Source organism: Micromonospora pisi (assembly GCF_003633685.1).
Taxonomy (GTDB): domain Bacteria; phylum Actinomycetota; class Actinomycetes; order Mycobacteriales; family Micromonosporaceae; genus Micromonospora_G; species Micromonospora_G pisi.
Window position 1 is genome coordinate 1 of the sequence record NZ_RBKT01000001.1, and the last position, 55,935, is coordinate 55,935.

General features: G+C 71.1%; 56 protein-coding genes and 1 pseudogene (1 of these 57 only partly in view). 23 read left to right on the forward strand and 34 right to left on the reverse strand.

Annotation, left to right across the window (positions count from 1 at the left end; genetic code table 11):
- Window positions 1–121: 121 nt before the first annotated feature.
- From BDK92_RS00005 to BDK92_RS00015, 3 genes are all read right to left on the reverse strand, one after another.
- Window positions 122–559 carry a hypothetical protein gene (locus tag BDK92_RS00005; RefSeq protein WP_121153403.1) on the reverse strand — a complete coding sequence of 146 codons (438 nt, stop codon included), beginning with the start codon at window positions 557–559 and terminating at the stop codon, window positions 122–124.
- Window positions 560–565: 6 nt separating this feature from the next.
- Window positions 566–763: a hypothetical protein gene (locus BDK92_RS00010; protein ID WP_246016680.1), complete on the reverse strand. Its 198-nt coding sequence runs from the start codon at window positions 761–763 to the stop codon at window positions 566–568.
- 133 nt (window positions 764–896) lie between these two features.
- Complete coding sequence (locus BDK92_RS00015; protein WP_121153407.1) at window positions 897–2,012, reverse strand: geranylgeranyl reductase family protein; 1,116 nt, start codon at window positions 2,010–2,012, stop codon at window positions 897–899.
- 440 nt (window positions 2,013–2,452) lie between these two features.
- On the opposite strand from BDK92_RS00015, the gene BDK92_RS00020 reads away from it, so the two are divergent.
- From BDK92_RS00020 to BDK92_RS00055, 8 genes are all read left to right on the forward strand, one after another.
- Window positions 2,453–4,327, forward strand: coding sequence for a S8 family peptidase (locus tag BDK92_RS00020; protein WP_121153409.1), 1,875 nt, complete (start codon window positions 2,453–2,455; stop codon window positions 4,325–4,327).
- A 215-nt stretch (window positions 4,328–4,542) separates the two neighbouring features.
- On the forward strand, window positions 4,543–4,779 hold the full coding sequence (locus BDK92_RS00025; RefSeq protein WP_121153411.1) for a hypothetical protein: 237 nt from the start codon (window positions 4,543–4,545) through the stop codon (window positions 4,777–4,779).
- Between the two features lie 31 nt (window positions 4,780–4,810).
- Window positions 4,811–6,253, forward strand: coding sequence for an MFS transporter (locus BDK92_RS00030; RefSeq protein WP_281278611.1), 1,443 nt, complete (start codon window positions 4,811–4,813; stop codon window positions 6,251–6,253).
- A gap of 132 nt (window positions 6,254–6,385) precedes the next feature.
- Window positions 6,386–6,586, forward strand: a complete 201-nt coding sequence (locus tag BDK92_RS00035; protein WP_121153413.1) for a hypothetical protein — start codon at window positions 6,386–6,388, stop codon at window positions 6,584–6,586.
- 51 nt (window positions 6,587–6,637) lie between these two features.
- Complete coding sequence (locus BDK92_RS00040) at window positions 6,638–7,144, forward strand: Asp23/Gls24 family envelope stress response protein (RefSeq protein WP_121153415.1); 507 nt, start codon at window positions 6,638–6,640, stop codon at window positions 7,142–7,144.
- Window positions 7,141–7,527: a hypothetical protein gene (locus BDK92_RS00045; protein WP_211348966.1), complete on the forward strand. Its 387-nt coding sequence runs from the start codon at window positions 7,141–7,143 to the stop codon at window positions 7,525–7,527. The genes BDK92_RS00040 and BDK92_RS00045 overlap by 4 nt, the downstream gene beginning before the upstream one ends.
- Before the next feature lie 4 nt (window positions 7,528–7,531).
- Window positions 7,532–8,056 (forward strand): DUF6286 domain-containing protein, encoded by a 525-nt coding sequence (locus BDK92_RS00050; RefSeq protein WP_121153416.1) that lies wholly within the window; start codon window positions 7,532–7,534, stop codon window positions 8,054–8,056.
- A complete protein-coding gene (locus BDK92_RS00055; protein ID WP_121153418.1) occupies window positions 8,053–8,655 on the forward strand; it encodes a hypothetical protein in 603 nt (200 codons plus the stop codon). Before BDK92_RS00050 ends, BDK92_RS00055 begins: the two co-directional genes overlap by 4 nt.
- 51 nt (window positions 8,656–8,706) lie before the next feature.
- Here BDK92_RS00055 and BDK92_RS00060 read toward each other — a convergent pair whose 3' ends face one another.
- The 7 genes from BDK92_RS00060 to BDK92_RS00095 form a co-directional block, all read right to left on the reverse strand.
- The gene (locus BDK92_RS00060; RefSeq protein ID WP_121153420.1) at window positions 8,707–9,390 is read right to left on the reverse strand and encodes a response regulator; all 684 of its coding nucleotides are present in this window, start codon (window positions 9,388–9,390) and stop codon (window positions 8,707–8,709) included.
- A 49-nt stretch (window positions 9,391–9,439) separates the two neighbouring features.
- Window positions 9,440–11,983 (reverse strand): sensor histidine kinase, encoded by a 2,544-nt coding sequence (locus BDK92_RS00065; protein WP_121161391.1) that lies wholly within the window; start codon window positions 11,981–11,983, stop codon window positions 9,440–9,442.
- A gap of 46 nt (window positions 11,984–12,029) precedes the next feature.
- The gene (locus tag BDK92_RS00070; protein ID WP_121153422.1) at window positions 12,030–12,911 is read right to left on the reverse strand and encodes a potassium-transporting ATPase subunit C; all 882 of its coding nucleotides are present in this window, start codon (window positions 12,909–12,911) and stop codon (window positions 12,030–12,032) included.
- Window positions 12,911–15,106 (reverse strand): potassium-transporting ATPase subunit KdpB, encoded by a 2,196-nt coding sequence (gene kdpB, locus BDK92_RS00075; RefSeq protein WP_121153424.1) that lies wholly within the window; start codon window positions 15,104–15,106, stop codon window positions 12,911–12,913. The genes BDK92_RS00070 and kdpB overlap by 1 nt, the downstream gene beginning before the upstream one ends.
- Before the next feature lie 23 nt (window positions 15,107–15,129).
- A complete protein-coding gene (gene kdpA / locus BDK92_RS00080; RefSeq protein ID WP_121153426.1) occupies window positions 15,130–16,785 on the reverse strand; it encodes a potassium-transporting ATPase subunit KdpA in 1,656 nt (551 codons plus the stop codon).
- Window positions 16,786–16,875: a K(+)-transporting ATPase subunit F gene (gene kdpF, locus BDK92_RS00085; RefSeq protein ID WP_121153428.1), complete on the reverse strand. Its 90-nt coding sequence runs from the start codon at window positions 16,873–16,875 to the stop codon at window positions 16,786–16,788. It abuts the gene before it with no gap.
- Between the two features lie 367 nt (window positions 16,876–17,242).
- Entirely contained in the window at window positions 17,243–17,935 is a 693-nt protein-coding gene (locus tag BDK92_RS00095) for a copper resistance CopC family protein (protein ID WP_170208436.1), read from the reverse strand.
- Window positions 17,936–18,110: 175 nt separating this feature from the next.
- Between BDK92_RS00095 and BDK92_RS00100 the strand changes: the two genes are divergently transcribed.
- A complete protein-coding gene (locus BDK92_RS00100) occupies window positions 18,111–18,530 on the forward strand; it encodes an OsmC family protein (RefSeq protein ID WP_121153434.1) in 420 nt (139 codons plus the stop codon).
- 43 nt (window positions 18,531–18,573) lie between these two features.
- On the opposite strand, the gene BDK92_RS00105 is transcribed toward BDK92_RS00100, so the two are convergent.
- Entirely contained in the window at window positions 18,574–19,518 is a 945-nt protein-coding gene (locus tag BDK92_RS00105) for an endonuclease/exonuclease/phosphatase family protein (RefSeq protein ID WP_246016681.1), read from the reverse strand.
- Between the two features lie 105 nt (window positions 19,519–19,623).
- Here BDK92_RS00105 and BDK92_RS00110 point away from each other — a divergent pair, with 105 nt between their 5' ends.
- The 3 genes from BDK92_RS00110 (at window position 19,624) to BDK92_RS00120 (ending at window position 22,877) form a co-directional block, all read left to right on the forward strand.
- Window positions 19,624–20,358: a Clp protease N-terminal domain-containing protein gene (locus BDK92_RS00110; protein ID WP_121153438.1), complete on the forward strand. Its 735-nt coding sequence runs from the start codon at window positions 19,624–19,626 to the stop codon at window positions 20,356–20,358.
- The gene (locus BDK92_RS00115) at window positions 20,355–21,671 is read left to right on the forward strand and encodes an MFS transporter (RefSeq protein ID WP_121161393.1); all 1,317 of its coding nucleotides are present in this window, start codon (window positions 20,355–20,357) and stop codon (window positions 21,669–21,671) included. Before BDK92_RS00110 ends, BDK92_RS00115 begins: the two co-directional genes overlap by 4 nt.
- Before the next feature lie 282 nt (window positions 21,672–21,953).
- The gene (locus tag BDK92_RS00120; RefSeq protein ID WP_121153440.1) at window positions 21,954–22,877 is read left to right on the forward strand and encodes a hypothetical protein; all 924 of its coding nucleotides are present in this window, start codon (window positions 21,954–21,956) and stop codon (window positions 22,875–22,877) included.
- Between the two features lie 42 nt (window positions 22,878–22,919).
- Here BDK92_RS00120 and BDK92_RS00125 read toward each other — a convergent pair whose 3' ends face one another.
- The 3 genes from BDK92_RS00125 to BDK92_RS00135 all read right to left on the reverse strand — a co-directional run bounded on the left by BDK92_RS00125 (window position 22,920) and on the right by BDK92_RS00135 (window position 24,691).
- Complete coding sequence (locus BDK92_RS00125) at window positions 22,920–23,480, reverse strand: ATPase (protein WP_121153442.1); 561 nt, start codon at window positions 23,478–23,480, stop codon at window positions 22,920–22,922.
- Between the two features lie 210 nt (window positions 23,481–23,690).
- Window positions 23,691–24,137, reverse strand: coding sequence for a response regulator (locus tag BDK92_RS00130; RefSeq protein WP_121153444.1), 447 nt, complete (start codon window positions 24,135–24,137; stop codon window positions 23,691–23,693).
- A 236-nt stretch (window positions 24,138–24,373) separates the two neighbouring features.
- Window positions 24,374–24,691: a hypothetical protein gene (locus tag BDK92_RS00135; RefSeq protein ID WP_121153446.1), complete on the reverse strand. Its 318-nt coding sequence runs from the start codon at window positions 24,689–24,691 to the stop codon at window positions 24,374–24,376.
- Between the two features lie 166 nt (window positions 24,692–24,857).
- Here BDK92_RS00135 and BDK92_RS00140 point away from each other — a divergent pair, with 166 nt between their 5' ends.
- Window positions 24,858–25,844: a DUF2267 domain-containing protein gene (locus tag BDK92_RS00140; protein WP_121153448.1), complete on the forward strand. Its 987-nt coding sequence runs from the start codon at window positions 24,858–24,860 to the stop codon at window positions 25,842–25,844.
- A gap of 125 nt (window positions 25,845–25,969) precedes the next feature.
- Here the strand turns inward: BDK92_RS00140 and BDK92_RS00145 are convergent, their stop codons facing one another.
- A complete protein-coding gene (locus BDK92_RS00145) occupies window positions 25,970–27,148 on the reverse strand; it encodes a ThuA domain-containing protein (RefSeq protein WP_121153449.1) in 1,179 nt (392 codons plus the stop codon).
- Between the two features lie 183 nt (window positions 27,149–27,331).
- The gene (locus BDK92_RS00150) at window positions 27,332–28,627 is read right to left on the reverse strand and encodes an ROK family transcriptional regulator (protein ID WP_121153451.1); all 1,296 of its coding nucleotides are present in this window, start codon (window positions 28,625–28,627) and stop codon (window positions 27,332–27,334) included.
- A 175-nt stretch (window positions 28,628–28,802) separates the two neighbouring features.
- Between BDK92_RS00150 and BDK92_RS00155 the strand changes: the two genes are divergently transcribed.
- Window positions 28,803–29,618, forward strand: a complete 816-nt coding sequence (locus tag BDK92_RS00155; RefSeq protein WP_121153453.1) for a spermidine synthase — start codon at window positions 28,803–28,805, stop codon at window positions 29,616–29,618.
- A gap of 20 nt (window positions 29,619–29,638) precedes the next feature.
- Here BDK92_RS00155 and BDK92_RS00160 read toward each other — a convergent pair whose 3' ends face one another.
- On the reverse strand, window positions 29,639–30,946 hold the full coding sequence (locus tag BDK92_RS00160; protein WP_121153455.1) for an NAD(P)/FAD-dependent oxidoreductase: 1,308 nt from the start codon (window positions 30,944–30,946) through the stop codon (window positions 29,639–29,641).
- Between the two features lie 129 nt (window positions 30,947–31,075).
- On the opposite strand from BDK92_RS00160, the gene BDK92_RS00165 reads away from it, so the two are divergent.
- Window positions 31,076–32,524: a M20/M25/M40 family metallo-hydrolase gene (locus BDK92_RS00165; protein WP_121153457.1), complete on the forward strand. Its 1,449-nt coding sequence runs from the start codon at window positions 31,076–31,078 to the stop codon at window positions 32,522–32,524.
- Window positions 32,525–32,643: 119 nt separating this feature from the next.
- Here BDK92_RS00165 and BDK92_RS00170 read toward each other — a convergent pair whose 3' ends face one another.
- Entirely contained in the window at window positions 32,644–33,051 is a 408-nt protein-coding gene (locus tag BDK92_RS00170) for a hypothetical protein (protein WP_147456864.1), read from the reverse strand.
- A gap of 136 nt (window positions 33,052–33,187) precedes the next feature.
- Here BDK92_RS00170 and BDK92_RS00175 point away from each other — a divergent pair, with 136 nt between their 5' ends.
- Window positions 33,188–34,924, forward strand: coding sequence for a DEAD/DEAH box helicase (locus BDK92_RS00175; RefSeq protein WP_121153461.1), 1,737 nt, complete (start codon window positions 33,188–33,190; stop codon window positions 34,922–34,924).
- Window positions 34,925–34,966: 42 nt separating this feature from the next.
- Here the strand turns inward: BDK92_RS00175 and BDK92_RS00180 are convergent, their stop codons facing one another.
- The 8 genes from BDK92_RS00180 to BDK92_RS00215 form a co-directional block, all read right to left on the reverse strand.
- The gene (locus BDK92_RS00180) at window positions 34,967–35,983 is read right to left on the reverse strand and encodes an alpha/beta hydrolase (protein WP_147456865.1); all 1,017 of its coding nucleotides are present in this window, start codon (window positions 35,981–35,983) and stop codon (window positions 34,967–34,969) included.
- A 67-nt stretch (window positions 35,984–36,050) separates the two neighbouring features.
- Window positions 36,051–37,265 (reverse strand): phosphatase PAP2 family protein, encoded by a 1,215-nt coding sequence (locus BDK92_RS00185; RefSeq protein WP_121153465.1) that lies wholly within the window; start codon window positions 37,263–37,265, stop codon window positions 36,051–36,053.
- A gap of 361 nt (window positions 37,266–37,626) precedes the next feature.
- Window positions 37,627–38,817 (reverse strand): 4-hydroxybenzoate 3-monooxygenase, encoded by a 1,191-nt coding sequence (locus BDK92_RS00190; RefSeq protein ID WP_147456866.1) that lies wholly within the window; start codon window positions 38,815–38,817, stop codon window positions 37,627–37,629.
- 573 nt (window positions 38,818–39,390) lie between these two features.
- Complete coding sequence (locus BDK92_RS00195; protein WP_121153469.1) at window positions 39,391–39,678, reverse strand: DUF6510 family protein; 288 nt, start codon at window positions 39,676–39,678, stop codon at window positions 39,391–39,393.
- A gap of 1 nt (window position 39,679) precedes the next feature.
- The gene (locus BDK92_RS00200) at window positions 39,680–40,444 is read right to left on the reverse strand and encodes a ferredoxin reductase (protein WP_121153471.1); all 765 of its coding nucleotides are present in this window, start codon (window positions 40,442–40,444) and stop codon (window positions 39,680–39,682) included.
- Window positions 40,414–41,013: a sulfite oxidase-like oxidoreductase gene (locus BDK92_RS00205; protein ID WP_121153473.1), complete on the reverse strand. Its 600-nt coding sequence runs from the start codon at window positions 41,011–41,013 to the stop codon at window positions 40,414–40,416. Before BDK92_RS00205 ends, BDK92_RS00200 begins: the two co-directional genes overlap by 31 nt.
- An 89-nt stretch (window positions 41,014–41,102) precedes the next feature.
- On the reverse strand, window positions 41,103–41,780 hold the full coding sequence (locus BDK92_RS00210; protein ID WP_121153475.1) for a hypothetical protein: 678 nt from the start codon (window positions 41,778–41,780) through the stop codon (window positions 41,103–41,105).
- A gap of 137 nt (window positions 41,781–41,917) precedes the next feature.
- Window positions 41,918–42,322, reverse strand: coding sequence for a DUF2267 domain-containing protein (locus BDK92_RS00215; RefSeq protein ID WP_121153477.1), 405 nt, complete (start codon window positions 42,320–42,322; stop codon window positions 41,918–41,920).
- A 197-nt stretch (window positions 42,323–42,519) separates the two neighbouring features.
- Between BDK92_RS00215 and BDK92_RS00220 the strand changes: the two genes are divergently transcribed.
- On the forward strand, window positions 42,520–42,792 hold the full coding sequence (locus tag BDK92_RS00220; RefSeq protein ID WP_121153479.1) for a DUF2795 domain-containing protein: 273 nt from the start codon (window positions 42,520–42,522) through the stop codon (window positions 42,790–42,792).
- Window positions 42,793–42,869: 77 nt separating this feature from the next.
- Window positions 42,870–43,481: a DUF1345 domain-containing protein gene (locus BDK92_RS00225; RefSeq protein ID WP_211348967.1), complete on the forward strand. Its 612-nt coding sequence runs from the start codon at window positions 42,870–42,872 to the stop codon at window positions 43,479–43,481.
- Between the two features lie 234 nt (window positions 43,482–43,715).
- On the opposite strand, the gene BDK92_RS00230 is transcribed toward BDK92_RS00225, so the two are convergent.
- Window positions 43,716–44,372 (reverse strand): hypothetical protein, encoded by a 657-nt coding sequence (locus BDK92_RS00230; RefSeq protein WP_121153481.1) that lies wholly within the window; start codon window positions 44,370–44,372, stop codon window positions 43,716–43,718.
- A 120-nt stretch (window positions 44,373–44,492) separates the two neighbouring features.
- Between BDK92_RS00230 and BDK92_RS00235 the strand changes: the two genes are divergently transcribed.
- Window positions 44,493–44,900, forward strand: a complete 408-nt coding sequence (locus tag BDK92_RS00235) for a VOC family protein (RefSeq protein WP_121153483.1) — start codon at window positions 44,493–44,495, stop codon at window positions 44,898–44,900.
- Between the two features lie 16 nt (window positions 44,901–44,916).
- Here the strand turns inward: BDK92_RS00235 and BDK92_RS00240 are convergent, their stop codons facing one another.
- From BDK92_RS00240 to BDK92_RS39990, 6 genes and pseudogenes are all read right to left on the reverse strand, one after another.
- Window positions 44,917–46,476 (reverse strand): long-chain-fatty-acid--CoA ligase, encoded by a 1,560-nt coding sequence (locus BDK92_RS00240; protein ID WP_121153485.1) that lies wholly within the window; start codon window positions 46,474–46,476, stop codon window positions 44,917–44,919.
- On the reverse strand, window positions 46,473–46,937 hold the full coding sequence (locus BDK92_RS00245) for a MaoC family dehydratase (protein ID WP_121153487.1): 465 nt from the start codon (window positions 46,935–46,937) through the stop codon (window positions 46,473–46,475). The genes BDK92_RS00240 and BDK92_RS00245 overlap by 4 nt, the downstream gene beginning before the upstream one ends.
- Entirely contained in the window at window positions 46,934–48,106 is a 1,173-nt protein-coding gene (locus tag BDK92_RS00250) for an acyl-CoA dehydrogenase family protein (protein WP_121153489.1), read from the reverse strand. The genes BDK92_RS00245 and BDK92_RS00250 overlap by 4 nt, the downstream gene beginning before the upstream one ends.
- 30 nt (window positions 48,107–48,136) lie before the next feature.
- On the reverse strand, window positions 48,137–48,895 hold the full coding sequence (gene fabG / locus BDK92_RS00255) for a 3-oxoacyl-ACP reductase FabG (protein WP_121161396.1): 759 nt from the start codon (window positions 48,893–48,895) through the stop codon (window positions 48,137–48,139).
- Between the two features lie 55 nt (window positions 48,896–48,950).
- On the reverse strand, window positions 48,951–49,223 hold the full coding sequence (locus BDK92_RS39985) for an acyl-CoA dehydrogenase family protein (protein ID WP_246017464.1): 273 nt from the start codon (window positions 49,221–49,223) through the stop codon (window positions 48,951–48,953).
- Window positions 49,224–49,503: 280 nt separating this feature from the next.
- A pseudogene (locus BDK92_RS39990) lies at window positions 49,504–49,728 on the reverse strand (acyl-CoA dehydrogenase family protein); the annotation flags it as partial.
- A 115-nt stretch (window positions 49,729–49,843) separates the two neighbouring features.
- On the opposite strand from BDK92_RS39990, the gene BDK92_RS00265 reads away from it, so the two are divergent.
- The 3 genes from BDK92_RS00265 (at window position 49,844) to BDK92_RS00275 (ending at window position 53,108) form a co-directional block, all read left to right on the forward strand.
- Entirely contained in the window at window positions 49,844–50,488 is a 645-nt protein-coding gene (locus tag BDK92_RS00265) for a TetR/AcrR family transcriptional regulator (RefSeq protein ID WP_121153491.1), read from the forward strand.
- Window positions 50,489–50,616: 128 nt separating this feature from the next.
- Window positions 50,617–52,035 (forward strand): aldehyde dehydrogenase family protein, encoded by a 1,419-nt coding sequence (locus tag BDK92_RS00270; protein WP_121153493.1) that lies wholly within the window; start codon window positions 50,617–50,619, stop codon window positions 52,033–52,035.
- Window positions 52,032–53,108: an alcohol dehydrogenase catalytic domain-containing protein gene (locus BDK92_RS00275; RefSeq protein WP_211348968.1), complete on the forward strand. Its 1,077-nt coding sequence runs from the start codon at window positions 52,032–52,034 to the stop codon at window positions 53,106–53,108. Before BDK92_RS00270 ends, BDK92_RS00275 begins: the two co-directional genes overlap by 4 nt.
- Before the next feature lie 57 nt (window positions 53,109–53,165).
- On the opposite strand, the gene BDK92_RS00280 is transcribed toward BDK92_RS00275, so the two are convergent.
- A complete protein-coding gene (locus tag BDK92_RS00280) occupies window positions 53,166–54,863 on the reverse strand; it encodes a CocE/NonD family hydrolase (protein WP_211348969.1) in 1,698 nt (565 codons plus the stop codon).
- A gap of 224 nt (window positions 54,864–55,087) precedes the next feature.
- Here BDK92_RS00280 and BDK92_RS00285 point away from each other — a divergent pair, with 224 nt between their 5' ends.
- Window positions 55,088–55,935, forward strand: partial view of an SEC-C domain-containing protein gene (locus BDK92_RS00285; protein WP_121153495.1) — the 5' portion only. The gene runs 175 nt beyond the window's last position; only the first 848 of its 1,023 coding nucleotides appear in the window; it begins with the start codon at window positions 55,088–55,090; the stop codon falls past the right edge of the window.

Here is a 55,935-nt window from a genome sequence, read left to right on the forward strand (position 1 = left end):
TGGTCGTCAGCCCCCGGGTCCACCCGCCGACCCATCGTGGTCCGCGTTGGCGGGGACCACGGTTCTGCGGCGTCTGCACCCTGGAAATCCCCCGTGTCATGCGGCTGCCGAGACGCCCAGACTAGACAACGGCGGAACCGGTGCGGGTCGGGCCGCTTCGATGGCGGGACGCCAGTACGGCACCGATTGCCAAGGCGATCGCCAGCAGCGCGACCGCCGGGCCCGGGCCGGGCGTCGGCCACACCGCGGGTACGACGCCGGGAAACAGCGCGCTCCCGTCGTCGTACCGGAACGCCAGGGCCATCGCAGAACCGGCAGCGACGAATCCACTGGCCGCGCCGACCACGAGTGGTAGGACAGAGCGGCGGCCGGCCGGAACGAGGAGCGCCCAGGTGACACAACTGTGCAGCGCGAGCACGCTCGCCGCGTAGACCTGCCAGCCCGGGAACCGGGTCAGGGGGATGTCGAAGCTGCCGTACATTGCCCACGGCACGACGACGGAAAGTAGGCTGCCGGCGACACCGGTCGCCGCACCGAGCGGTACCAGGATCCTGGGCATGCGGCATCAGCCCCCGGCGTTGCGGAGCATCCACTCGTCCTCGCCGCCGGTGGGCTCCGGCCGGTCCGGACGGTGGTCCGTCTCGATCAGTGGTACGTGGTCCTCCGGCAACACCCGCGGGGGCAACTGCCCGAACCGCAGGTGACGCAGGTACGCCAGTTCCTCGTCCGAAAAGTGTTCGACGGATTCCTCACCTGTCGCCATGGCGGCCTCCTCGTTCCGCCCCATTGTCACCCGGTTTCACAAGGCGCGACCACCCCGTCACCAGGATGGAGGGCGCCGACCACAGGTTCGGGCTGTCGTCCTCGGCGGCGTTCGCAAGCGCCGATCCGGCCAGTCAGGAGCCGAGGAGGGCGAGTGCCGCGCGCACCGGTGTGCGGGTAAGGGTCCGTTGGAAGGACGCCTCGCCCTGGCAGAACCGGGCGAACATCCGCCAGCCCGGCGGGGTCGCGACCACCGTGTGGAAGACCCCCGGGTGGCGGGTGAACGCGCCGAGCAGGCGCCGCCCGGCCGCCATCGACGGGCCGAGCTGTTCGTGCACCGCCGTGACGTAACCGTCGAGGTCGCCGCTGGCGGCCGCGACGCCGGCGAGCGCACCGGAGCGGAGCGCGAAGCTGATCCCCTCGCGGGTCCACGGTTCGAGCAGACCGGCGGCGTCACCGGCGACCAGCACCCGGCCCCGCCGCAGCGGCGAACCGTCGGTACGGCAACGGGTCAGGTGACCCGAGTCGTGGATCGGGTCGATCCCGGCGAGGCCGAGCCGGTCGACGAAGTCCCGCAGGTAGCGTCGGGTCGCCTCGGGCTGACCGCGCTCGGCGATGACACCGACGGTGAGCACGTCACCCTTCGGGAAGACCCAGGCGTACGAGCCCGGGATCGGTCCCCAGTCGAGCAGCAGCCGGCCCCGCCACCGCTCCTGCAACGCGGACGGGACCGGCAGTTCCAACTCCAGCCCGAGGTCGACCTGGTCGTACTCGACGCCCACGTGGCGGGCGGTGATGCCGGAGGATCCGTCGGCGCCGACGACCACGCCGGCGGTCACCTCCGTGCCGTCGGCGAGCCGGATGCGTACACCGTCCGGGTCCTGTTCGATGGCGCGTACGGTGACCCGCTCGCGGATCTCCGCGCCCGCGTCGGCGGCGGCCCGGCGCAGCCGGTCGTCGAACTCGGGGCGGCGCACCATCAGCACCAGCGGCGCCCCGTGGTCACGGCTGAACCCACGCCGACCGTCGTGAGTGAAGGTCACGCTCCGCACCTGGTCGTCGGCGGGGACCTCGATCCGCCCGTCGAGGGCGGCGAGCGAGGTGCCGATGAGGCCACCGCCGCAGGTCTTGTAACGGGGGTGTTCGGCCCGCTCCAGTACCAGGGTGCGGGCACCGGCCCGGGCGGCGGCGTAGGCGGCGGAGAGTCCGGCCGGCCCGGCGCCGACGACGGCGACGTCACATGCGGTCACGGGAGCAGCCTAGAGGAACACCCTCTGTGGAGGACGGTCGTGCTGACCGTGACGCCGGGATGCCACCTCCGGGAACCCGACAGAGGCACATATTTGTTTCACCGTGATTGCCAGTGGCCTATGTTTGCACCGATCCACGTTTCGGATCCTGCGCCCGTTGTGTCGCGGAATGCATTTACCGACACTCAAACGTGAACCATTTCCCGGCTCCACTCAGGTTCACTCAAGGGCAACCGACAGCCGTCCTGGCCTCGTCAGGCATGCCGACCACTCCGCCATCGACCAAAGCGGAACAGCACAGAATACGCGACCCGGCGACCAAATCATACATCTCTACATTTCAATAGATTGCCCCTAGCATTTCCCCCAATCAGTTACCCGGAACCATCGATCGGTGGATCACAAGCCCACCGGCCGACCATCGAAGGGGAGCACAAGGGATGACACACACAGGGTCACCCGGGCGCCGCTGGCGCATCGGAGCAGCCGTCACCGCCGTGGCGACGGCCGCGGTCGCGTTCGCCAGCCCGGTCGCCGCCGCACCCGCCGAGGGACAGATCCTGCGGGCCGGTGGCGCCACCGCGGTCGCCGGCTCGTACGTCGTGGTGTTCAAGGACGCCTCGGTGGCCCAGTCCAAGGTCACCGACAACGCGAGGAGCCTGGCCAAACGGCACGGTGGCAGCGTCGCCCGTACCTACCAGCACGCGCTGCGCGGCTTCGAGGTACGGCTCTCCGAATCCGCCGCCAAGCGACTCGCCGCCGACCCGTCGGTGAAGTACGTCCAGCAGAACCACACCGTCCACATGGCGGCGACCCAGACCCCGACCCCCTCCTGGGGCCTGGACCGCATCGACCAGCGCAATCTACCGCTGAACAACTCCTACACCTACCCGAACAACGGCGCGGGAGTCCGGGCGTACATCATCGACACCGGCATCCGGTTCGCCCACAGCGACTTCGGCGGACGGGCGGTCACCGGCTTCGACGCGGTCGACGGCGGTAGTGCCGACGACGGCAACGGGCACGGCACACACGTCGCCGGCACGGTCGGCGGCACCGCCTACGGGGTCGCCAAGGGCGTCACCCTGGTCGGCGTACGGGTGCTGGACAACGGCGGCAGCGGCTCGTACGCGGGCGTCATCGCCGGCATCGACTGGGTCACCGGCGACCACGACCCGGGTGAGCGGGCGGTCGCCAACATGAGCCTCGGCGGCCCCTTCGACCAGGGCGTCAACGACGCCGTCACCCGGTCGATCGCCGACGGCGTGGTGTACGGCATCGCGGCCGGCAACGAGTACAGCTCCAACGCCTGCAACGTCTCGCCGGCCAGCACCCCGAACGCGATCACGGTCGGCGCGACCGAGTCGAACGACGCCCGTGCGACGTACTCCAACATCGGCACCTGCCTGGACATCTTCGCCCCCGGCAGCGGCATCACCTCGGCCTGGTACACCAGCAACACCGCGACCAACACCATCAGCGGCACCTCGATGGCCACCCCGCACGTGGTCGGCGCCGCCGCCCTGGTGCTGTCGGCCAGCCCCGCCTACACACCGCAGCAGGTACGGGACAAGCTGGTCAACGACGCCACCAACGGTGTGGTGACCAACCCGGGTGCGGGTTCCCCGAACAAGCTGCTCTACATCGGAAACGTGGTCCCGCCGACCCAGGACTTCTCGATCGCGGTGGCCCCGGCCGCCGGTACGGTCAACCCGGGCCAGTCGGCGACCGCCACGGTCAGCACCACCACCACCGTCGGCAGCCCGCAGTCGGTGGCGCTGAGCGCGAGCGGCCTGCCCGCCGGGGCGACCGCCAGCTTCAGCCCGGCCACGGTCACGTCGGGCGGCTCCTCCGCGCTGACCATCAGCACCACCACCGCCACCCCGCCCGGCACCTACCCGGTCACCATCACCGGAACAGGACCGGTCACCACCCAGGCGACCACGTACTCGCTGACCGTGAACGGGGCGCCGGGCTGCACCCAGACCAACGGCAACGACCTCACCATCCCGGACAACAGCACGGTGGAAAGCTCGATCACCATCTCCGGCTGTGCCCGTAACGGCCGGACCAACGCCACCGTGGCGGTCAACATCGTGCACACCTACAAGGGCGACCTCGTCGTCAGCCTCGTCGCGCCGGACGGCAGCGCCTACGTGCTGCACAACCGCGCCGGTGGCAGCACCGACAACATCAACCAGACCTTCACCGTGAACCTCTCGAGCGAACCCGCCAACGGCACCTGGAAGCTCCGGGTGCAGGACGCGGCCACCCTCGACACCGGTTACCTGAACAGCTGGACCCTCGCCGTCTGACGGCACGATCCGTCGTACCTTCCGCACCGGAGCCCCGGCACCCCGCCGGGGCTCCGGCCCGTCCGCAGGCATGGGAGCGGGCCCGGGAAAGCCGCCGACGGCAAGGACGGCAAACCTCTCATGTACGCCCCGCCGGTCGGGAATCATCGGCTTGTGGCCGGGTATTTGCCCGGCTGTGAGGTGCCCGACAGTGTGGTCGAGCGGAGGAGCTTCCCATGCGACAAGTACAGCTATCGGACCTTGAGGAACGCGTGTACGCCGCAGTCACCGCGCTCGAGGCGAAGGGGCAGGTCCCCTACCCGGGGGCGATCGCCGACGAGTCCGGGCTCGCCGAGGAGCAGTTGACCGCGCCGCTGCACAACCTGTCGGCGAAGAACCTGCTGCACCGCGAGGACTCACCGTTGGCCGGTCTCGACTTCGGCCCGCGGTGGTGCGCACATCAAGCCGCCTAGCGGCCAGGGCACCCGGAAGGACCCGCCCGGGGTGAACCGACAGCGCAACCTGGCGCTGGCGGTGGGCCTGATCGCGGCGTTCATGACCCTGCTGGACGTGAGCATCGTCAACGTCGCGGTGCCGTCGATCGAACGGGCGCTCAAGGCGTCCCCGAACGAACTGCAGTGGGTGCTCTCCGGGTACGCGCTGACCTTCGGCCTGGTCCTCGTCGCGGCGGGCCGGTTCGGCGACATCCATGGCCGCCGCAACGTGTTCATCGCCGGCCTCGCCCTCTTCACGGTGACCAGCGCCGCTGCCGGGCTGGCCACCTCACCGGAGTGGCTGATCGCCGCGCGACTGCTCCAGGGCGCCGCGGCGGGGATCGTCAACCCGCAGGTCGTCGGCATGATCGAGCAGATGTTCCAGGGTTCGGAGCGGGGACGGCCGTTCGGCCTGCTCGGCTCGGTCATCGGCATCTCCACCGCGATCGGCCCGCTGTTGGGTGGTCTGCTGATCGCACTGGTCGGGAGCCACGAGGGCTGGCGTCTGGTCTTCTTCGTCAACGTGCCGGTCGGCATCGCCGCGATCATCTTCGGCCGGCGGGTGCTGCCCGTACAACGCCCGGGGCCGCGACAGAGCCTCGACCCGGTCGCGATGCTGCTGCTCGGGATCGGTGTCACCCTGTTGCTGCTGCCGCTGATCGAGGAGCGGCAGTGGCAGGGTTGGCTCAAGTGGCTGCTGATCCCGGCGGCGGCACTGGTGCTCACGGGATTCGTCCACTGGGAGCGGCGCTACCGCCGACGCGGCGAGCCGCTGTTCGACCTGGCGCTCTTCCAGCGCCGGTCATACAGCCTGGGCAGCCTGATCGCCCTGCTCTACTTCGCCGGCTTCACCGCGCTCTTCTTCATCTTCACCCTGTTCCTGCAGAACGGCCTCCACTACAGCGCGCTGGCCGCCGGCATCTCGGTGACGCCGTTCGCGGTCGGTTCCGCGCTCTCCGCCATCCTCGGCGGCCGGATCGTCAACCGGTTCGGCCGGCCACTCGTCGCGATCGGCCTGGTCCTGGTCGCGATCGCGCTGGTCGGCATCATGGTGGCCCTGCACTTCGTGCCGGGCCGGGGCGCCCCGTACGCGACCGCCGCACCGCTGCTGCTCGCCGGGATCGGGAGCGGACTGGTGATCACACCGAACCAGACCCTGACCCTCGCCGAGGTGCCGGTGGAGCGGGGCGGGGCGGCGGCCGGGATGTTGCAGACCGGACAACGGATCGGCTCGGCCGCCGGGATCGCCGGTGTTGGCACGGTCTTCTTCTCCGCGCTCGCCGCGACCCACAACGGGTGGTCGAGGGCATTCCGGGACGCCCTGCTCATCGCGCTCGGCTTCGTCCTGATCGCGTTCATCGCCGCGCTGGCGGACATCTTCGTCGGACGGCGGGGCCGGGGCCGCGAACGGGACGCACACGCCCACGGCAAGCCGTCCGAGCAGGGCGGATGACGAACAAACCCGTAGCGGGAACGAAAGGTTGTGACCTGGCTCACCCAAATGCCGTGGCGGGCGGGGTTCGGATCCGCCCCACCGGTGTATGCAACCGGCGATCCGTGCGTCCGCCACCGGGGAGGTAACCAAATGTCCCGCCAGCAGTTCGGCTTCGTGATCGGCTTTCTCATCGCGGCGGTGTGGGCCGTCGCCGGCTTCGGTGCGGCGGCGGGCGCGGTCCTCGCCGGCCTGGTCGGCTGGCTCGCGGTCCGGGTGATCGACGGCGACCTCTCGGTGGCCGGTCTCGCCGACCGGGCCAGCGCGAACCGGCGCCGCTCGCCAACCTCATGACCCTCGCCGACGTCAAGGCACCGGACCAGGAACGAGTTCAGGAGGCGGCAGATGGCTGACACCGACACCCGGACCGATGGCCGGGAAAAGCTCAGGTCCCCGAGCCAGCTTGTCCCCGGCGGCGGACAACCGGCGCGGGCCCAACTCGTCACCGACGTGGGAAAAACCCTGATCGCCGAGGGTGTGGTCGCGAAGATCTCCGGTTTCGCCGCGAAGGAGATTCCCGGGGTGCACTCCATGGGCACCGGCGTGGCCCGCCGCGTCGGCCAGCTACGCAACCTCGTACCGGGTGGTTCCGAGGCGTCGACCCAGGGGGTGTCGGTGGAGGTCGGCGAGCGGGAGGCCGCCGTGGACCTGGACATCGTCACCTGGTACGGCCAGAGCATCGTCGACATCTCCGACGCGGTACGCCGCAACGTGATCGACCGGGTGCAGTCGATGACCGGCCTCAGGGTGATCGAGGTGAACATCAACGTCGACGATGTCTTCGTGGCCGGGGAACAGAACAGTGGCATGAGCGGCTCCGGCGGCAACAACCCGGGCATGCGGTCACGATGACCGCGCAGAAGTCACAGGCCGCCGGTAAGGCACCCGCCGGCGAGAAGTCCCCGCCGGCCGAGCCGGAGCACCGCAGCGACCGGGTCGCACTGGCCACGGCGGTACGCGACGCCGTACTCGCGGTCGACGGGGTGCGTGAGCTGACCACCGGCGGCCCGGTCGAGGTGGCCACCCAGTTCGCCGGTGGCAAGGTCTCCGGCATCCGACTGGGTGACGAGGTCGAGGTGCACGTCATGGTCGACGCGGTGCCGATCGGGCCGCTCGGTGAACGGGTCCAGGCTGCCGTACGGGCGGTGCTGGCCGGGGCTGGTGTGGATCGGCCGGTGGAGGTCGTGGTCGACGACATCGACCTGGCGGCATTGGCCGCGCAACCCCGGAGGTGAACCCATGCGGGTGGTCAACCGACTGGCGTCGCTGCTGCTGGCCGTCATCCTGCTCGGCGGTGGCCTGCTGCTCGCCGCCGAGGCCGCGGCGGTGGCGCTCGACCTGCCGTCGCTGCTGATCGACCGGGCGGGTTGGTTCAACACGCTGACCAGCACCACCGTGGGCGATCCGGTGATCTTCGCGATCGCGATCGCGGTGGGTGTGGTCGGCCTGCTGATCCTGCTCACCCAGTTGCGTCCGTGGACCCCACAACGGCTCGAGGTGCCGCTCGCCGACGGCTGGCACCTGCACCGCCGGTCGGTCGAGAAACGGCTGGCCGGTGCGGCCGACCGGGTCCCGGGTGTCCGGGACGCGCGAGCCCGGGTACGCCGGCACGGCAACTCCTGGTCGTCGCGAATCCGGGCGATCGGCGACCCGGCGACCCGACCCCAGGTGGAGCGGGCGATCCGGCAGGAACTCGACCGGCTGGCCGCACCGCCGGCCGCCCGCCTCGACATCCAGTTGGCGCGGCAACGGAGGACCACATGAGCCATGCTGGCAACCGCATCCTCTGGACCGTGGTCGGTCTACTGCTCACCGCGCTCGGCGCGGCCGGCGCGGTGGCGAACCTGGGCCACCTGCCCGGCATCGACGAACGGGCGCCGTTGGTCTGGACCGGGTTGCGCGGCCTGTACCGGGACATCTCGCCGTGGGGGCCGATCGTCACCATCGCCCTGGGGCTGATCCTCGCCTTCCTCGGCGGGCTCCTGCTACGCGGACAGCTCCGCCCGGCATCCCATCCCGGAATGGACGCGTACGACCTGAACAGCGTCACCGGGAAGCGGGCGGAACCCGACGACACCGGGCCGGGGATCACGATCGTGCAGGGCTCCGCCCTCGCGGACGGGCTGGAACGGGACCTGACCCGGGACCCGCAGATCCGTCGGGCCTCGGTCTGGCTGACCGGCGACCCGCCCACCCCGGAGGTCCGGATCAAGCTCTATGTCAGCCCGCAGGCCCCGCTCGGCGCCCTGCGTGAGTACGTGCAGTCGGCGGTGGACCGGTTCGCCGCCACCTCCGGCCTGCACCCACGTCACCTGGACATCACCGCCCGGGTGGACAGCGGCAGCGCGGCCCGGGTGCACTGAGCCGAACCCGGCCCGGATGCGCTGGGCCGGGCACGGTCGCGGGGCCCGGCACTACTCGGGCTGGAACCGGTAGCCCATCCCCGGTTCGGTGAGCAGGTGACGCGGGCGCGCCGGGTCGTCCTCGAGCTTGCGTCGCAACTGGGCCATGTACTGGCGCAGGTAGTTCGTCTCGGACTGGTACTGCGGTCCCCAGACGTCATGCAGCAACTGGCGCTGGCTGACCAAGCGGCCGGGGTTGCGAATCAGGATCTCCAACAGGTGCCATTCGGTCGGGGTGAGGCGTACCTCCCGCCCGTCGTCGGCACGGACCGTCCGGGCGGCCATGTCGACGGTGTACCGGCCGACCCGCACCGCCGCTACCGTCTCCCCCGCCCCGGCGGTGCGCCGGGTCACCGCCCGTACCCTGGCCAGCAGTTCGTCGACGCCGAACGGCTTGGTGACATAGTCGTCCGCCCCCGCGTCGAGGGCGAGCACCTTGTCCTGGCTGCCGGCCCGCCCGGAGAGCACGATGATCGGTACGTTGGTCCAGCCGCGCAGCCCACGGATCACCTCCACCCCGTCCATGTCCGGCAGGCCCAGGTCGAGTACGACCAGGTCCGGATGCTGACTGGCGGCCAACCGCAGCGCGTCCGCCCCGTCGGCGGCGACCGCCACCTCGTAGCGCCGGGCCCGCAGGTTGATCCGGAGCGCGCGCAGGATCTGCGGCTCGTCGTCGACGACCAGGACCCGGGTCACGACGGACCACCGGGGCGACGTACGACGGGTCGGCCGCCCGCTGGCTCGGTCATTCGTGTTCTCCTTCGGCCGCCGGCAGGCTGAGCACCATCGTCAGCCCTCCGCCTGGGGTGTCCTCGGGGACAAGTGTGCCGCCCATCGCCTCGGCGAGCCCCCGGGACAGGGCAAGCCCGAGGCCGACACCGTTGTGGTTGTCCCGATCACCGGTCCGCTGGAACGGCATGAACGCCTGCTCCCACTGCTCCTTCGGCAGCCCGGGGCCGTAGTCGGCGACGCGGAGCTCGACCAGCCCGCCGTGCTCGCTGGCCGAGATCGAGGGCGGCCGGTCGGGCGGGCTGAACCGCAACGCGTTGGCGACCAGGTTGACCAGTACCCGCTCCAGCAACCCCGGGTCGGCCGAGACCGCTCGCAGGTGCGCGGGAAGGCTGACCTGAACCTGCCGGGCCGGCTCGCCCATCTCGTCGAGCACCGGTGGGACCGCGTCCTCCAACCCGATCGGGGTCAGCGACAGCCCGAGCACGCCGGCCTGGAGCCGGCTCATGTCCAGCAGGTTCGCCACCAGCCGGGTCAACCGGTCGAGCGACTCTTCCGCGGTGGCGAGCAACTCCTCCCGGTCGGACTCGTCGAACTCGACCTCGTGGCTGCGCAGGCTGGTCACCGCCGCCTTCGCCGAGGCCAACGGCGTACGCAGGTCATGGCTGACCGCGGCGAGCAGCGCCGTACGCATCCGGTCGGCCTCGGCCAGCGGCCGGGCCGTCGCCGCCTCCTCGGCGAGGCGGTCCTGCCGCAGGGCGAGCGCGGCCTGTGCGGCGAACGCCTCCACCACCCGCCGGTCGGCGGCGTCGAGCACCCGGCCGCAGAGCACCAGCGAGAGGTCCTCCGCCGCGCGCACCTCGACGTCCCCGCCGGACGGGGTGAGGCAGGGCGTCGAACCGACGGTGGCGACCACCCGCCAGGCCCGGGGGTCGCGCTGCCGGTCCGGTCCGGACGCCGTCTCCGGGGCGCGTTCGAGCAGGGTGACCGAGGTGAGGCCGAAGGTCTCCTGGAGCCGTTCCAGGAGCGCGGTCAACGGCCGGGCGCCTCGCAGCACGCTGCCGGCGACCACGGCGAGCGTCTGGGCGTCCGCGCTGGCCCGGGCCGCCTCCCGGGTACGCCGCGCGGCCAGGTCAACCACCGCGCTGACCGCTGCGGCGACCAGGAGGAACACCACCAGTGCGAGCAGGTTCTCCCGTTGCGAGATGGTGAACGCGTGCAGCGGTGGGGTGAAGAAGTAGTTGATCACAAGTGAGGCGGCCACCGCCGCCAGCAGGGCCGGCCAGAGGCCGCCGACCAGCGCCACCGCGATCACCATGCCGAGGAAGAGCAGGATGTCGCTGGCCAGGGAAAGATCGTTGGCGAGCAGCCGGAGCAGCACCGTCAGCACCGGGATGCCGATCGCGGCCAACCCGAAGCCGGTCAGTCGCCGCCGCCGGGAGAGCGCGCTGGTGACCGAGGGTGGGCGACGGCCGTGACCGATCTGCTCGTGGGTCACCAGGTGTACGTCGATCGACCCGGAGAGCGCCACCGTGGTCACCCCGACGCCACGGGAGAAGATCTGCGCCAGCCGACCGCGCCGGCTCGCGCCGAGCACGACCTGGCTGGCGTTCACCCCACGGGCGAAGTCGAGCAGCGCGGTGGCGATGTCGGCGCCCACCACCTGGTGGTAGGTGCCGCCGAGGCTCTCCACCAGTACCCGTTGTTTGGCGAGTTGGGTGGGGTCGACGCCGGTCAGGCCGTCGCTGCGGCTGACGTGTACGGCGAGCAGTTCGGCGCCCTTGGGCGTACGGGCCGCGACCCGGGCGGCGCGGCGGATCAGGGTCTCGCCCTCCGGGCCACCGGTGAGCGCCACCACCACCCGCTCACGCGCCTCCCAGGTGGCGCCGATGTCGTGCTCGCTGCGGTAGCGGTCGAGCTGGTCGTCGACCTTGTCCGCGAGCCAGAGCAGCGCCAGCTCGCGCAGCGCGGTCAGGTTGCCGACCCGGAAGTAGTTGCCGAGCGCCGCGTCGATCTTGTCGGCGCGGTAGATGTTGCCGTGCGCCATCCGCCGGCGCAGGGCCTCCGGGGTCATGTCGACCAGCTCGACCTGCTCGGCCCGGCGCACCACGTCGTCCGGGAGGGTCTCCCGCTGAGTGATGCCGGTGATCTGCTCGACGACGTCGTTGAGCGACTCCAGGTGCTGGATGTTGACCGTGGAGAGCACGTCGATTCCGGCGTCGAGCAGTTCCTGTACGTCCTGCCAGCGCTTCTCGTTACGTGAGCCGGGCACGTTGGTGTGGGCGAGTTCGTCCACCACCGCGATCTCCGGCCGGCGGGCGAGCACCGCGTCGACGTCCATCTCGGTGAACTCGACACCCCGGTAGGTCATCGTCCGCCGGGGCACGATCTCCAGGTCACCGAGCATCGCCGCGGTGTGCTTGCGGCCGTGGGTCTCGGCGAATCCGACCACCACGTCGGTGCCCCGCTCGGCGCGGCGGTGCGCCTCCTCCAACATCGCGTACGTCTTGCCCACGCCGGGGGCGGCCCCGAGATGGATGCGCAGTTGTCCACGTGCCACCAGTCGATCCTGCCGCATCTGTGTTCGGAGCCACCCCGGGACGGGGTCAGCTGTTGCTGGGGAACTGTCGGTCCAGGGCGAGGTTGAGCTCGAGTACGTTCACCGCCGGCTCGCCCATGAAGCCCAGGGCCCGCTCGGTGGTGTACTTGTCGATCAGCCCCCGTACGGTGCCGACGTCGGTACCGCGCTCCCGCGCGATCCGCGGCGCCTGCAGCCGGGCGTACGCCTGGCTGATGTCCGGGTCGAGCCCGCTGGCGCTGGCGGTGACGGCGTCGGCCGGCACCGCCGGGTCGGCCGGCGCGGTGCCACGGATCGGGGTGACGATCCCGCCGCTGTAGTCCGCGTCGATCTGCGCGCACTCCACGGTCACCCCCTCGTAGGTGGTGACGAACGGGGTCGCCGGGCAGGCCTCGTTGACGCTGACCGCCCGGGTGACCGGACCGGTCAGGCCGTCCCGGTGGAAGACCACCAGCACCGCGCCGACCCCGTCGGGGGTGCAGAACGGCCGGGCGCCGCTCACCCCTTCGAGTTCGCCGATCGCCTTGCTCCGCTCGCAGACCTGGGTCAGCAGGCTCTGCGAGGCGTCGTCCGGGTTGGCGGCGAGGGTGTCCACGACGCTCTCCGGGCCAAGGTTGCTGGCGCTGGTGGAGGTCGGGTCGTAGCCGTCACCGGCGGCCGACGGGCGGCTCTGGAAGTAGCGCGTCACCGGGTTGCCGTCGGCGTCGGTGAAGAGCTGCCCGATCAGCCGGCTGCCGACCGTTTTGCCGTCGGCGGTCTGCACCAGGGAGCCCTCGGCCCGGCTGTGCAGTCCGGGAATCTGCGCGACCGCGACCATGGCGAGTGGATAGGCGAGGCCGAGCAGGGCGGTGAAGACCAGCACCGCGCGGAACGCGGCCAGATGCTGGGCGATCCAGGAAGGTAGACGCATCACGAAATCCCCGGGATGAACTGGATGATGAGATCAATGATCTTGATACCGATGAACGGGGCCACGATCCCACCGAGCCCGTACAACCAGAGGTTGCGGGCGAGCAGTGCGGAGGCGCTGCTCGGCCGGTACCGCACGCCCCGCAGGGCCAGCGGTACCAGGGCGATGATGACGATCGCGTTGAAGATGACCGCGGAGAGGATCGCCGAGGTCGGGCTGGACAACCGCATGATGTTGAGGGTGTCCAGGGCCGGGTAGATCCCGGCGAACATGGCCGGAATGATCGCGAAGTACTTCGCGATGTCGTTGGCGATGGAGAACGTGGTCAACGCGCCGCGGGTGATCAGCAACTGCTTGCCGATCTCCACGATCTCGATCAGCTTCGTCGGGTCCGAGTCGAGGTCGACCATGTTGCCGGCCTCCTTCGCGGCCGACGTACCGGTGTTCATCGCCACGCCGACGTCCGCCTGGGCCAGGGCCGGGGCGTCGTTGGTGCCGTCACCGGTCATCGCGACCAGCCGGCCACCCTCCTGCTCCCGCTTGATCAGCGCGAGCTTGTCCTCCGGCGTCGCCTCGGCCAGGAAGTCGTCCACCCCGGCCTCGTCCGCGATCGCCTTCGCCGTACGCGGGTTGTCGCCGGTGATCATCACGGTGCGGATGCCCATCCGACGCATCTCGTCGAAGCGCTCCCGCATACCGCTCTTGACCACGTCCTTGAGGTGGATCACCCCGAGGGCACGGGCGGGCTGGCCGTCGACGCGTTCGGCCACCACCAGCGGGGTTCCACCGCTGCCGCTGATCCCGTCGACGATGTCGCCGACCTGCTCGGTCGGGTGACCACCGTTTTCGCGTACCCATTTCATGACCGCCGCGGCGGCGCCCTTGCGGATCTGCCGGACGCCGTCGGCACCGCCCTCGGCGCCGAGGTCGACGCCGCTCATCCGGGTCTGCGCGGTGAACGGCACGAAGGTGGCGTGCGGCACCACCCCGGCCTCCCGCTCGCGCAGGCCGTACTCGTTCTTCGCCAGGATGACCACCGAGCGCCCCTCCGGCGTCTCGTCGGCCAGGCTGGACAGCTGCGCGGCGTCCGCGACCTCCGCCGACGACACCCCCTCGACCGGCAGGAACTCGGACGCCTGCCGGTTGCCCAGGGTGATGGTGCCGGTCTTGTCCAGCAGCAGGGTGTCCACGTCACCGGCCGCCTCGACGGCACGACCGCTCATCGCCAGCACGTTGCGCTGGACCAGACGGTCCATGCCGGCGATACCGATCGCGGAGAGCAGGGCGCCGATCGTGGTCGGGATGAGGCAGACCAGCAGCGACACCAGGACGATGCCGGTGACCCCGTTGCCGTCGACCGCCGCGGTGTCCGGTGCCGCGCCCTGGAACGCCTTGGAGAAGATCGCCAACGGCTGGAGCGTGACCACCGAGAGCAGGAAGATGATGGTCAGCGCGGAGAGCAGGATGTTGAGCGCGATCTCGTTCGGCGTCTTCTGCCGGTTCGCACCCTCGACCAGGGCGATCATCCGGTCGATGAAGCTCTCCCCCGGCTTCTGGGTGATCTTCACGATGATCCGGTCGGAGAGCACCTTGGTGCCACCGGTGACCGCGCTGCGGTCACCCCCGGACTCCCGGATCACCGGCGCGGACTCGCCGGTGATGGCCGACTCGTCGACGCTCGCGATCCCCTCGACCACATCGCCGTCACCCGGGATGATCTGGCCGGCGTCAACCAGCACGATGTCACCCAGGCGCAGTTCGGTGGCGGCAACCGCCTCCTCCTTGAACCGGCTGGCCGGCGTGTTCGGCGACCAGCCGACCAACCGGGTGGCGACGGTGTCCTTCTTCGCCTGCCGCAGCGTGGCGGCCTGTGCCTTGCCCCGCCCCTCCGCGACCGCCTCGGCCACGTTGGCGAAGAGCACCGTCAGCCAGAGCCAGACCGTGATGAGCCAGGCGAAGACGGTCGGATCGGCGATCGCCAGCACCGTGGTGAACAGGGCGCCGACCTCGACGATCAGCATTACCGGGTTGCGCCACAGGGTGCCCGGGTTCAGCTTGCGAACGGCGTCCGGCAGGGAACGGAGCATCTGCTTCGGGTCCAGCAGGCCGCCGCCGATCCGACTGCTCGGATCGCCGGACCCGCCCGACGGGGGGCGCCCACCCGACGAGGCGGGGGCCAGCGGAGTGGTAGTCATGTTCTCTTTCCTCAGCATGTCTGTCACAGGCCCTCGGCCAGCGGGCCGAGGGCGAGCGCGGGCAGGAACGTCAGCGCCACGAGAATCACCGTCACGCCGACGACCATGCCGACGAAGAGCGGGCGGTGGGTCGGCAGCGTGCCCTCGGAAGCGGGCACGGGTTTCTGCCGGGCGAGCGACCCGGCCAGGCCGAGCACGAAGATGATCGGCAGGAAGCGACCGAACAGCATCGCCAGCCCCAGCGTCGTGTCCCACCAGCCGGTGTTGACGGTGATACCGCCGAACGCCGACCCGTTGTTGTTCGCCGCCGAGGTGAACGCGTAGAGCACCTCGGAGAGGCCGTGTGGACCGACGTTGAGCGCGGTGGCGTTGTTGCCCGTACCGAACGCGAGCGCCGTACCCGCCAGCACCAGGGTCGGTGTGATCAGGAAGTAGAGCGAGGCGAACTTGATCTCCCGGGCGCCGATCTTCTTACCCAGGTACTCCGGGGTCCGGCCGACCATCAGGCCGGCGACGAAGACCGTGATCACAGCGAGGATCAGCAGGCCGTAGAGACCGGCACCGACACCACCGGGAGCGACCTCGCCGAGCATCATGTTGAACATCGGCATCATGCCGCCGAGTGCCGTGTACGAGTCGTGGAACGAGTTCACCGCACCGGTCGAGGTGAGCGTGGTCGCGGCGCCGAAGGTGGCCGAGTTCGGGATGCCGAACCGGACGTCCTTGCCCTCCATCGCCGCACCGATCGCCTGCGGCACCGTGCCGTCACCGGCCAACTCGAATGCGTTGGTCAGCGCGATGCTGGCGATGGCCAGGATCGCCATCACCGCGACGATCGCGTAGCCCTGCCGGTTCTGCCCGACCAGACGACCGAAGACCCGGGGCAGGCTGAACGGGATCACGAAGATCAGGAACAGCTGGAGCCAGTTGGTCCAGGTGGTCGGGTTCTCGAACGGGTGCGCGCTGTTGGTGTTGTAGAAGCCGCCGCCGTTGGTGCCGAGTTCCTTGATCACCTCTTGGCTGGCCACCGGACCACCGGTGAGCGTCTGGGTGCCGCCGGTCAGCGTGGTGACGTCGGTGCCGCCGTGCAGGTTCTGCACCATGCCGGCCGCGATGAAGACGACCGTTCCGACCACCGCGATAGGGAGCAGGATCCGCAGCGTGATCCGGGTCAGGTCGACCCAGAAGTTGCCCAGCTTGTCGGTCCGGCTACGGGCGAAGCCACGTACCAACGCGACCGCCACCGCGATGCCGACCGAGGCGGAGACGAAGTTCTGCACCGCCAGGCCGGCCATCTGCACCAGGTGCCCCATGGTCGACTCACCGGAGTACGCCTGCCAGTTGGTGTTGGTGACGAACGAGACGGCGGTGTTCCAGGCGACATGGTTCGTCACCGGGTCGAGGCCGAGTGAGAGCCAGAGCTTGTCCTGCAGGCGCAGGAACGCGTACAGGAAGAGGATCGAGACCGCCGAGAAGGCGAGCACGCTGCGCGCGTACACGCCCCAGGACTGCTCGGCCCGCTTGTCCGCGCCGATCAGCCGGTAGATGCCGCGCTCGACCCGTGAGTGCCGGGTGCCGGCAACCACGTTGTACATGTAGTCGCCGAACGGGCGGTAGGCCGCGACCAGTGCGGCGGCGAGCACGACGATGAAGATCACGCCCGCGGTTGTCGTACTCATCTAGAAACGCTCCGGGAACAGGAGGGCTACCACCAGGAAGACAGCCAGCGCGGCCGACAGGATCAGACCGACGAGGTTGACAGCGTTCACAGCCGCTCCACCGCCCGGACCACCAGGGCAAGGGCCGCGAACAGTCCCACTGTCAGCAGCACGAACACGACGTCGATCACCGAACGTCTCCTCTATCGCGGGTTCATCGCGGCCATGAGTGACCGCACCGAACCATGGAAACGCGCCGGGCCCCGGGGGGTGCCGGGTCATGACGACCCCGCTACGCCACGCCGGTCCTTCTTGACGTTCCCTTGACGGTCACGCCGCTTTGACGGGGGAACAGGCGAATTGGCGGTGATGTCGTGGCGTCAGAACCAGTCAAACGCAAAGGCATATCCGACAAGCCAGGAATGCCCTGGTAACGGCCCACATGGGGCCCTTCGCTCTGCGGATGTCGCCGCAGGGGTCAGGCGGTGCCGCGACCGGTCCGCGTCCGGAGGACCAGCACCACGCTGCCGACGGCCGCCACGCCGAGCAGGACCAGGATGACCACCAGGAGCCCGGACATCCCGCCACCGTCCCGGGCCGCGCGGGCCGGCGGCGCGGACGTACCGGCGGCCGGGGAGGTCGCCCCCGGGGCGGGGACGGCGCTGGCGGAGGCGCCCGCCACGGCGGGTGTGGTGGCGGGCCCGGCCGACGGAGCGGGCGGGGCGACGGGCGGCGCCGCACCGGTGGATGCGGGCGCCGGACCAGCCTGGCTGACCGTGAAGTCGAAACTGCCGACAGCGGGCGCGCCGGTCACCGGGGACATCTCGTAGCGGACCGTGTACCGCCCGGCGGCGCCGGGCCGGACCGGCTGACGGACTCCGACGCCCCTGATGTTCGGTGGCGAGGAGACCACGTCCGTCCCCTCCGGCCCGATCACGGTGACCTTCACCGAGGCCGGGGACTCGTCGAAGACCAGCGTGATCAGCTCGGGTAGCCGGTCGACGGTCTGGTTCGCGCCCGGGGTGCTCTCCCGCAGGGTCGCCAACGCCGCCTGCGCTCGCGCCGACGTCACCGGTGCCGCCTGCGCCTGCGCCCCGGCGACCGGCGACAGGACCGCCGCGAACACGGCCACGGCGAGGGTGGCGACAACACGACCCACGGTGCTACGCATGCGCCACACCATAGCCATCCGCCGATGCCGGGGCCAGGGCGGCGGGCCGGGCGGATCGACGAGCACCGACGCGCGGGCCCCGAGGGACCGCCGGTCGCCGGTCGACCCGGCCGACGACCGGTGTTTCACGACTGGTCGGCCGGGTAGCCCGCCCAGGAGCGACAGGGGGTACGCGATGCCGGAATCGTGGGTCCGCGAGGCGACGGCGACCGCAGCGGGCGGGCAGCTGCGTACCAGCGACGGGGAACTTTCGACGACCTTGGCCTCTCCGCTCGCGCCGCACTGCAACGGGCTGAGCCCGGAGCAGCTGCTGGCCGCCGCGTTCGCCGCCTGCCTGCACCACGCGGCGGTCGAGGCGGCGACGACGATCACCGACGAGGCCCACACGGTGCAGGTACGGGCGGAGGCGCGACTCGGCCGCGATCCCGACGGGTGCTACCACGCCGACGTACGGGCGAGCATCGCCGCGGTGGGGCTGACCCGCCAGCAGTTGGCCAGGCTGGCGGACTCCGCCGACCGACTCTGGCCCTTCTCCGGCAACGGCGGTGGCCGGCACACGCTCACCGTGACTCCGGCGAACGGCAGCGACCGCTGACCGGCACCCGACCGAACCGCGTATCGGGACGGTCGGGGTTGCGTCACCGGAAGCCGGCGGTGACCGCTCGGTGGTCACTGGCGGGGGTACGGACCACCCCCGCGGACGCCGCGGTGAGGCCCCGGTAGAGCACGTGATCGGGACGGGTGACCGGCATCGCCGCCGGCCACGTGAAGCCCAACCCCCGTCCGGCGTCCGCCTGCGCGTCGGCGAGCAGGTCGGTCAGCGGGGTGATCGCCCGGTCGGTGCTGGCGGTGTTGAAGTCACCGAGCACGATCAACCGTTCGGCGGACTCCCGACGCAGGGTCGCGGCGAGCATGCCGACCGTACGGTCCCGGGTGGCGGTGTCGCCGGCCCGAGCCGAGCCGAGGTGCACGACGTACACCACCACGTCGCCCTGCGGGGTCTCCACCACCGCGCGTAGCGCCCGGTTCCAGCCCAGCCCGGTGTCGACGCCGACGTGCTCCCGCATCGGGAAGCGGCTCCAGAGAGCGATCGTGGACTCGGTCGCCTGGTACGGATACCGGTCCCGGAGCGCGGCCGATCCCCGGATGTCGTCGCCCACCTCCTGGAGCCCGATCAGATCGGGCTCGGTGGTGGCGAGCGCGCTCACCGTGGCGGCCGGGTCCGGATTGCCGACCCGGAGGTTCTGACTGGCCACCCGGAGCGCGACCGTGCCACCGCCACCGGTGGGGAGCCAGGCCGTGCCGAACAGGCCGGCCCAGACCAGCGTCGGCAGCAGCACGGCGAGCAGTGCCAGCCGTGACCGGCGTAGCAGGGCGGCGAGGGCCAGCACCGGGATGCCGAGGCCGAGGAACGGGGCGCCGCTGTCGATCATGCTGCCCAGTCCGGCGACGTTGGGGATCAGTCGGTGTCCGGCGATCACGGCGGCCAGCACCACGGCGGCGACCGCGACGACCAGACCACGACGACCGCGCGACGGCTGCGCCGGTCCCGGATCGACAGGGTTGGTTTCGCTCGCGGTCACTGTCCGTATCGTATCGCCGGTCGGGTGCCGAGTATTCCGGTACCCGCCCCCAAATGCGTCAACCATTGGTTGATTATCGCGGCATCGTCAACCTATGGTTGACCTATGGCCGGACCACCTGCCCGACTGGACGAACTGATCGCGTACGTCGTCGGCCGCCAACCTGACGGACCCGCTCTGGAACGCCTCTCGGACGCCAACCTGGTCGGCGAATACCTCGGCGACGTGGCCGATCACCTTGTCGACCACTTCGTCGAGCTGGCACGTCAGGACGGGGCCTCCTGGGCCGAGATCGGCCGACGCCTCGGGGTGAGCAAGCAGGCCGCGCAGAAGCGGTTCGTCGCGAAGCGGGCGGAGGCCGCCGACCTGCTACCTCCCGGCGTTCTCGCCCGGTTCACCGACCGGGCCAGGAACGTGATGGAGCGGGCGGAGGAGGAGGCACTGCGGGCCGGACACGACGAGGTCAACGGCGGACACCTGCTGCTCGGCCTGATGCACGAACCGGACGGTCTGGCCGTACGGGCGTTGGTAGGGCTGGGCGCGCCGACGGAGACCGTACGGGCCGCCACCCGGGCCACCCTCGACCCGCCCGGGGCGCCACGGCCCGGACCACTCACCCTCTCCCCCGGCGCCCAGCGGGTACGCGACCTCACCTTCCAGGAGGCGCTGCGCCTGGGGCACAACTACGTCGGCACCGAACATCTGCTGCTCGGGCTGCTCCGTCGACCAACGGAGCCCGGCGCGCGGGTGCTGGTCGCACTGGGCGTCACCCGCGAGGCGGTGGAGTCGTGGGTGGTGGAGGCGTACACCCGGGCCGGGCCGGAGGGGTCAACCGGATGACGAGCACGCTGGCCGGACCGGAGCGACCGCTCTCGCGCGACCGTGACTTCCTCATCTTCTGGCTGGTGCAGACCCTCTCCGTGGGCGGGGCCTCGTTCTCGTACGTCGCCATCCCGCTGCTGGTGCTCGACTCGACCGGCTCGGTCAGCCAGATGGGCCTGCTCACCGGCGTCTCCGGCGCGGCCGGCATCGTCGCCGGGATCTTCGCCGGTGGGCTCGTCGACCGGGTCGACCGGCGCCGGTTGCTGATCTGGTGTGACGCCGTACGCGCGCCGCTCTACGCCCTGGTGCCGCTGGTCTGGTGGGGTGGCCCGCAGCTCTGGCTGCTGTACGTGATCATGCCCCTGGGCAGCGCTGTGGCCATGGTCTTCCAGGTCGGGTACGTGAGCGCGGTGCCGAGTCTGGTGCCGGCGGCCCGGATCACCCAGGCGAACGGACGCCTCTTCGCCAGCTACGCCTCGGCCGGCGTGGTGGGCCCGATGCTCGCCGGCGGCCTCTCCGCCCTGCTCGGGCCGGCCGCCGCGATCGGGGTGGACGCGGCCACCTTCGCCGCCTCCGCGCTCGGCCTGTGCCTGGTCCGTCTCCGCCGGCCCGGCCCCGCGCCAGCGGCACATCCCGCCGGTGGGGGGCGGGACGATCCGGTCGGCTCGGCACGGGCGGACGCGGGCGGTGACCGTTCCACAGTCGGGCGGCGACCCGTCACCGGCGATCTGCTGGTCGGCGCGAGGTTCCTCTGGCGGCAGCCGGTACTGCGGGCACTGACCGGCCGGTTGGCGCTGCTCACGTTCCTGACCTTCGGCCTGACCGACCTGTACGTCTACCACCTCAAGCAGGGCCTCGGGCGGTCCGACGCGACCGTCGGTTACGTACTCGCCGTCGCCGCGCTCGGCACCGTCGCGGCCGCGCTCCTGGTCGCCCCGGCCCGTCGCCGGCTCGGCTTCGGTGTCTGCTGGATCGGCTCGTACGCGTTCGCCGGTACGGGTGTCGTGCTGCTCGCCGGCACCGCTGACGCCCGTACGGTGGCGGCGCTCGCCGCCGTGGTGGTGTTCGGTACGAGCCTGGCGGGCATCTGCTCGCTCTCGCTGCGCCAGGAGATCACCCCGGACCCGCTGCTCGGTCGGGTCACCTCGGCGTTCTGGACCGTTCACACCGCGCCCGGCCCGCTGGGCGCTGCGCTGTTCACGGCGGCGGCCGGGCACTGGGGTACGGCCCGGATCTTTCTCCTCATCGGCGTCGGTTGCCTGCTGGTCGCGGGAAGCGCCGTGGCCACTCCGATCGGTCGTTCGAGGATACGGCTCCCGCGCCAGGCATGATCCGTCGATTCGTCCGACCGAGCCCCCGTAGCCGGCCTGAACGGGTGCGCTGAGCTCATCCGATCATCCGATCCCCACGCCTGGGGCTGATGGCTCCCGGGCACGGGGAACGCTGCGTGCAGTGTGCCGAGAATGACGGACATGACCGGCATTCCCGTCATGAGGCGATGCCACCCGGCCGCCCTGGGCTGCCGCCCGATGACCGGCTGACCAGGCAAAACTGTGGCGGACGCCACGGCTGCGGTCGACCCACGACCCGCTGGCATTACCTAGCCTCGGCGAGTGCATCCCAACGACGAGACGAAGCCTGAGCCGGTCACCAACCCCGTACCTATCCGTTCGGCTGAGCCCCCTACGGATGATCGGTCAACTGGCCGGCACCGGTCCCCGAGCGGACGCGGACGACTCCTCCGCCCACCGTCGGGACGCGCAATACGTCGCCGGGCACGCAAATCCAGGATCCGCACCCTGGTCTCCTCGACCCCGGTCCGGCTGACTCTGGTCACCGGACTCACCTGCTGCCTCGGCTTCGTCGCGTTCACCGAATCGCGTGCGGCGACCACCCAGGCCCCTCCCCTGCACGCCACCCTGGCCGACACCGGCGCGCTCTCCGAGCGTCTCGCCGCCGCCCAGGAGCAGGCCGCCTCCCGGAACAGCCCGCGCGCACCGATCCCGACCACCCCGGCGACACCGACGCCGACGCCGAGCGTCTCGGCGTCGGTGAAGGCGACCACCAAGCCCACCCCGCGCAAGCCGGCCAAGCCGCTGAAACCGAAGCCGGTCGCCGGGCTCGACCAGGCGCAGATGGACAACGCCGCGGCCATCGTCAAAGTCGGGGTCCGACTCGGCATTCCGCAACGTGGGCTGATCGTCGCCATCGCCACCGCGATGCAGGAGAGCAACCTCTACAACCTGGCCAATCCCGCGCTTCCGGATTCGCTGGAACTGCCCAACCAGGGCGTGGGCTACGACTTCGACTCGGTCGGGCTGTTCCAGCAGCGGACCAGCAGCGGCTGGGGCACGGTCACCGACCTGATGCGCCCGGCATACGCCGCGGAGGCGTTCTTCCAGGCACTGCTGCAGATTCCCGGCTGGCAACAGATGAGCATCAGCGGGGCCGCCCAGGCCGTCCAGGTCTCCGCGTTCCCCGACGCGTACGCCCAGCACGAGGATCGGGCCACCACCATCGTGAACGCGCTCGTCTGAGGCCCACCCGCTCGGTCGACCCGGCCCTGTGCTGGACCCGCCTCAGACCTGGGCCCGGTCCATGCTCTCCGCCGGGGCGGACTGCGGGCGACTGTCGACAGGGTGCTCGTCCTCGGTCGACCTGGTCGCCGGCACAGCCGTACCGGTCGACGCGTTGACCGCATCGTCCGGCGGCGCGCTCACCACGGTCACGTCGCGCAGGATGTGGTCGACCTGCTCCTCACGCAGCCGTCGGGCGTGCAGGGCGGCCTCGAAATCGCGCCGGGCCTGCACCGCCTCGGCGTAGACCTGGTCCCGCAGTTGCCGGGCCTCCTCCTGCGCCGCGGTCAGCTCGCCCCGGGCCCGGGCCAGCAACTGCGCCGCCTCCTGCTCCGCGACCGCCAACAACTCGCGCATCCGGTCCGGACCCCGGTGCCCTACCGAGCCGCCGCTGAGCAGGCCGTGCAGCCGGGCCGCTTCCTGCCGTACGCGGATCAGCTCGTCGCCGGGTGCGGACGCCACGTCGGCCGGCCTCGCCAAGGCGGCCAACCGCTCACTCAGGTCCGCCAGGCAAGAGTCAACCTGATCCCGGTCATAACCCATCTTCGCGATGGTGAAGTCCATGCTTTGCCCCCCAGGCAGCGTGTCTTCCTTCCCATCTGATCCTCGCCAGCCCGCTGGCCCATCGGGGCAGAATCGCAAAATTATTCATCATTCGAGCGGCGCTGCCGGCAAGACGCCATCACCGCTCCGACAGCCCCGGCAAACTGCCACAATGTCACGGCCCAGGGCCGGTCCGGCCGTTTCCGGGGCACCCGCCCCGGCCGGACGCGCCTAGCGCCGCCGGGGCAGCACCGCGACCCGACCGAAGAACTGGTCGATCCGGCGTACCGCGCTGTTGAAGTCGTCCAGGTCGATCGGCTTGGAGACATAGGCGTTCGCCTGGAGGGTGTAGCTGCCGATGATGTCGGTGTCCGCGTTCGACGTGGTCAGCACCACGACCGGGATCGTCCGCAGGTCCTCGTCGCTCTTGACCGCGCTGAGCACCTGGCGCCCGTCCATCCTCGGCATGTTCAGATCCAGCAGGATCACGTCCGGGCGGAGCGCGGCCGAATGCCGTCCCTCCCGACGGAGGAACTCCATCGCCTCCTGCCCATCGCTGACGACGTCGATGGCCTTCTGCACGTCCGAGTCGCCGAGGGCCTCTTCGATCATCAGCACGTCGCCGGGATCGTCGTCGACCACAAGGATCCGGACCGGAGCGGCGGTGTGGACGCCCATGCGTACCTGCCTAAGGGGTTGGCGGGGAGGGGAACCGGGGCGGCGGTGCCGCCGACCCACAGGCACAACGGACGATTGCCCTGCCGCCAGGGTACGCGCCGAGTGTCGAAACGACCTCGTCCCCGCGTCGGTTTCCACTTTGCCCAGCTGATCGCGGCGTGCCGGTCCACCCCGGTAGTAGTGAAACATCGGGCGGCCGGTTCCGGGAGTCCCGGAACCGGCCGCCCGACAAGCTGTCAGCTCGACGCGGTGGGCTGTAGCAACTCGGCCGGAACCCCACTGCCGGACGTGCTCCGCGCCTGGTCCGCGTCGTCTGGCTCACCGGTGTCCGGTGGCTGGAACAGATAGCGGACGAAGTCGACACCGGGTTCGTTGTCGTCCGCGCCCGGCCACTGCCCCACCGAGTCGACACCGATCACCTCTCGGCCCGCCTCGTCCACGTCCTCCACCAGCGCCCAGACGGTGACCGGGTAGGAACGCGTGACATCTGGAGCCACCTGCCAACGCGAATACCATCCGGGACGGGCGGGGACGATCTCGATGATCCGCCTCATGACGACCTTCCTTCCGCGAGCATTCGGAAGTCTGACGGTCCAGCTCGATCATGTGCAGCCTCCGGGTGAGGCACCCTCACCCGACCCGAATGACCCACGCCCCGACGTACGGCGACCCGGCGGGCTGAGCCGTTTCGGTCGTCCGCCCGACGGGAAGGCGCAGGGCATGAGCGGAAAGCAGATGGAGGGCGACAACCAGCGACGCCGCGCACTCGCCCGACAGGCGCGTCAGCGCGGGCAGCGGCCGAGCGGCGCCGGCGCCACGCTCGGCTCATCCAAGCAGCTCGAGAGCCTGGAACAGGCCCGCCGGGACGGGCCACCGGAGGCGGGTCCCCGCAAGCCGGCCGCCGACCGGGCCGGGCTGGAACCAGCTTCGGTGCCGTCGCCGGCACCAGCCGTGTGGCCGCTGCCGGATCCGAAACACGGTGAGGACGGGAGTGCCACGAACGTCGCCGTGATCCAGTACCGCGACCTGGTGAGCGACGTCGGCCGCCGCGCTGGCGTCGACTTCGACCAGGCCCGCGCCGCCGCCGAGGCAACCGTACTGGCGCTCGCGGAGGCGCTGGACGACGCCGGCCGGGAGCGGTTACTGGACGCGGTGCCGAATGAGCTGCACAACGGCGCGTCCGGCACCGCCGCCCGCCGCCGCGATCTCGGCGGTTTCCTCGAGGAGGTCGCCCGACTCAGCCAACGGACGCCGGAGCAGGCGCGTTACCAGGCGCAGGCCACCTTGAGCGCACTCGCTGACCGGGACCGCGACCTGGTCGACTCGCTCGATCTGCCCATCGACCTGCAGGATCTGCTCGGCCCACCGCCGGCCGGCGGTGGGGTGGTCGGTCCGCGCGGGCAGACCGCTCCACTGACCGACGACGAACTCCGGGCCGCCCTCGCCGACCTGCCCTACTGGTCGGGCGACCGGAGGTCGCTGCGCCGGACCATCGAACTGCCGCCGGAGAACCTGGACCGGGTGCTGGGCCTGCTGGCAGCGCTACGACCGGCGAACGGCCGAGGTCCACGCATCGGTCGGGAGAGCCCCAGCACGGCGGTGATCAGCGTACGCACCACCCGGGTCGACGCGGTGACCGCGCTCGACATCGACCTCGCCCGGCAGGTCGACGACGCGATCGACGAGGCCGGAGCCGGCCTGAGCTGAGCCGACGCGATCGACGAAGCCGGAGCCGGCCTCAGTGGAGCCGACCACCACCGGCCTGAGTGTAAGTCGGCCGACCCCCGGTCGGCGGGCCCGGGAAACGGGCCACCGACCGGGGTGCCGCACCGTCAGCTACCGCCGGTGAGGGCGACCGTGTCCACGTCGAAGAGCGAACCGGAGCCGCCGGTGTAACGCAGGAACAGCGCGCCCGACGCCGAGGCGGTCAGCGTGGTGGAGACGGTACGGAAGGTCTCCCACCCGCCGGTGTTCGGCACCGCCACGGACCCGAGCAGGGTGCCGGTCGCGGAACCCGAACGGATCTGGATGGTGCCACCGGCACCGGCCGACGAGATCCGGGCCGAGAAGCCGGTCCGGCCTGCGGTGCTGACCGAGGCGTACCCGGTCCAGTCGCCGTTGTCGACATAGCCGACCGTCGCGCCGCCGCTGGCCGACGCCTTGCCGACCACCTGTACGCCGGACTGCGAGCTGAACGCCTCGGCCTCGACGGTCACCTGACCGCCGCCACCCCCACCGGGCGTGCAGGCGGCCGCAGCCCAGCCGGCCGCGTACCGGATCCCGCCGAGCAGGTGGGCCCGGAAGGCGGCGTCGGCGTACGAGGCCTGGGTGTGTCCGAAACCGGTGTAGAACGCTCGCCCGCTGGACTGCGGGTGGCACCAGGCGATCGGGTGGTCGCCCATGGTCCCGCCGGAGTAGCTGGACTCGGTGAGGCTGGCCAGCACCCGTACCTGGGACCGGGGGTTGGTCCGGTAGTTGTACCACTCGTCGGTGCGGGTCCAGGTCTGCGGCAGGTGCGCGGTGGCGGCGTGGGTCCGGTCCTCCACGTTCACGTTGGCCTGCTGGATCGCGGGGTGCGAGGCGAACCACGCACCGACGAGCTGGCCGTAGTAGGGCCAGTCGTACTCGGTGTCGGCGGCAGAGTGCACGCCGACGAAGCCACCACCGGAGTTGACGTACGACTCGAAGGCGGTCTGTTGTCCGGCGTTGAGCACGTCGCCGGTGGTGTTGAGGAAGACGACGGTACGGAACCGGGCCAGGTTGGTGGTGGTGAACGCGGTGGCGTCCTCGCTGGCGGTGACGGTGAAGTTGTTGGCCGCGCCGAGGTCACGGATCGCCTGGATGCCGACCGGGATGGCGTCGTGCCGGAAGCCGGCCGTCTTGGAGAAGACGAGCACCTGATAGGCGGGATCGGCGGCCTGCGCCGGAGCGGTGGTGGCGGCGACGGCCGTACCGGCGAGCAGTACGCCGGAGGCGGCGACCGCCAGCGCACGACGGATCGGGAGTTTCATGTTCGGCCTCTCTGGTCGGAACGGGGTGTGGAGGGGGTGACCGGGCGGGGCGTGCGCCGCCACGCTGACCGCCGATCACGGGGCTTGGTGCCGATTGGGGGGCGGTTGCCGGTGGGCCACCCCGGGTGGACTGGCGGATCGCAGGGACGGGTCGGTCGCAGGGGTGGACGGGGCGGGGTGGGGTTAGGGAACACGGACCGCGGTGACCCGGGTGACCGTGTCTGGTGGGCTACCCACGGAGGTGGGGTCGGCAATCACCCGATCCACGACCACGCCCGCCGCGCCACGGGCGGCGGCGGTGAAGCCGAGGTCGGACGCGACGAACCGGCAGTGGGCGGCTCGCCCGGCCACCGCCAGTCGGTCCAGTTCCGGTCGGGCGGCGGGGATCAGCCACTCGGCCAGCGTGGCGAAGTATCCGCCGAGCACGAGCACCCGGGGGTTGACCAGGTTGACCAGAATCGCGCCGCCGAGTCCGAGCCACCGGCCGACCTCGGCGACGGCGTCCAGTGCGACCGGGTCGCCGGCCGCCAGCCGCCGGTGCAGTTCCGCGACCCGCTCCTCGGGTACCCGTAACGGGCCGGACTCCAGGCCGTACGCCCGGTCCGGGGTGACCGCGCGGACCAGCTCGGCGAGCCCGACCTTCGTCTCCCAGCAGCCGGTGCGGCCGCAACCGCAGCGCCGGCCGGCCGGATCCACCGGCAGGTGGCCCACCTCACCGGAGAAGCCGTCGGTCCCGCGCAGGAGCCGCCCGTCCGAGATCACCCCGCCGCCGACGCCCACCTCACCGGTGAGGTAGACCAGATCACGGGTGCCGGCCGCGACGCCGTAGGTGTGTTCGGCCAGGGCGGCGAGGTTGGCGTCGTTGTCCACCACCACCCGCAGGCCGGCCGGGAGGGCGGCGACCAGCCGTGGCCCGAGTGGCAGGTCATGCCAGTCGAGGTTGGGCGCGAGCACGACCGCACCGTGCGCGACGTCGACGAGTCCGGGCACCGCGACGGTCACCCCGACCGGTACGGCGCCGCGGCGCTCCAGGTCGCGCAGCGCCTCCAGGATCACCTCGGTCAGCGCGGCCACGCACCGGTCCGGTCCGCCCGCCGTCGCGTCGAATGCGATCCGGCGCTCCACCAGGACCCGGCCGGCCAGGTCGGTGGCGTGTACGCCGATGTAGTCGACGTTGATCGCTACCCCGAGGGCGCCGACGCCGGCCCCGTCGAGTGCCACCGCCCGGCCCGGTCTGCCGGCGGTGCCCGAATACTCCAGCCCGGTTTCCTGGACCAGTTGTCGGGCCAGCAGTTCGTCGACCAGGCTGGAGACGGTCGCCTTGTGCAGGCCGGTGCCGGCGGCGATGGCGGCGCGGGAGCGGGGCCCGTGGGCCCGCAGGTGGCCGAGCGTCCGGGAGAGGTTCGCGCGTCGCAACGACAGCTGGTCGCCCGGTGCGCTCGCCGGGTGGAGCGGACCGGAACGCGGTGCAGTGGACATCGCGGCCCCTGATTCGTCTGTGGGTCCGACTAACCAACCATGCGACGTATATCGATATCAAGGGGTGGCAGTCATGGAATCCTCACTATTTTGAAACCTGCCGATAACTTATCGTCCGTGGGATCCCGGACACGTCGGTGCGGGCGGCGGCGCCGGCACCGGTTAGCGTGCAGCGGTGGCGAGGCAACCCCGGGCCGCGGCCCGTTCCAGCGCCGCGACGACCGAACTACTGATCGACCGGTTCCGGCCGGGCGGCCGGATCCTGCTCGCCGAGGGCGTGCCGCAGTCGTACGTCGACCTCGGCGACCCGACGTACCTGCACTTCGACTACGTACGGCGGATGGCCTCGGTGGTGGACGCGGCGGCTCCCGGCGGCGCCCCGCTGCGGGTACTGCACCTCGGCGGCGGAGGCTTCACCCTGCCCCGTTACGTGGCGGCCACCCGACCCGGCTCGGCCCAGACCGTGGTCGAGCGTGACGCCGCCCTGGTCACCCTGGTCCGACGCGAACTGCCGCTACCCACCGACGACATCCGGGTACGCGTCGCCGACGCCCGTGACGCCCTGCGGACCGAGATCGACGGGGACTACGACCTGGTACTTGCCGACGTCTACCAGGCGGCACGGATGCCCGAGCACGTCGCGAGCGTGGAATTCGCGGCCGAGGCGGCCCGGGTGCTCCGCCCGGACGGGATCTACCTGCTCAACCTGACCGACCTGCCGCTGCTGGCCTTCTCCCGGGTCCAGGCGGCCACGCTGCGCGCCGTCTTCGCCGACGTGGCACTGATCGCGAGTCGGGCGATGCTGCGCGGCCGACGGTACGGCAACGTCGTGCTGGCCGCCGCCACCCAGCCGCAACGGCTGCCGGTGGCCCGGCTGGCCAGCCGGGCGGCCCGGGACCCGGTGCCGGGCGGGGTGCTGCACGGTGCCTCGCTGGACCGGTTCGTCGCCGCCAGCCGGCCGGTGACCGACGCCCCGACCGGCGCCGGCTGACCCGCCGACCACCGGTCCGGTCAGCGGGCGCCGACGCGGGTGGGCAGCTCCGGTGACTCGCTCTCCAGCGGTACGGCGTTGGACGGCACCAGACCGAGTTGGACCGCCGGTCGGGACGTGGTCGCGTCGAGCAGCCAGTCCGCCGCCACCCGGACCCGGTTGCTCGGCAGCGCGAGCAGATGGTAGCCACGGGTAACCGCCTTGGCCGCCAACCCGGACAGCGGCACCTGCAACGGGTTCGCCGCCGCCTCCCGTCCCCCGAGATCCACCACGAACCCCAGGTCGTGGTGCCGGTACGCCCGACGTCGGCCCTGCCCGTACGAGGCGGCGATGTTGTGCGCCACGAGTTTGCCCTGCCGCTCGGCGTGCTGCGCGGTCATCGGGGTCACCTGCCCCGGCCGGGTCAGGTCGGGTACGGCGGCGGCGTCGCCGCAGGCGTACACCTCGGGGAAACCGGGCACGCCGAGGAACTCGTCCACGGTCAACCGGCCCCGTTCGGTGGGGAGCCCGAGGTCGGCGACGAGCGGGTCGGGGCGTACGCCGACACACCAGATCAACGACCGGGTCGGCACGTACTCGCCGTCGCTGAGCTGTACCCCGTCCGCGGTCGCCTCCTTGACCGACGTACCCATCCGGACGTCGACCCCGCGCTCGTCGAGCACCCGTTGCGCGGTCGTCGACATCCGCTCGGCGAGTTCGGGGAGCACCCGGTCGGCGACATCCAGGAGCATCCACCGGGGGCGCGGGCCGAAGCCGGGGCGCTGCGCGATCAGCCGGTCGGTGAAGAGCTGTCCGTGCGCGGCGACCTCGGTGCCGGTGTACCCGGCACCGACCACCACGAACGTGCTGCGGGCCGCCCGCTCCCGCTGGTCGTCGGTGGTCTCCGCCAGTTCGATCTGACGGACCACGTGATCGTGCAGGAAGACCGCCTCGGGCACGCCCCGGAAGCCGTGCGCGTGTTCGGTGACGCCGGGAATCGGCAACAGCTTGTTGACGCTGCCCACGGAGAGGACGAGCCGGTCGTAGGCGACTTCCTCCCGGTCGCCCTCGGGCGGGGTGAACCCCACCCGGCGACCGCGCAGGTCGACCCGGTCGACCTCACCGATGATCACCCGTACGCCCGGGAGGGTGCCGGTGAGCGGGACGGTGATCCGGGTCGGCTCGATGACACCGGCCGCGACCTCGGGCAGCAGGGGCAGGTAGAGGAAGTAGTCGGTCGAGTTGATCAGCGTGATCTCGGCCCGGCCACGGGCGAGCCGGGACAGGCGTTTCGCCGCGTGGTACCCGGCGAAACCGGCCCCTACGATCACGACGCGCGGTGTGGTCATAACCAGTGCCGTTCCCGGGCACAAGCGGGACAAACCTCGACCGGTGGACCGTTGGCGACCGGACCCGCCGACGTTGACCGACACCCGAAGTCATTGACACTCATCACGTTGATTGATGACGATGATCTCATGCCATCTGACGAATCCCACGGCCCCGTGCCCACGAAGCCGACCCGCCGTACCTTCCTCTCCGCTGCCACCGTCACCGCCGCGGCGGCGGTCGCCGCGCCACTGGCCGCCGACCCGGCGCGGGCCGGCGGGCACGGCGCGGACGACGGCCCCGGCCGGCCGGTCCGGCCACAGTCACCCGACCGTGAGCTGCGCCGCCTGCTGGCCGAGGTGGACCAGCGGCGGATCGAGGCGATCGTACGGCGGCTGGCCGCGTTCGGGACCCGGCACACCCTGTCGAGCCAGGACGACCCGGAGCGTGGCATCGGCGCCGCCCGGGACTGGATCCACCAGCAGTTGCAGAGCTACGTGGCGGGCTCCGGTGGCCGACTGACGGTCGAGTTGCAGTCGTACATCCAGCAGCCGGCGTCCCGGATCCCGGTGCCGACCCGGATCACCAACGTGGTCGCCACCCTCCGAGGCACCACCTCACCCGATCGGGTCTACGTGATCACCGGTCACTACGACTCGCGGTGCACCGACGTCATGGACTTCACCAGCGACGCCCCCGGCGCGGACGACGACGCCTCCGGAGTGGCGGTGCTGATGGAACTGGCGCGGGTGATGTCGACCCGGCCGATGGAGGCGACGGTCGTCTTCGCCGCCGTCGCCGGCGAGGAACAGAACCTGTACGGCTCGACCTACCTGGCCCAGCAGTACAAGGCCGCCGGTACGGACATCCAGGGCATGTTCAGCAACGACATCGTCGGCAGCAGCAGGGCCGACGACGGTACCCGGGACCCGAAGTCCGTACGCCTGTTCGCCGAGGGGGTGCCGACCTCCGAAACCCCGGGGCAGGCGAGCACCCGCCAGTCCGTGGGCGGCGAGAACGACTCATCCTCGCGTCAGCTCGCCCGGTTCGTCAGTGACGTGGCGGAGAACAGCGCCACCGGCATGGGCGTACGGGTGGTCTACCGACGGGACCGCTACCTGCGCGGCAGCGACCACATCGCGTTCCTGCGCGAGGGCTGGCCGGCGGGTCGGTTCACCGAACCGAACGAGGACTTCGCCCACCAGCACCAGGATGTCCGGGTGGTGGACGGCAAACAGTTCGGCGACCTGCCCGAATTCTGCGACTTCGGGTACATCACCCGGGTGGCCAGGGTCAACGGCGCGGTGCTCTGGTCCCTGGCGCAGGGCCCGGGTACGCCGAAGCGGGCGACCATCGTGACCACCAACCTGACCAACGACACCGAGCTGCGTTGGGAGCGCGGCACCGAGCCGGACCTGGCCGGTTACGAGGTGCTCTGGCGGGAGACGACGGCACCGGAGTGGACCCACGCGATCGAGGTCGGCGACGTCACCACGACGACCGTCAACCTCTCCAAGGACAACGTCTTCTTCGGCATCCGGGCGGTGGACCGGGACGGTCACCGCAGCCCGGTCGCCTTCCCACAGCCGGGGAGCTGAGACCGGGCCGGGAAGCTGAGACCGGGCCGGCTGGCCCGGCTCCCCGGACCGGACGGAACGCCCCACCGCGATCGGAACCAGCGGTGGGGCGTCGACCGCCCGGAGCGTCGGTGGGCTGCTCAGGCCGCTCCTCCGGAGGTCAGTCCGCCGTGCCGCCGGGCGGCCAGGGCACGGGCGGTGAGCACGGCCAGACCGGTGTACGCGGTGACCACCACGACGGAGGCCAGAACACCGACCGACGTCACCACGACCACCAGGACCACGACGGCGCCGCCGGCCACCAGACCCGCGCCCGGCACGCCCAGCAGACGCAGCGGCCACCACATCCCGAACGGAACCACCAGCGTCTGCAACGCGAGCAGGAACATCCCGAGACCGATGTTCGCGTCCGGGCTCGGCGCGATGGCCTCGACCAGGGCGGCGACGGCATGCCCGAGCCCCCACACGGCGCCGCTGACCACGGCGGCGGCGAGGGCGCCGAGCACGGCTTGGCGAGGGGTGGAGAGGGTTCGCTCGACAGGTCTCATGGCGACGATTCTCGTCCGGAGCGGGCCGGGCCCACCTGAGTCGCGGGGCTCACCCACGACCGTAAGCACAGGCGCGCGGGGCCCCGAACACCGGTAGTTGAAACAGACCAACCGGGGTAATGAAAAGCTTGTGGGTATGAGTTCCGAGAGCGTACGGCCCGATCCAGTAGCCCCCGTCGATCCCAGCGGCACCGACGACGGGCCCGGCACCTTCGCCGATCTGGGGTTGCGGGCCGAACTGCTCGGTGCCTTGGCCGCCCTCGGCTACGAGGAGCCGACCGCGATCCAGCGGGAGACGATCCCGCCCCTGCTGGCCGGAGGCGACCTGCTCGGCCAGGCGGCCACCGGCACCGGCAAGACCGCCGCCTTCGCCCTGCCCCTGCTGCACCGGATGCCCGCCGAGCGTCGTTCCGGCGACCCGTCGGCGCTGGTGCTCGTACCCACCCGCGAGCTGGCCGTGCAGGTTTCCGAGGCGGTCCACCGCTACGGCCGGGAACTCGGCGTACGGGTGCTGCCCATCTACGGCGGGCAGCCGATCGGCCGGCAGTTGCGGGTGCTGGACGGCGGGGTGGACGTGGTCGTGGCCACCCCGGGGCGGGCTCTGGACCACATCGCCCGGGGCACCCTGCGACTGGGTGAGCTGCGCACGGTGGTGCTGGACGAGGCCGACGAGATGCTCGACATGGGCTTCGCCGAGGACATCGAGGCGATTCTCGCGCAGACCCCGGAGCAGCGACAGACGGTGCTCTTCTCCGCCACCATGCCGGCCCGGATCGACGGAATGGCCCGCCAGCATCTGCGCAACCCGGTACGGATCGAGATCGGCCGACCATCGCCCGCCTCCGGCACCGCTCCCCTGGTCCGGCAGACCGCGTACGTGGTGGCCCGGGCGCACAAGCCGGCCGCGCTCGGCCGGGTGCTCGACGCCGAGTCCCCGACCGCCGCGATCGTCTTCTGCCGCAGCCGGGAGGAGGTCGACCGGCTCACCGAGACCATGAACGGCCGGGGCTACCGGGCCGAGGCGCTGCACGGCGGGATGAGCCAGGAACAGCGCGACCGGGTGATGGGCCGGTTGCGCACCGGTACGGCCGACCTCCTGGTGGCGACCGACGTCGCCGCGCGCGGCTTGGACATCGAACAGCTCACCCATGTCTTCAACTACGACGTGCCGTCGGCGCCGGAGTCGTACGTGCACCGGATCGGACGGGTCGGCCGCGCCGGACGGCAGGGGGTCGCGATCACCCTCGCCGAGCCGCGCGAACACCGCATGCTCAAAACCATCGAGCGGGTCACCGGCCAGCGGATCTCGATCGACAAGGTGCCGACCGTCGCGGACATGCGGACCCGACGGCTGGAGCTGACCCGGGCGGCGCTCCAGGAGAGCCTGCTGGAGGACGACCTCGATCAGTTCCGGGTGATCGTCGAGACGCTGGCCGACGAGTTCGACGTGATGGAGGTGGCGCTGGCGGCGGTGAAGCTGGCCCACGAGGCGGCCGGGATTCCGGTCGACGACGAGGAGATCCCGCACGTGACGCTCCGCAACGAGCGGGGCGAGCGGGACGGCCGAGGTGCCCGGGAGGGTCGTGGCCGGGACGCCCAGCGCCCCGGCCGGTCCCGCCAGGGCGGCATGGCCTGCCTCTTCATCGGGGTGGGCCGGCGCTCCGGCATCCGTCCGCAGGACCTGGTCGGCGCCATCACCGGGGAGACCGGGGTCAGCGGGCGGGAGATCGGCTCGATCGAGATCGCCGACCGGTTCTCCCTGGTCGAGGTGCCACAGGCGGCGGCGGACGAGGTGATCAGCCGGCTGCGCGGCACCACGATCAAGGGCCGTCGGGCGACCGTACGCCGGGACCGGGACGGCGCCCGCGACTAGCACCGATCAACCGTGGCGGGGCCGGCCCGGCCCGGCCCGTGCTCAGCGGAGGACCCGGCGGCGCCCGCCCGGTCGTCCCCCGCGCGAGGTGAGAATTCGGGGGCCGGGACAGGGCGTCCGCGCAGGGCCGGTCGGTCGCGCGGCCGCCTCCGCCTTGAGTTCGGCCGGTGGTTCGGGCCGCCGCAGCACCTCGACGATCTCGGTGATGACCCGTCTGGCTTCGGGGATCGGGGTGAGCACCCAGTCGTGCAGCATGCCCGGATACTCGTGCAGGGCGATCTCGGTGCCCTGCTCGGCCGCGAGTTCCCGGAGTCGTCGGGCGTCCGGGTTGAGCACGTCCCGGGTCCCGGTGAAGAGGGTCACCCGGCCCAGGTCGTGCAGTGGGCCGTTGATCGGACTCACCTGCGGTACGGAGGGCAGGTCCGGGAGCGCGTACAGGTGACCGAGGGACCTCAGGTGCGCGGCGTTCAACAGCGGATCCCGGCGTGCCACCGCGGAGATGTCCGGGTTGGTCATGGTCGCGTCGAGCCATGGCGAGAGCAGCACGAGGTCGCCGGGGCGGGCGGTGTCGTCCGGCAGGGACTGCACCAGCGCCAGGGCCATGCCGGCGCCCGACGAGTCGCCGACCACCGCCAACCGGTCCACCGGACCCCGCGCCACGATCCGCTGGTAGAGCCGGATCAGGGTCGGGAAGATGTCGCGGTGCCCGTACTCCGGGGTGAGCGGGTAGATCGGCACGGTGACGGTGCGGTCGGTCCGCTCGGCGAGGCGGGCGATGAGGTTCCAGTGCCCAACGGTGATCTCGGTGGCGTACGCACCTCCGTGCAGGTAGACGAGCTGCCCGGAGGTGCCGCCGGAGGCCGGCGTGAGGACGTACGTGGGCCAGCCCTCGAAGTCCTGCCGGTCGATGGCCACGTGCCGCAGGATCGGCGGCCGGTGGCCCTGGGGATCCCTCGGCGCGGCCGAGGCGCCGATGAAGCGTTTCGGGGCGAACTGCCACCGCTTGACTCCGGCGAGGGTCAGCGACACGGTGAGGAGGCGGCTGCTGATGCTGTGCATGGTGGGCGGTTCCTTCGTCTTCGCGGTCAGAGCGGGTTGGTGCGCGGGCGCGAGGCGTTCCGGGCGGTCACCGGGCCCGGCTCCGACGTCGGGCCGACGATTCGCGCCATCGGTCACGCAGCCGTACCAGCCCGCGTCGTGGCCGGTCGGCGAGGCGTTTCGCCCATGGGAACTCGCGGCCGAGCAACGAGAGTCCGGCGAAGATGGTCAACCAGCCGGGACCGGGCAGGACCAGCATGAGCAGCCCGGCCAGGATGATCACGCCGCCGGTGACCGCGATGCCGATCCGCCGCAGGGCGCGGCCCCGACCGCTGCCGCCACCGCGTCGTGCGGGGCGGTGTCCGGGCCGGTCGCCGTGTCGTGGGGCGCGGTGGCCCGGCCGGCCGCGACGCGACATCATCCCGGGTACGCCGCGCCGGTGGAGCCAGGTGTGCGCGGTCCCGGGCCAGCTCGCCCGCGCGGCGGTGTCCCGCTGGGGCACGGGGAGCAGGAACGGGATGACCGCCACGATCGCGCCGGCGACGACGCCGTCGAGCCAGTAGTGGTTGGCGGTGGCGACCACGACGGTCAGGGTGATGGCCGGGTGGAGCAGCCAGAGCCAGCGCCACCTGGTCCGGGTGGCGATGATGAGCCCGGTCGCGACCAGCAGTGCCCATCCGACGTGCAGGGAGGGCATGGCGGCGTACTGGTTGGTGAGGTCGTCCGCGCTCGGCGGCCCGTAGACGGAAGGACCGTAGCGGGCGGCGGTGTCGACCAGGCCGGTGCCGGCGAGCATCCGGGGTGGGGCGAGCGGGAAGAGCAGGTGTACGACGAGCGCCGCGCCGGTCAGTGTGGCGAGACTGTTGCGGGCCCAGCGGTAGTACCCGGGGCGGCGCAGGTAGAGCCAGACCAGGAAGGCCGCGGTGGCGGGGAAGTGCAGGTAGGCGTAGTAGCCGTTGGCGGCCCGGATGAGCGGCTCGCTCCGGGACAGCCAGTGCTGCACGCTCGCCTCGTCGGGCAGGTGCAGGGTCCGCTCCAGGTCCCATACCCGGTGGCCGTTGGCCGTCGCGGTGGGTACGTGACCGTCCGCGAGCAGCCGGCCCAGGTTGTACCCGACCCAGAGGGTGGCGACGAGGATCAGTTCCCGCAGCGCCCGGGGACGGGTCGCCCGCCGGTGTGCCGGGACGGGACCGTACCGTCGTGCGGTCCGGGTCCCGTCGGTGGCGAGCCTCGGTGGTGCGACGTCGAGGAGATGCCGCGCGGGCGCCGGGCCGAGCTGTGCGAGAGGGGCAGCGCGAGACATAACCGTCGTCCTTCTGGGGTCGTCCGTGATTGTTCATCCGTTTCGCCGGCTGGACCGCGTCGGCCGGGTTCCGACCGGTTGGCCGCTTCCACCGCCGCGCGGCGCCCGGTTCAACCGGTCGACGGCGTGACTGCGCGCACTGGACCCCCACCGAGTTCGACATTGACTGCCCCGCTAGTCACTTCGAAACAAGAAGTGGCCTTCGTTCAGCTAGCGAGACTACAAGTTGTAACACCCCAGGTAGCAGCGCTGATGCCGAAGAGTTCCGCACGCCACACTCGCTTGCGCTCTCGCCGCAGGCTGTGGGCGGGAGATCAACTCGGAAGCCGACCCGCTCCCCCGGCGCAGCCACGACCAGGACTCACTCCCACCCGATGTGGTCCTCGAGAAACGCGGCACCGTACGCCGGCGAGGCGAAGAGCCGTTCCAGCCGAGCACACTGCACCCGGTGCAGGTACGCCGCCTCCCGGGTGCCCGGGCCAGGAGTGTTCACCAGGTCCATCACCCGGCCGACGAACTCCTGGGCCCGCCAGATCCGGGCCAGCCGGCGGTCGGAGTAGGCGTCCAACCGGGCCGAAGTGCCGCCGGTGAACCGCTCGACCAGCGCCAGGGCGAGTTCCTCGGCATCGGCGAGGGCGATGTTGAAGCCCTTGCCGACGACCGGCGGGACGATGTGGGCCGCGTCGCCGACCAGGAAGAGCGGCCCGTACCGCAGCGGAGCGCAGACCAGGGAACGCATTCGCAGACTGCTGGTGGAGAGGATCGGACCCTCGTGCAGCAGCCACGGCTCATCGAGCGCCAGCCGGATCCGGATCTCCTTCCAGATCCGTTCGTCCGGCCAGTCCGCCCGGCCGTCCTCCCGGGGGCACTGGAGGTAGAAACGGCTCACCACCGGACCCCGGGGAACGTGCACACACGCGCCGGACTCGTGGATCGCGATCACCGTGGAGTCGCTCGACGGGGCCGCCTCGGCGAGCACCGCCAGCCAGGCGTAGTCGTACTGGTACTCGTGCGTCCGCGACGCGGAGCGGGGAATGGCCGCACGGGTGAGGCCGTGCTCGCCGTCAGCGCCGACCACGATGTCGCACCACAGCTCAGACGGGGCGGCCCCGGCGCCGCTGTCGAGCCGAATCCGTGGCCGGTCACCTTCGAGGTCGGTGACGGCCAGCGCGGTTGTGTCGAACCGCAGGTCGCCGCCGGCGACGAGGAAGGCGTCGATCAGGTCGCGGACCAGGAACTGCTGCGGGTAGAGGTAGGGCGTCCGCCCACCGGCGAGCGGGGCGTAGACGAGCGGATAGCGACGTCCGCCCATCCGGAACTCGATCCGGTCCTCGACCGCTCCGGTCGCCAGCAGCCCGGCGGCGAGGTCGTGCCGACGCAGCAGCTCGACGACCGGGTACTCGACCGTGGCGCCCCGGACCCGCTGTTCGACGTACGACCGGTCGCGGCGCTCCACCACCACACAGTCGATGCCGGCCCTCTGCAACAGGACCGCGACCAGCATGCCGGCCGGACCCGCCCCGACGATCCCCACCCGGGTACGGTCGCTCACACCGCACCGCGTGGTCCGATGGCCCCGGTACGGCCGCAGCACCGAGTCGGCGGGAGCTGTCCCCGTACCGCGGTCAAATGTGCCTGAATTCCCGCCGTCCGGAAAGGGTGGCCGTACGCGACGTAGTTTGAATCCGGTCCGGCCGGCGAATCGCTTTTCGACTCATCCCAGTGGGCCGCAGCGTCGCAGAGTCTTACCACTCCACGTGGCGAATCAAGGCCGAACCCCCCACGAGAACCGCGCGCCCACTGGCCGACCACTTCCGCCTTATGCGCAGGAAAAGAGCTGCTCAGTGGGGCCGTCGAGAACAGTAGCCACAGGAGACCATCAGGCACAGACGTAACGCCCTTCTGGCAGTCCCGCCCAGTCGAGTAACACGACTCTGGCAGCACCATGGCGGTTCACTCGCCATTTTGCGGCCGTCTGTGGATCAGCTAAGCGCCACAGGAATTCTCACGCGCCCGCTCACGTGTGTCAATCCCTCGAACAGCCCGGCCGATCCGTCGCACGAATGACGTACTTCTTTCGGCCACACTGACCAAATCGAGACCGGAAAGGCGGCGCCGGCCCGGGTCACCAACTGGCCGGCGACTCCGCCGGCATCGGCACCTGGACGAAGACCGCCCCGCGCAGGTCCAACCACGCACTGGTGGGCGTCCGCACCAACCGCATGACCACCTCCTCGCAGCCCGGACAACGGGCCACCAGGCCGGGCGCGTGCTGGTAGACCCGCATCTGGGCGATCGGCCCGGTCAGCCCACAGTTGGCGCACCGGCCGGTCGCCGCAGTGAGGTCGACCGCGAAGAGTTCACGCATCGGGCCGGCGAGCATGTTGCCGTCGGTGTAGTCCTGATCGGCCATCTCAACCTCCGGTGGGGCCGAAGCGCTCGGTCTTCACCCGACGCGAGTCGTGACCGAGGGCGACGAGGATATCGGCGACGGTCTCGACGAAACCCGTCGGACCACAGACGAAACAGGTGGGTTCGAGCTCCGCCGGCCAGCCGTGACTGTTGACGTCGGCGACCCCGATGCGGTGCGCGGCCGAGGGCCAACCGTCCGGGGTTTCACGGGTGTAGACGTAGGACACGTCCAGGCCGCCGTCATCCCGGGCCCGCTGGCGCAACTCGTCGGCGAAGTAGGCGTCCCGGGGCGTGCGTACCGAGTAGATCAGCCGGAACGGCACCCGGCTGCCCGCCGCCCGCCGGGCCCGGACCATCGCCATCAACGGCACGATCCCGGAACCACCGGCGACGAGGAGGACCGGCGCCGGGTCGGCCGAACGCCAGACGAACCAGCCTCCCACCGGGCCGCGGATCTCCACCGGGTCGCCGACGGAGAAGACGTCGATCAGGTACGGCGAGACCTCGCCGTCGGGCACCCGCTGCACGGTCAGCTCGATCCGGTTGCCGGCGGCCGCCGAGGCGATCGAGTAGGAACGCTCGGCGCGGTAGCCGTCAGGTGCGGTGAGCCGGACGTCGACGTGCTGACCCGGCGTGTGGCCGGGCCAGTCGGGCACTTCCAGCACGAGCGTACGGGCCGTGCCGGTCTCCTCCCGGGACTCGACCAGCTGGGCCACCCGCCAGCTGGCGCCCCGGTTCAGTCGCCCTGGTACCGCTGCTCGCGCCACGGGTCACCGTAATCGTGGTAGCCGGCGGTCTCCCAGAAACCCGGCTCGTCGGTCAACATCAACTGGATACCCCGGACCCACTTGGCCGACTTCCAGAAGTAGAGGTGCGGCACCAGCAGCCGGGCCGGGCCACCATGCTCGGCCGGCAGTTCGCCGCCCTCGTACTGGTGCACCAGCCAGGCCTGACCGTCGAGCAGGTCCTCCAGCGGCAGATTCGTGGTGTATCCGCCGTACGAGTGCACCAGGGCGTAGTCGGCGGCGGTCTCCACCTCGGCCAACAGGGTGTCCAGGGAGACGCCCTTCCAGTTGGTCTGGAGCTTCGACCACCGGGTGACACAGTGGATGTCGACGGTGGGGGTTTCGTTCGGCAGAGCCAGCATCTCCGACCAGGACCAGCGGTGCTCCGCCCCGGCCTCGGTCGTCACCACGAACTCCCAGTTGTCCAGGGACACCCGGGGGGTCGGGCCGGCCGAGAGCACGGGAAAGTCCTCGGTGAGGTACTGCCCGGGTGGCAGCGATGGCTGTGACGACCTGGGCCGACCCTGGAAGCCCGGCGATACGATGCCCATCCGCTACTCCTATCACCTTTCCGGCATCGCCGGATCGGGTTCGCGGTACGTGATCGTATAGGGCGCCGGTGCCGCGCTCCGGGCAGCGGTTACTTCGTGGTCCCCTCCGGTGCGCCGTCCGAGGTGAAGGCGCCGCTACCGGCCTCGGTTTCCAGGTAGACGTGCTGGTGTCCGTGTCCCGCGTCGATGTTGATCTGGTCGAGCTGGGCCGCCGCGATCGACCACGCGGTGCCGGCGGCCGTACGTTGCCGGGTCGCCAGGTCGATCAGTCCGCGCTGCTCGGCGGCCGGGAGCCGCCCCGCCAGGGCGTAGGTGTCCAGCGCCGTGGAGAGGCCGTCGACGGCAGCCCGTAGGCCGCCCCGGGCGACGTTGGTGGCGGTGGTGCCGGACGGGCTCTCGGCATGCCGCTCCACCGCCCCCCGCATGCTCTGCTGCCAGGCGGCGAGCTTGTCCGGGGCAGCGGGTCGCCCGGACTTCATCGCGGTGTCCAGTTCGGACAGGACCGGGCCGAGTTCGTCCCGGGTGGTACGGGCCGCCGTGGTCAGCTGGGCGATCTGCTCGACGTCCCGCCGCGCCTCGGCCTCCCGCAGCTCGTTGACGGCGGCCTCGGTGCCGCTCGGCCGGTCGGCGACGGCGTAGCCGATCCCGGCCCCGACGAAACCGGCGAGCACCACCGGCAGGATCATCACGAAGACCAGGTTGCCGACGCTGGGTCGCCGACTCTGCGTCGTCTTGGTGTAGGAGGGTTTACCGGTCCTGCGGGACATGTCCGTTCCTCCCGGGGCATCGACCACCGCACGCACGTTGCGTAGAGGTTACGGCTTTGCTGCGGGGTCGTCCATTGCCGGGAAGAAACCGACCGAACTTCTGTCCGTCTCGACGAAAGTCGATGTCGGCGCGTCGCTTACCGCTTCCGCGCCCTGCCGCCGGGCATCAGCGACGGCTCGACCATGTCCCGGAAGTCCCGGGGCAGCTGGCTCATCACCTCGTCGAACTCGCCGCCGGTCACCGCCTCCCGAACCGTGGTCATCACGGCCCGTACCCCGTTGCGGGCCAGCGCAGGGTCGACATTCGCGCGCCCGGCGACCCGGTCGACGAACTCGGACACGCCGAAGCGCTCCGCACGGTCCGGCGGGTTCTGCATCAGTGCCTGCAACGGCTGGGGCAGTTGGGCCGCGAGATCTATCGCCTCGCCGCTGGTCAACCGGTCGGCCAGCACCTCCAGCGTGCTCTGACTCAGATCGACCGCGGTCTCCGGATCGACGTCGGCCCGCTGGGCGACCATGTCGATGAAGGTGTTGTAGTTCATGGTGGCTCCTCCCTGGCCCCGCCCGGCCGGCGACGGCGTGTCGGGCGGGTACCCGTGCCCAACGCGGCGAAACGACGGTCACCGGCGACGACTCCGCCGAAAGGTCCGCACCGGGGCCGGTGCGGCGCGTGATCTCGGCAAAGTGGGGTAAGCGCTGCGTCGGCAGAACCAGATGACCGGCGAGGAGCGGGATTGCCATGGTTACCAACGCCGAAGTGCTGCGTTACCTCACCTCACTCGACTTCCCCGCCAGCAAGGGCGACATCGTCGCGGAGGCCGAGCGGGCCGGTGCGCCACAGGACGTGCTCCGCGCACTGCGCGCGATGCCCCCGGTCGACTACGGCAACATCGACGAGGTGGCCCGCTCCGCACACACCAATCCCAACCCGGAGGTGTCGCCAGCGGACCTGGCCGCGCGGGCCCGGGACCGCAAGCACCAACGGGTGGCACGGCACCTCCGCCAGAGCTGACCGGTGCCCGCCGCCAAACCCACGGGCCAGCGACGTTGACCCGGACCAGGCCACGCCGGGAACCGGTACGGTCGTCGGTGCTGCTCACCATGATGGGCGCGGCGGCGGCGTGTGGCGCGATACCGGTGGGACTCTACGACGCCGCGGTGCTCGGCCCACTCGTCGGCTGGGACTGTGCCGCGCTGTTCTACCTGGCCTGGGCCCGGTCACGGCTCTGGCCGCTGAACCCGGACGAGACAGCCCGGTTCGCGTTGCGGGCCGACTCGAACCGGGGACTGCGCGACTCGCTGCTTCTCTTCGCCTGCCTGGCGAGCCTGCTGGCGATCGGTGTCGTACTGATCCGGGCGAAACCGCTGGACGGCTTTCCCGAGCAGTTACACATCGCCCTGGGGATCGTCAGCGTGCTCTTCTCCTGGGCGGTCATCCACACCGTCTTCGCTGGTCGCTACGCCCGGCTGTACTACACCGGCACCGACGGCGGCGTCCGGTTCAACCGACAGTCGCCACCGCGCTACACCGACTTCGCCTACCTGGCCTTCACTCTCGGCATGACCTTCCAGGTCTCCGACACCCCACTGAGCAGCCCGGCGATCAGGCGTACGGCGCTTCGGCACGCACTGCTGTCGTACCTGTTCGGGGCCGTGATCATCGCCTCCACGGTCAACCTCATCGCCGGTCTGGCGCGCTGAACGGACCGGGGAGGTCGACCCGACACCGGACGAGGTGCCGGCCACGACAGGCATGGCCGGGACACCACGCCCGACGAAACTCCGGCGACAGGCGTCCGAACCGAACGCATTCGCCGGATGGCGGAGGCCCGACCGAACCGGTTGGGCAATGCCGCCAGGACCATTCTATGAGTTGAGATCATCCGAACGGCGGGAAATACCATAATTGTGGGCGATCGCACGTACGATTGGGCGTCATGCGGCGATTTGTTGGTATCTGTCGTCGAGATCCACTATCGCCAGCGCTCCGACCAGCCACGCCAGCTTCTCCGATTCCCTGCTGCCGGCGAGAGCGGCCAGGTCATCCGCGGACCGCCCCAGGCCGAGTCGCCGCGCGGCGGTGAGCGCACGACGGTCGGCCGACGGCGGCACCTCCCGCCACAACGCCTGGACCTCACGGAAGAACAGGTCGACGACCTCGTCGTCGACCGCCGGCAGACGCTTCAGCGCGGCACGTTCCCGGACGGCGTCGTACTTCGCCACCCCGCGAAGCCGCCGCAGGTCACCCCGGTACCGCTCGGTCACCAACGCGGCCAGGTCACCGAGCCGGCCGGCCAACTCGTCCGCGTCCCGGCGACCACACGAACGCAGCGTGGCGGCCCGGGTCTCCTGCGCCGACCGGCTCATCCGCGCCGCGCTCTCCCATCCCTGGTCACGCAGCGCCTGCGCGGTCTGCGCCGCCCGACGCGGATCACCCGGGCGGCGCAACAGGATCGAGAGATAGAGCAACTGGAACAACGAGGCGGGATTGTTGGTGACCCGGAACCCGTACCGGTCGGCGAAGCCTCGACCGCCGCCGGCGAGCCGCCGTACGAACCGCTTCTTGTCTTCCCAGCTCATAGTGGTCGCCATGCCCGTGCGACTACCCGAAACTGCCCCGGCCACGCCGATCGAGCGCGCTGACCGTGTCGGTACACGTCGGTACGCTGTCCGGAACCCGGCGACAGGTCGGCGCGAAGGGAGACATATCTGATGAACTGGACTCTCGAGGTCGTGGTGGTACCGGTGTCGGACGTGGACCGCGCCAAGGCTTTCTACTCCGAACAGCTCGGCTTCACGGTCGACCACGACACTCGGATGGGCGACCACGTGCGGATCGTCCAGCTGACGCCACCCGGATCGGGTTGCTCCGTCGTGATCGGCAAGGGCGCCGTGCCGGAGATGGCCCCCGGCTCACTCAAGGGCCTGCAACTGGTCGTCCCGGACATCCACAAGGCCCACGCCCAGTTGCTGGAACGCGGGGTGAAGGTCAGCGAGGTCCAGGTGTTGGGCGAGAGCCCCACCCCGACCCCGGACCCACTGGACAACGTCGGCTTCGTGTTCTTCGAGGATCCGGACGGCAACGGCTGGGCCGTACAGCAGATCTCCGACCGGGGTTGACACACCGACGTCGGGGTCACGGCCGTTCGATCGGCGCCCTCGGCCCGATCAGGCGACGCAGCTCCCGCTTGAGCACCTTGTGGCTGGGGCCCATCGGCAACGCGTCGAGGTAGCGGATCTGACGCGGGTACTTGTGCCGGCCGAGCCGCTCCCTTGCCCACTCGATCAGCTCCGACTCGGTCGGTGCGGGCGGTCCGGTCGGGTCCCGCACCACCACCGCGCAGATCTCCTCCCCGTGCACCTCGTCGGGGACCCCGATGACCGCCACCTGCGCCACCGCCGGATGCCGGGCCAGTTCCTCCTCGACCTCACGCGGGTAGACGTTGAAGCCGCCACGGATCACGATGTCCTTCTTCCGGTCGACGATCGTGACGAAGCCGGACTCGTCCTTCGTACCCAGGTCACCGCTGCGGAACCAGCCGTCGACCAGAGCCTGCGCCGTCGCCTCCGGCCGGCCCAGGTAACCGGCGAAGACGTTGTGTCCCCGGATGACGATCTCACCCAGCTCACCGGCGGGCAGCAGCTCGATCCGGTCGTCGAGTTCGGGCCGGGCGATCTCCACCTCCACACCCCAGATCGGGTGCCCGACCGTGCCCGCCCGGGTGCCGTAGTGCGGCTGGTTGGTGGTCGCGGTCGGTGAGGTCTCGGAGAGGCCGTACCCCTCGAAGACCGTGGTGGCGAAGGTGGCGTTGAACCGCTCCAGCACCGCGACCGGCAGGGACGCGCCACCGGAGACGCAGAGCCGCAACCGTGGCAGCGTGGGGGCGTCGACGGCGGCGGTGAGCAGTCCGATGTACATCGTCGGTACGCCATGGAAAACGGTGACCCCCTCGCGGAGCATCACCTCGATCGCGGCGCACCCGGTGAACCGGGTCAGCAGGACCAGGGTGCCGCCCACCCGGAAGGTGCCGTTCATCGCCACCGTCTGTCCGAAGGTGTGGAACAGCGGCAGACAGCCGAGCACCACGTCGGCGCTGCGCGCGTCGTTGGCGTCGAACACGTTCACGGTGGCGTTCATGACCAGGTTCAGATGTGTGAGCAGGGCACCCTTGGACGCTCCCGTGGTACCGCTGGTGTAGAAGACCACCGCGGTCTCCTCGGCCTCCCGGGTCACGTACGACGTCAGGGGCGCGACGCCGTCGCTGACCTCCTCCAGCCGCCGGACCTCGACCCCGCCGGGCACCGGGCCGACCGTGACCAGCGGGACGCCGGCCCGTTCCGCCGCCTCGGCGCCGATGGAGAGCTGGCTGGTGTGGCAGACGAGCAGGTCGGTCCGGCTGTCCCGAAGGACGTACGCCATCTCGTCCGCGGTGAGCAGGAGATGCACCGGCACCACCACCGCCCCGGCGGCCAACGCCGCGTAGTAGACCCGGGGGAAGTCCACCACGTTCGGCGCCAGCAGGGCCACCGTCCTGCCCGGCCCGACGCCCAGCTCGTGCAGTCCGGCGGCGAACGAGCGGGCTTCCAGCCACAGTTCGGCGTAGGTGACCCGGATGTCGCCGTCCACCACGGCCACCGTGTCCGGGTGCCGACGGGCCGCCTCGGCGAGCACCATCGCCAACGAGAGTGCCGTCACTTCCCCTCCTCGAAGTAGAGCCGGCTGATCGTCCGGGCGGCACAGACCGGTTTGCCGCCGGTCTCGCTCTCCACGGTCACCTCGGTGACCACCTGCGTTCCACCCGGTACGGGGGTGACCTCGGCGATCGACGCGGTGGCCCGGATCCGGGTGCCGACCCGTAGCGGAGCGGGAAACCGCACCCGGTCTAGCCCGTAGTTGACGCCCATCCGTACCCCCTCGACCCGGTAGATCCGGGTCACCAGCGCGGGCAGCAGGGAGAGGGTGAGGTAACCGTGCGCGATGGTCCCGCCGAACGGTCCGACTGCGGCCCGCTCTGGGTCGACGTGGATCCACTGGTAGTCGTCGGTGGCCTCGGCGAAGAGCGCCACCCGCTCCTGGTCGACCGGGTGCCACGGGCCGGGGCCGAGCGACTGGCCGACGGCGGCGGCGAGCTCGGCGGGTGAGGCGAAAGTCCTCATCCGAGGTGCCCTCCCAGCTTGGTGTAACCGCGCAGCAGGTCCCGGGCGATGATCAGCCGCTGCATCTCGTCGGTGCCCTCGAAGATGCGGTAGAGGCGCACCTGTCGGTACCAGCGTTCGATCGGCAGTTCCCTGGTGTAGCCCATGCCGCCGTGGATCTGCATCACCCGGTCAACCACCCGGTTGACCATGCCGGCGCCGTAGAGCTTGGCCATCGACGACGCGTGCCGGGGGTCGAGTCCCTGGTCGACTGTCCAGGCCGCGCGGAGGATCAGCCAGCGGGCGGCCTCCAGCTCGGTCTCCGAGTCGGCGATCATCCACTGGATCGCCTGGTTGGCCCCGATCGGCGCACCGAAGGTCTCCCTGGTGTTGGCGTGTTCGATCGCCATCCGGAGCGCCCGCTCGGCGATCCCGACCGCGTGCGAGGGGATAGTGTATCGACCCTTGCCGATCCATTGCATGCCGAGCGCGAAGCCCTGCCCCGGTTCACCGAGGATGTTGCGACCGGGAACCCGGACGTCGTCGAAGACCAGGGCGGCCGGACCACCCTCCCCCATCGTCTGGATGAACTCCGAGCGCCAGCCCATCGCCCGGTCCACCAGGAACGCCGTGCTGCCGCCGTCGCGTACGTTCCGACCGGGGTCGGTGACCGCGACCACGATCGCGAAGTCGGCCTCGTTCCCACCGGTGATGAAGGTCTTCTCCCCGTTCAGGATCCAGTCGTCGCCGTCGCGCCGGGCGCTGAGCCTGATGTTCGCCGCGTCGGAACCGGCGCCCGGCTCGGTGATGGCGAAACAGGAGAACCGCTCGCCCTCGATCGTCGGCACCAGGTATTCGCGCTTCTGCTCGTCGTTGGCCTGGAACAGGATGTTGTCCGCCTCGCCGCCGAAACGGAACGGGACGAAGGAACGCCCGATCTCGGTCCAGATCAGCGACTGGGTGACCGCAGGCAGGTCCATCCCGCCGTACTCCTCGGGGGTGGCGAGGCCCCAGAAGCCGAACTTTTTCGCCTTGAGCTGCAATTCGCGCAGCTCGCCGCGCTCGAGTCCGGGACCGTGCGCCCGCTCACGGCGGAGTACCTCAGCCTCCAACGGCATGACCTCACGGGTGATGAAATCGCGGGCGGTGTCGCGGATCGCCCGCTCCTCGTCGCCGAGCGAAAAGTCCACAGTGTCCTCCGAAGGGTGTGGGTCGACGGGTCAGCGGGCTCCGCCGTTGACGTACAGAGTCTGGCCGCTGACGTAGGAGGCGTCGTCGCTGCCGAGAAAGGCGATCACGGACGCGATCTCCTCCGGCTGGGCGACCCGGCGCAGCGGAGTGTGCTCCGCCGCCCACCGCTGGTGCTCCTGCGGTGTACTGCCGACCCGCTCGGCGGTGGCCGCGGTCATCGCGGTGGCGACGTAGCCCGGCGCGACCGCGTTGACGGTCACCCCGAACGGGCCGAGTTCGATGGCGAGCGTGGCCGTCAGGCCCTGCACCCCGGCCTTCGCCGCGGCGTAGTTGACCTGTCCCCGGTTGCCCAGCGCGGAGCGGCTGCTCAGGTTGACAATCCGGCCGTACCGCTGCCCGACCATCTGCGCCTGGGCCGCCTGGCAGCAGAGGAACATGCTGGTCAGGTTGGTGGTCAGCACCGCCTCCCAGGCGTCGAAGGGCATCTTGAACAGCAGGTCGTCCCGGGTGATGCCGGCGTTGTTGACCAGGACGTCGAGCCGGCCGTACGTCTGCACCACCCGGGCGGTCATCGCCGCGACGGCGTCCGGGTCGGTCACGTCGCAGCCGATCCCGACTGCCTGACCACCACCGGCGGTCAACTCTCCGGCGACCGCGCTCGCCGGTCCGGCGTTGAGGTCGACGACGGCGACGGCCGCACCCTCGATGGCGAGCCGACGCGCGGTGGCGGCCCCGATGCCCTGTCCTGCGCCGGTGACGATGGCAACCTTGCCGGCGTACCTGGTCACGATGCTCCTCAGATTGGGCAGAAGGGCCGCCCGTGGTCGGGCGGGGGCCACGTGGTCAGAAGGCGGCGACGCCGGTGAGGGCCCGCCCGATGAGCAGTTGCTGGATCTGGCTGGTGCCCTCGTAGAGGGTGGCGACCCGGGCGTCGCGCAGGTACTTGCCGACCGGGAACCGCGCCGCGGCGGTGTCGACAGCGATCTCGGCGAGCAGTTGCTGCACGAGTTGGTGACCGGCGATGGGTTTGCCGAACTGCTGGCGCCCGGCGGCGTACGCCACGGCGGCGTCCAGGCAGCCCTGGGCGATGCCGACAGAGCCGGCAGCGACCGACATCCGCCCCTTGGCCAGGGTGGACAGAGCGAGGCGGAGTCCGCCGCCCTCGGCACCGAGCCGAGCGGTCGACGGCACCCGTACGGCGTCGAGAGCCAGTTCGGCGGTGGCCTGTCCGCGCAGTCCGAGCTTGCCGTGGATCTCCCGCCGGCCGAGTCCCGGTGCACCGGTCGGGACCAGGAAGGCGGTGATTCCCCGGGGTCCGGACCCGACGATCGCCTTTTGCGACGAGTCCCAGCGAGACCGAGACGATGCCACGTACGGCGGAGTCGCCGCGCCCGAGTTCTTCCAGGACCAGGCAGTAGGAGAGGTGGTCACCGCCGGAACCGCCGTCGGACTCGGCGATGGTGAGGCCGAGGAAGCCGATCTCTCCGAGCCGTCGGACGATCGCCGGGTCGACCGACTCGCGTCGGTCCCATTCGGCGGCGTACGGCCGAATCTCCCGGTCGACGAACTCGGTGGCGAGCGCGCGGACCGCCGCCTGCTCCACCGATAGCTGGAGGTCCATACGTCTAAACTAGCGCTGGAAGTTTTATCTCGTCCAGAGCCGGTGTGGCAGAGTTTCCCGAAGCCCCGCCACCGACCGGGCGGCCGACAACAGGTCCAGGAGAGGGAGGTACGCGATGCCCCGCCCACGGCAGGCCCTGCTGAGCCGACAGCGGATCATCGAGACCGCCGCCAACCTCATCGACGCCGAGGGACTCGGCGCCTTCTCCACCCGTCGGCTCGCCGCCGAACTGGGCGTACGCGGGCCGTCGCTGTACAACCACTTCGCCACGAAGGACGAGATCCTCGACGCGGTGGCGGACAGCATCACCGCTCAGGTCGACGTCTCGTCCTTCGGGCATGGCGACTGGCGGGACGCGCTACGGCAGTGGGGCCTCTCCTACCGGTCCGCGCTCGCCGCGCACCCGAACATCGTGCCGCACCTGGCACAGGGACCGGGACGCCGCCCGGCCGCCCTCGCGATGGCTGACGCCGTCTACGGCGGACTGGTCGACGCGGGCTGGCCGCCTGCGCGGGCGACGCACATCGGTGCGCTGATGCGCTACTTCGTCACCGGCTCGGCGCTCGGTTCGTTCGCTCGGGGATTCGTCGAGGACCCCGGCTTCTACGCCGCGCAGTACCCGCACCTGAGCCAGGCGCACCGGCTCGCCGAACACCAGCAGAGCGTCGACGAGGGCGCGTTCGCGCTCGGCCTGGACGCGCTGATCGAAGGGCTCTCCCACACGTACGAGCGGCTGGTCGGGGCGCTGCCACCTCGGTGACCCCCGAGGCGTCGCGCATCGACGGGCACGCCGGTGCCACGCCGGCCGGGCGAACCTCCCGTGGGGGCCGGGTGCGTACTACAGTCAAAACTTGCAGCGCTAGTTTCCGTCGACCCGAGAGGCCCCCGATGGACCTCACCCGCACCGCCTTCTACCTCGACGGGCAGTGGGTCACCCCCGCCGCCACCGACACCATCCCGGTCGAGAACCCCACCACCGAACAACTCCTCGGCACCGTTCCGGCGGGGACCACCGGCGACGTCGACCAGGCCGTCGCCGCAGCCCGGACCGCGTTCGACAGCTGGGCGGCCACCGATCCCGCCGACCGGGCCGCCGCACTCGACCGGCTGCACGCCGCGCTCGCCACCCGGACCGACGAGATCGCCCGTACCGTCGCCCTCGAACTCGGCACCCCGCTCAAGGTGGCGACCCGAATCCAGGCCGGACTCCCCCTCGCCGTCCTGCGCGGCTTCGTCGAACTCGCCGCCGAACCCCCCGCCGGTCAGGTCATCGGCAACTCGCTGGTGGTCCGCGAACCGGTCGGCGTGGTCGGGGCCATCACCCCGTGGAACTACCCGCTGCACCAGATGATGGCCAAACTCGCCCCAGCCCTGGCCGCCGGCTGCACCGTCGTACTGAAACCGAGCGAGCTGACACCACTGGTGGCGTACCTGCTCTTCGACGCCATCGACGAGGCCGGTCTGCCGCCGGGCGTGGTCAACCTGGTCACCGGCACCGGTCCCGTGGTGGGCGAGGCGATCGCCGCGCACCCGGACGTCGACCTGGTCTCCTTCACCGGCTCGACCACGACCGGGCGGCGCATCTCGCACCTCGCCGCAGACCGGATCGCACGGGTCGCCCTGGAACTCGGCGGCAAGTCGGCCAACCTCATCCTCGACGACGCCGACCTCGCCACGGCGGTCAAGGTCGGCGTCGGGAACGCCTTCCTCAACTCTGGACAGACCTGCACCGCCTGGACCCGGATGCTGGTTCACCGCAGCCGCTACGACGAGGCCGTCACGCTCGCCGCCCGTGCCGCCGACGGCTACCGGCTCGGCGACCCGTTCGACCCCGCCACCCGGCTCGGTCCACTGGTCTCCGCCACCCAACAGCACCGGGTGTGCGAACACATCACCCAGGGGCTCGCCGACGGCGCCCGGCTGGTCAGCGGCGGACCCGAAGCGGCGCTGCCGGAGCGGGGCCACTTCGTCGCACCGACGGTGCTCGCCGACGTCGACCCGGACAGCCCTCTGGCCCAGGAGGAGATCTTCGGCCCGGTGCTGGCCGTGATCCCGTTCGACGACGACGACCACGCCGTCACCATCGCCAACAACTCCCGGTACGGACTCGCCGGAGCGGTCTGGTCCGGCGACGACAACCGGGCCCTCGCGATCGCCCGGCGGATGCGCACCGGCGCGGTCGACATCAACGGCGCGCCGTTCAACCCGCTCGCCCCGTTCGGCGGCTACAAACAGTCCGGCATCGGCCGGGAACTGGGCAGCTTCGGACTCGAGGAGTTCCTGCAGACCAAGGCGATCCAGCGGTGAGGGCGCTGGTGGTCCGGGGCGTCGGAGCCGAGCCCCGGGTCGAACAGATCACGCTGCCGGCGCCCGGCCCGGGTGAGGTGCGGGTGGCCATCCGCGCCGCCGGGATCTGCCACTCCGACCTCTCGATGGTCAACGGGACACTGACGCCGCCGTACCCGCTCGTCCTCGGGCACGAGGCGGCCGGCATCGTGGTGGCGGCCGGCGACCGGGTCGACCGGGTCCGGGCCGGGGACCACGTGGTGCTCAACTGGGCCCCACCGTGCCGCGAGTGCTGGTACTGCGCCCACGGCGAGCCGTGGCTCTGCGCGGCCACCGGGGCACCGGCCGCCCCGCGCGGCACCGCCCTCGCCGACGGAGCGTCGTTGCACGTCACGCTGGGTCTCGGGGCACTGGCCGAGGAGGTGGTGGTGGCCGAGAACGCGGTGATCCCCGTCCCCGCCGAACTACCCTGCGAACTCACCGCGCTGCTCGGCTGCGCGGTGCTGACCGGCTTCGGAGCGGTACGCCGTACCGCCGGGGTGGCGGCCGGTGACGCGGTCGCCGTGATCGGCCTCGGCGGGGTGGGCCTCGCCACGGTCGCCGCCGCCCGTGCCGCCGGCGCCGCCCCGGTGATCGCGGTCGACCGGGCGGAGAACAAGCGCGAGCTGGCGATCGCGGCCGGGGCGAGCGATTTCCTGCTCTCCGACGACACGCTGAACCGGTCCGTACGGACACTCACCGGCGGCCGGGGGGTCGACCACGCGTTCGAGTGCGTCGGGCGGGCGGCGACGATCCGGGTCGCCTGGCGGGCCACCCGCCGGGGTGGCCAGGTAATCGTGGTCGGCATGGGCGCCAGGGACGACATGCTGGAGCTGAGCGCGCTCGACATCTTCCACTCGGCGCGCGTTCTCCGCTCCTCCGTCTACGGCTCCTCGGACCCCGACCGGGACCTGCCCGAACTCGCCGGCGCGGCGCTGGACGGCACGCTCGACCTGGCCCCGCTGATCACCGACCGGATCGTGCTCGACGAGGCACCGGCAGCGCTGCGCCGGATGGCCCGGGGCGAGGGGGCCCGCTCGGTGGTCCTGTTCTAGAGCGAGTCCCTCGCCGGCCGGATCCGGCACATCGATCCCGACCGCACACTCACCCGACTATGTCACCTGCGGCAGCCGCAGCACCGATCCCGGATGGATGGTCACGTCGGTGGCGACCAACCGGGTGGCGGTCGCCGCTGGCTCGCCGCTGCCGGTGTTGCGGGCGAAGCGCGGATGGGCGCCGCCGCTGATCTGCAGCCGCACCCGGTGCCCATGGCGGAACCGGTGGGCGGTCGAGCTCAACCCGACCGTAACCGCTACCGGGTCGTCGCTGGTGAACGCGGGCAGCCGGAACAGACCGTCGCAGATATTGCGTGAGCAGCCGGATTCGTCCACGTCGCACAGTCGGGCGAAGATGTCGATGTTGCTGCCCGCCTTCGCCGCCACCCACAGCTCGACGCTCACCGGGCCAATCACCTCGAGCGGCTCACTCAGCGCCCCGGTGGTGAACGTCAGCACGTCCGGGCGGGCTTCGAGTTCCGTGTTGTCACGAACCCCGGCGGTCCGGGAGAGCAGCGGCCCGCCGATCGAGGGTGTCGGATTGGCCGGGTCGTAACGGAAGGAACCGACCGGCTCGGACGCCTCCGGCGGCGTGTCCGCCAGCCGCCCCGCGTCGTCGCCCGCCTCGGCACCCAACTCCCCGGCACCGAGGGTCGGGTAGAGCGCGCGACTCACGGCGGGCGGCGGCCAGTCGGCCAGGTCGCGCCACTCGTCCACGCCGCCGACGTGCACCCGGACGCGCGACTCGCGCAGCCCGGACCGGTCGCCGCTGATGTGCGCCCGCAGCCAGGCGACGCTCTCGGCCAGCACCATCGGGCCGTCCACCTCCAGCATCGAGGTGTGCGTCCACGGGCCGATCAGCAGCGAGGTCGGGCAGCCGGCCCCGCGAAGTCGGGCGTACTGCTGGAGGTTCTGGTCAAGGAGGAGGTCGTGCCACCCGGCGATCACCTTTGTCGGCACCTCGAGCCGCTCGGCCGTCGCACCGATGTCGGTGCCGTGCCAGAACGGGGCGTCACGGTCGGGGTTACCCAGCAGGCCGTCGATGTACGGCACCCGCTGACCGACCGCTGGCACGTACGCGTCCTTGATCGGCAGCGAGCGGACGACGCTGGGCAGCTTCCGCTGCAGCCGGATCAAGGCCCGGACGAAGCGCAGCGCGCCCCGGCCCTGGTGCACCATGGAGACCGCGGCGATCACTGAGTTCTCCAGCGCGAACGCCCCGCCCGGATAGGCCGTCGAGTACGGGTCGTGGGCGCCGACCTGGACCACGAGGGCGCGCAGCTCCGGCGGCGGATCCATCGCCATCGCCCATTGCACGTAGGCGAGGTAGCTCAGTCCGACCATGCCGAAGTCGCCGCTGAACCAGGGCTGCTCCCGGAGCCAGGCGACGGCGGCCAGCCCGTCGTCGGTTTCGTTGAGCCACCAGGTGAACTCGCCCGCCGACCCACCGGTGCCACGGCAGCTCTGCAGCACCACGTGGAAGCCGTGCGACGCGTAGGCGAAGCCGAACAGTGAGGCGAAGGGAAAACCACGACCGTACGGCGAGCGGATGAGCAGGGTGGGGAAATCGCCCTCGGTCAGCGGCTGGTAGTGGTCGGCCAGCAGCGGCGTGCCGTCGGCGGCGGGAACGGTGACCCGCCCGGAGTAGCCGACCTGGTGCGGACCGACCTCGCGCCGGCCCAGACGGCGCAGTACCCGGATGTGGCGGGGGCGGTCATGGCTGGCCTCCTCGTGTCGATGAGACTTATCGTACAACGTACTGGAATGCGCGACCACCCCGACGTCGAACAGCCCGACCCGGCCCCGCCAGGCGGCAACGTGTCCACGCTGGACGGGTCGACGGCGCCCCGAGCCGGCGGGGGCAGCTCACCCGGACCGGGTGAGCCCAGCGGACCGTCGGGCAGGGGCGGCAACGCCACCGTGAGACGGGCGCAACATCGCGGTCGGCGTCTTCCGGCCGGCCCGAGCAGTACCGTGAGATGGTGCCAACAACAGACGTTCTCACCAGCGCAGATCTCACCGAGCTACGCCAGTCCGCGCTGGGCGCGGCCAATCCGCTCGGCATCGCCGCCGACCTGGCCGACGCCGCCGAGCAGGGCCGGCTCGCCGACCCGGCGGACACCGGATACGCGCTGACCCTGGCCGCCGAGATCGCCGAGAGCAGGGCGAAACTGGATGCCGCGCTCCGCTACGCCGACCGGGCGGTCGAGGCGTACCGGACACAGGAGGACAGCCAGGCGAATTTCTCCCGTGCCCTGCGCGCCCGGATCCTCTTCCGCGCCGGGCGCGACGACGAGGCGACCGCCGAGCTGACCGCACTGCGACCGCTGCTCACCGAACAGGCCGACGCCGCCGCCTACATCAGCGCCGCGCTGGACGCGGGCGGCCGTAGCGTCATCGCCGAGCAGTGGCTGAGCGAGGCGGTGGAGACCGTACTCGGGGAACGCGCCGCCACGGCGGAGCAGCTGGGTGAGCCCCGCGACCCGGACTCGCCGGGCGTCCTCTTCTTCCTGCTGCAACAACGACACCGGGTACGACGCGATCTCGCCCTGCCGCACGACCAGCACGACAACCTGGCCGACCGGCTGGAGAACCAGCTCACCAGCAGGGCCGCGAACGCGGTCGCCGGCACCGCCGTGACCGAACTGCTGTTCTGGCCGCAGGACCAGTTCGACCGGGTGCGCTCGGAGTGGCCAGACCTGACCGGGGTGTACGGGCAGGACTGGGACGAGCACCGGGCCCGACTCGAACGGGAACTGGTCCGGCTGGCCGGCGCCGGGCGTACCGGCCTCTCCGTCCTCAAGGGCTCGGTCGACGGCTTGTCCGG

What these genes read in the sequence shown, in the direction of transcription:
- BDK92_RS00070 (WP_121153422.1), bottom strand. Translation starts at nt 12,911, where the DNA reads ATGCGTCTACCTTCCTGGATCGCCCAGCATCTGGCCGCGTTCCGCGCG.
- BDK92_RS00005 (WP_121153403.1), bottom strand. Translation starts at nt 559, where the DNA reads ATGCCCAGGATCCTGGTACCGCTCGGTGCGGCGACCGGTGTCGCCGGC.
- BDK92_RS00050 (WP_121153416.1), top strand. Translation starts at nt 7,532, where the DNA reads ATGCGGGTGGTCAACCGACTGGCGTCGCTGCTGCTGGCCGTCATCCTG.
- BDK92_RS00205 (WP_121153473.1), bottom strand. Translation starts at nt 41,013, where the DNA reads ATGGGCATCGTATCGCCGGGCTTCCAGGGTCGGCCCAGGTCGTCACAG.
- BDK92_RS00265 (WP_121153491.1), top strand. Translation starts at nt 49,844, where the DNA reads ATGCCCCGCCCACGGCAGGCCCTGCTGAGCCGACAGCGGATCATCGAG.
- BDK92_RS00180 (WP_147456865.1), bottom strand. Translation starts at nt 35,983, where the DNA reads ATGCACAGCATCAGCAGCCGCCTCCTCACCGTGTCGCTGACCCTCGCC.
- BDK92_RS00140 (WP_121153448.1), top strand. Translation starts at nt 24,858, where the DNA reads ATGAGCGGAAAGCAGATGGAGGGCGACAACCAGCGACGCCGCGCACTC.
- BDK92_RS00150 (WP_121153451.1), bottom strand. Translation starts at nt 28,627, where the DNA reads ATGTCCACTGCACCGCGTTCCGGTCCGCTCCACCCGGCGAGCGCACCG.
- BDK92_RS00270 (WP_121153493.1), top strand. Translation starts at nt 50,617, where the DNA reads ATGGACCTCACCCGCACCGCCTTCTACCTCGACGGGCAGTGGGTCACC.
- BDK92_RS00230 (WP_121153481.1), bottom strand. Translation starts at nt 44,372, where the DNA reads ATGGCGACCACTATGAGCTGGGAAGACAAGAAGCGGTTCGTACGGCGG.
- BDK92_RS00095 (WP_170208436.1), bottom strand. Translation starts at nt 17,935, where the DNA reads ATGCGTAGCACCGTGGGTCGTGTTGTCGCCACCCTCGCCGTGGCCGTG.
- BDK92_RS00175 (WP_121153461.1), top strand. Translation starts at nt 33,188, where the DNA reads ATGAGTTCCGAGAGCGTACGGCCCGATCCAGTAGCCCCCGTCGATCCC.
- BDK92_RS00020 (WP_121153409.1), top strand. Translation starts at nt 2,453, where the DNA reads ATGACACACACAGGGTCACCCGGGCGCCGCTGGCGCATCGGAGCAGCC.
- BDK92_RS00125 (WP_121153442.1), bottom strand. Translation starts at nt 23,480, where the DNA reads ATGGACTTCACCATCGCGAAGATGGGTTATGACCGGGATCAGGTTGAC.
- BDK92_RS00100 (WP_121153434.1), top strand. Translation starts at nt 18,111, where the DNA reads ATGCCGGAATCGTGGGTCCGCGAGGCGACGGCGACCGCAGCGGGCGGG.
- BDK92_RS00220 (WP_121153479.1), top strand. Translation starts at nt 42,520, where the DNA reads ATGGTTACCAACGCCGAAGTGCTGCGTTACCTCACCTCACTCGACTTC.
- kdpA (WP_121153426.1), bottom strand. Translation starts at nt 16,785, where the DNA reads ATGAGTACGACAACCGCGGGCGTGATCTTCATCGTCGTGCTCGCCGCC.
- BDK92_RS00010 (WP_246016680.1), bottom strand. Translation starts at nt 763, where the DNA reads ATGGCGACAGGTGAGGAATCCGTCGAACACTTTTCGGACGAGGAACTG.
- BDK92_RS00110 (WP_121153438.1), top strand. Translation starts at nt 19,624, where the DNA reads ATGGCCGGACCACCTGCCCGACTGGACGAACTGATCGCGTACGTCGTC.
- BDK92_RS00135 (WP_121153446.1), bottom strand. Translation starts at nt 24,691, where the DNA reads ATGAGGCGGATCATCGAGATCGTCCCCGCCCGTCCCGGATGGTATTCG.
- BDK92_RS00195 (WP_121153469.1), bottom strand. Translation starts at nt 39,678, where the DNA reads ATGGCCGATCAGGACTACACCGACGGCAACATGCTCGCCGGCCCGATG.
- BDK92_RS00055 (WP_121153418.1), top strand. Translation starts at nt 8,053, where the DNA reads ATGAGCCATGCTGGCAACCGCATCCTCTGGACCGTGGTCGGTCTACTG.
- BDK92_RS00040 (WP_121153415.1), top strand. Translation starts at nt 6,638, where the DNA reads ATGGCTGACACCGACACCCGGACCGATGGCCGGGAAAAGCTCAGGTCC.
- BDK92_RS00130 (WP_121153444.1), bottom strand. Translation starts at nt 24,137, where the DNA reads ATGGGCGTCCACACCGCCGCTCCGGTCCGGATCCTTGTGGTCGACGAC.
- kdpB (WP_121153424.1), bottom strand. Translation starts at nt 15,106, where the DNA reads ATGACTACCACTCCGCTGGCCCCCGCCTCGTCGGGTGGGCGCCCCCCG.
- BDK92_RS00215 (WP_121153477.1), bottom strand. Translation starts at nt 42,322, where the DNA reads ATGAACTACAACACCTTCATCGACATGGTCGCCCAGCGGGCCGACGTC.
- BDK92_RS39985 (WP_246017464.1), bottom strand. Translation starts at nt 49,223, where the DNA reads ATGTCGGTCGCTGCCGGCTCTGTCGGCATCGCCCAGGGCTGCCTGGAC.
- BDK92_RS00185 (WP_121153465.1), bottom strand. Translation starts at nt 37,265, where the DNA reads ATGTCTCGCGCTGCCCCTCTCGCACAGCTCGGCCCGGCGCCCGCGCGG.
- BDK92_RS00045 (WP_211348966.1), top strand. Translation starts at nt 7,141, where the DNA reads ATGACCGCGCAGAAGTCACAGGCCGCCGGTAAGGCACCCGCCGGCGAG.
- BDK92_RS00235 (WP_121153483.1), top strand. Translation starts at nt 44,493, where the DNA reads ATGAACTGGACTCTCGAGGTCGTGGTGGTACCGGTGTCGGACGTGGAC.
- BDK92_RS00210 (WP_121153475.1), bottom strand. Translation starts at nt 41,780, where the DNA reads ATGTCCCGCAGGACCGGTAAACCCTCCTACACCAAGACGACGCAGAGT.
- BDK92_RS00115 (WP_121161393.1), top strand. Translation starts at nt 20,355, where the DNA reads ATGACGAGCACGCTGGCCGGACCGGAGCGACCGCTCTCGCGCGACCGT.
- BDK92_RS00145 (WP_121153449.1), bottom strand. Translation starts at nt 27,148, where the DNA reads ATGAAACTCCCGATCCGTCGTGCGCTGGCGGTCGCCGCCTCCGGCGTA.
- BDK92_RS00025 (WP_121153411.1), top strand. Translation starts at nt 4,543, where the DNA reads ATGCGACAAGTACAGCTATCGGACCTTGAGGAACGCGTGTACGCCGCA.
- BDK92_RS00160 (WP_121153455.1), bottom strand. Translation starts at nt 30,946, where the DNA reads ATGACCACACCGCGCGTCGTGATCGTAGGGGCCGGTTTCGCCGGGTAC.
- BDK92_RS00245 (WP_121153487.1), bottom strand. Translation starts at nt 46,937, where the DNA reads ATGAGGACTTTCGCCTCACCCGCCGAGCTCGCCGCCGCCGTCGGCCAG.
- BDK92_RS00165 (WP_121153457.1), top strand. Translation starts at nt 31,076, where the DNA reads ATGCCATCTGACGAATCCCACGGCCCCGTGCCCACGAAGCCGACCCGC.
- BDK92_RS00170 (WP_147456864.1), bottom strand. Translation starts at nt 33,051, where the DNA reads ATGAGACCTGTCGAGCGAACCCTCTCCACCCCTCGCCAAGCCGTGCTC.
- BDK92_RS00035 (WP_121153413.1), top strand. Translation starts at nt 6,386, where the DNA reads ATGTCCCGCCAGCAGTTCGGCTTCGTGATCGGCTTTCTCATCGCGGCG.